Consider the following 48,296-nt stretch of genomic DNA (forward strand, 5'->3'; position numbering starts at 1 on the left):
ACCCGCGCACGCTGAAGCGATGATCAAAGTCGCCATGATCCGGCTGATGGCCGCGCGCCTCGCCGGCGAGGACATCGAACCGCAAGGCCCCATCGGAACCGAAGCAGCCCGACGCCTCGACGACGAACTCAACCAGAAGTAGCCCTCCAGTTACCCAACACTCTCTTAGGCGCGCCCGCGGCGGGCACGGCGGAGCGCGACGGGCTCATCTGACCGCCGCCGGCCTCTGCAGCCCGCCGCTGACGCGCAGAAACGCCGTGCCCTGGCCGATCCCGACCAGCACGTTGATCACCACGAGCGCGGTCCAGAGCCCGATGATGCCCGTGGCGGAAGCGACCGGCAGGGCGATCACGGCGAGCACGCCGTAGAGGACGGAGAACACGACGAAGCTCGGCACGGTGCGCTTGAGACCGGTGAGGCCGAAGCCGAGGACGGCCTGGAGACCGTCGCCGAGGATGGCCAGGGCCACGACCGGCATCAGACCGATCATCACTTCGCGGACGTCGGGATCCACGGTGAACAGCGGGAGGAATACGGGACGCAGGACGACCAGCAGTGCGCACAGCGACCCGACCACGGTGGCGGCGACCAGCAGTCCGGCCCGCACGCTGCGGCGAACCCCCGGGATGTCGGCGGTCGCGGCCCGGCTGCTGACGAGCGGGATGCCCGCCTGACCGACCGCGACGGCAGCAGTGAAGGTCAGACCGACCAGCGCCGTGGCGATGCTGTGCGCGGCAGCGGCGGTCGTGCTGATCCGAGCGGCGGCGAACGCGAGCACGCCAAGGACGCCGAACTTGACCAGCACGGTGCCGGCCATGGGAATGCCGACCTTGGCCAACTCGAGCACCCGGCCAGGGTGCAGCCTGGCCACGGCGAGGCCGGACAACGGGGTGTCGAGCTTGGACCGCAGGCCGAGCATGGTCATCACACAGGTGGCCAGGTTCGCCACCAGCATGGCCAGGCCCGAGCCCACCAGCCCGAGAGCCGGCAGCGGCCCGATTCCGTTGACCAGCAGCAGCGACAGCACGGCCGTGCACGCAGCCGCGACCAGGCCGGCCCGCATCACGATCTTGCTGTGTCCCAGGCCGACGAGGCTCGATGAGGCCATCGCGGCGATCGAGCCCAGCAGCACAGACCCGGCCATCAGCAGCGGGAAGTAGCCCAACTCGGCGATCGTCTCGTCCGGTACCCCACTGGAACGCGCCAGCAGGCCCGCCCCGGACACTGCGGCCGCGCCGAGCAAACCGATTGTGATGGCGAGCCAGGTGCCGTCACGAACCACCTTGATCACGCTGTCGCGGTCTTGGGCCGCCGCCGACACGAACGGCATGACGCCGCGCACCGCTCCGGTGACCGCGGCGGTCGCCGGGAAGTAGACAGCGCCAGTCAGCGCGAACGCCGCGAGAGCCACCGTGCCGAACCGGCCCAGCGCGGCCGTGTTCACCAGCGCGCTGACGGAGGCCGCGATCATCGAAAGGTACAGTGGCGCGGCCACCGCGACGATCTTTCTCGTGTCGCCGCGCTGGTCTGCCGGTTCATGCTCGGTCACGGAGTCCTCCGGTCTTCGGCTATTGTCGCTGATCAATTGACTACAGTCCCGCCGGCGACCCAAGCTGGAGACATGCTCGCATATCGTTTCGCCGCGCTTTTTCCCGGCCAGGGTTCGCAGAGGCCCGCGATGGCCGCCCAACTCGCCGCGGCTGACGCTCGATCGCGCACGCCGTACCTCGACATCGCCGACGATCTACTGGACATGCCGCTGCGCCGACTGTGCTTGCAGGGTTCGGCCGACGAGTTGCGCGACACGGCGGTGGCCCAGCCGGCCATCCTGCTCACCAGCCTGATCGCCCTCGAACTGCTGCGCGAGCGTGGCCTGGAGCCGTCCGTCACGGCCGGACACAGCCTCGGCGAGTTCACCGCGCTGGTCGCCGCAGGAGTGCTGGAGTGGACCGACGCGCTGCGGCTGGTGCACCGCCGCGGGCAGATGATGTCCAAGGTCGGGCGGACGGCGCCCGGCGGGATGGCTGCGGTGCTCGGCATCGACGCCGCCCGCGTCGAGGAGATCTGCGCCCGGGTAGGACGGGCAGGTGACGGCACCGTCGAGGTGGCCAACTACAACTCCGAGCGCCAGACGGTCGTCTCCGGCACCACGACCGGGGTCGCGGCGGCGAGCGCCGCCGCCCGTGAACTCGGTGCCGACGTGGTCGCGCTCAAGGTCTCGGCGCCGTTCCACTGCAGCCTCATGCGTGACATCGAGCAGGAGTTCGCATCGGCCCTGGCCGAGGTCGCCTTCGCCACGCCGAGGATTCCGGTCGTCTCCACGGTCACCGCACAGCCGTTGATGGACGGGCAGGCGGCCGCTGGGGCACTGCAACGTCAGCTCTGCGCGCCCGTGCGCTGGCACGAGGTCGTACGCACGCTCGCCGAGCAGGAGGTCAGCGGGTTCGTCGAGGTCGGCGCAGGTCGGGTGCTGACCAACCTTGGCCGCGCGATCGCCCCAGGCATCCCTACGGTGCCGGCGGGCACCACCGCGCAGCTCGACGCGGCGGCGGCCCGCCTCCGCGCCCCGGAATAGCCGACCGGTCACAGCTCGGCGCAGCGGTTCTTGAGCGCGGCCAGGTGGTGCAGACCGCGCAGTACCTCATCGGCACCGACGCCGAAGTCGATGAGGCACGCGAGCTCGTCCACACCCAGGTCGGCGGCTCGCTCGACCAGCGGCACGCAGCTGTCGACCGAGCCGATCAGGCAGCGCTCGCCGACGAACTGCTGGAAGGCGTGCTCCAGCAGTTCGTCGAGTTCGGCCGGGGACAACTCGTCGACAGCGGGCGACCCCGGCCGGTTGACCGCGAACAGGTCCATCGAGGTGCGCATGTACGCCGTCATGGGCGACCGCGACACGGCGACCGCCTCTTCGACCGACGCCGCCAGGAAGGTGTGCACCATGAGCGCCACCCGCTCGTTGCCGGCGTCGTGGCCGTGCTGCTCCATGGCGTCGCCGTACTCGGCGAGGTTGGCCTCCAGGCGGTCGAACGACTGGCCCAGCAGGTGGGTCAGCACGCCTATGCCGAGCTCGCCCGCGAGCGAGAAGGTCGACGGTGATCCGGCAGCGGTCATCCACAACGGCGGCAGCGGCTGCACCGGCCGCGGGTAGCTGCGGACCTCGACGACCTGCCCGGCCGGGTCGGTACGCGGGACCGACCCGCCGGCCCACAACCGGGTGAACTCGGCGATGGCGGCGCGCATGTTCTCCCGGCGGCCCGCGAACCGCTGCGGCGCGAGCACGAAGTCGCGCGGGTTCCAACCGGACGCGAAGGCCAGCCCGGTCCGGCCCCCGGAAAGCTGGTCCACCATGGACCATTCCTCGGCCACCCGAAGTGGGTCGTGCAGCGGCAGGACCACGCTGCCGGCGCGAATGTGAACGGACCGGGTGGCGGCAGCGACCGCGGCGCCGGTGACCGCCGGGTTGGCGAACGGCGCACCGAACTCGTGGAAGTGCCGCTCCGGCGTCCAGACCGCCTCGAATCCGTGCGTGTCGGCGAACCTCGCCGCCTCCAGCAGCAGTCGGAGCTGCTCGGCGGCGTCGTCACCGCTGGCGAAGAAGAAGAGGCTGAACTTCATGAGGGAGTTCCTTGCGGCAGTGGGGTACGGGGGTCGAACACGATCGCGTAGAGCGCCTCGCGGTAGGCGGCGAGCACGGCGGGTCCGCCGGTCTGCCGGGCGACGACCTGGAACGACTCCGCCGAGTCGTACACCGCGAAATGCAGGCGCAGTTCGGGTTCGAGTAGATCCGGACCGACCGGTACCAGGCTGGCCGCGCCGAGGCGGGCAGGGCCGCGCCCGGCGCGGGCGTAGTTGAACACCACCGGCGGTCCGAGGTGGCCGCCCGGCGCCACGGCGCCGGCCGCGTCGGCCAACGGCAGCGCCCGCAGTTCGAACAACTCCTCGACGCGAGTGCGAACGTCGGCCAACAGCTCGCCAGCGGGCAACTGCGACCGCACCGCGATCCGCAGCGGAACGATGGTGGCGAAGCCACCGACGGTGGCGTCGAGTTCGGGACCCGTCCGGCCGTCCATGGGCACGGCGAGTACGGCCTCGCCGCCGTCCAGGCGGGCCTGCGCGGCGGCGAACGCGGCCAGGTGGACGGTGAACGGCGTGGTCCGCAGCTCGCCGCAGACATGGCGGATCGCCGACTGCAGCGCCGCGCTGGGCGCCCATCCGGACCGCGTGACCGTCATTGTCGTGGCTGCCGGGAGCCGTCCGTCCGGCGGCGACGTCCAGCCGTCCCGGACCAGCACCTCCCGGGCCCGGGCGATCGGGGCGTGCGGCCCGTTGCGCCAGGTCAGATGACGCAGGAACCCGTCGTCCTCGGGGCCGAGCGCTGCCGGGGCGTCGTACGCCATGACCAGCTCGTCCAGGAAGACGGCCAGGCCACGCCCGTCCAGCACGGCCTTGTGCAGGGTGAGCCCGAGCAGGCTGCGCTCCTGCGACGCCCGCGCCAGCACCAGTCGGACCGGGTGGCTGCCGCTCAGGTCCAGCGGGTCGGCCTGGAGCAGGTCGTGGAGGGCACGGGGGTCGTCGAGGCCGTCCACCTGGCGCAGCTCGACCGGATCGGTGGCGAGCACGAGCCGCTGACCCACCCGTCGCAGTCGCAGCGCTGCCTGCCGGCGCACCACGGCGTCCAACGCCCGTTGCAGGCGCACCGGGTCCACCGGGCCGTCGGCCTGGTAGACGAAGGTCTTCTGGTGCGTCGGGTGCGGCGTCGTCAGCAGCCACGCCAGCCCGGGCGGGGGCGCCTGCGGCAGCACGGGAGCGGGCAGCTCGACGCCGGTCGGCGGGGTCCGCTCGCCACCGCTGCGCGCCTCGACCAGATTCGCGACGGCGGCCGGGGTGCTGGCGCGGAAGAACTCCGGCACGCTCAGTGCGATGCCGAACTCCGTGCGCACGCGGTGGACCAGCGTGGTCGCCAGCAGCGAATGGCCGCCGGCCTCGAAGAAGTCGTCGTGGTCGCCGAGCCCCGGCCGGTCCAGGGCCTCGCGGAACAGCGCGAGGACGCGCTGCCCGAGACCGGTGTCAGCGGGATCGGCGGGCACGCTGACCTGTGCCGCCGGTCGGGGCAGCCGGGCCGCGTCCACCTTGCCGTTGGCATTGACCGGGAGCGCGGGCACGGCCGTGAACGACGCCGGGACCATGTATGACGGCAGTTCCTCGCGTAGCCGTTCGCGCAGGCGGGCGATGGCCGGTTCGGGCGGCCCGTCGAGGACCAGGTACGCGTGCAGCGTACGGTCGCCCTCGTCGCCGTGCGCAACGATCGCGACGTCCGCCACCTCCGGCGACCGCCGGAGCACCACCTCCAGCTCACCCAACTCCACCCGGAAACCGCGGATCTTGACCTGCTGGTCGGCTCGGCCCAGGAACAGCAGGTCTCCGGAGGGAAGTAGTCGGGACCGGTCGCCGCTGCGATAGCTGCGCGCCCCACCCGGCCCCTCGTGGTCGAACCGGCGCCCGGCGGGGCCGGCGTCGCCGGTGTAGCCGGTAGCCACACACGGCCCGGCGATGACCAGGTCGCCCACGCTGCCGCGTGGCACGTCCACGCCGTCTTCGTCGACGATGCGCAGCACCACGTTGTCGATCGGGCGGCCGATCGGCGCGTACCGCGGCCAGTCCGCGGGCGTCTCGCCGAATCGGTACGACGTGACCACGTGGGTCTCGGCCGGACCGTAGTTGTTGATCAGCGCGCAGTCGGGCAGTCGCGTGAAGAACGCGACGAGGGACTCGCCGACGCGCAACTGTTCACCGGTCGAGGCGATCTCGCGTAGCGATGCCAGCAGGGCGTGGTCGGCCGCGGGGCGGGCCGCCAGCGCGTGCAGCAGCGACACCGGCAGGATCGCCTTGCTCACCTGCTGTTCGGCGATGAAGCGCAGCAGCAGGTCATGGTCGTGCTTGACCTCGTCGGTCGCGATGTGCAGGGAGCCTCCGGCGCAGAGCGCGGCGAAGGTCTCGTGGAAGGCCGCGTCGAAACCGAAGGAGGCCAGTTGGAGAAACCGCACGGGCCGGGTCAGGCCGCTGGTCTCCCAGTGGATCAGGTTGGCCAGCGCCGCATGCGGGAAGTGGATCCCCTTCGGCCGTCCGGTGGTGCCGCTTGTGTAGGTCAGGTAGGCGCCGACGTCGCCCGACACGTCGTCACCGGGTAGGCGTCCGGTCCAGCGCCCGGCCACGGCCGGATCGGACAGGTCGTACCGGTTCAGGTCCGCCGTGATGTCGAGGGTGTCCTCGGAGTCGACGCACACCACGTGCGCACCGCAGTCGGCCAGAATCGCCGCGGTCCGCCGAGGCGGGTGGTTGAGGTCGACCGGTGCCGGGGTCGCACCTGCGCGCAGTACGCCGAGCAGCGCGCAGACCGCCGACACCTCGCGGCGCATCGCGATCGCGACCACGTCGCCCCGTTCGACCCCGCGCCGGTGCAGCTCCTGAGCGATGCCGCCGGAGACTTCGGCCAGGTCGCGATAGGTCAACGACCCCGCCCCATCGGTCACTGCCAGGGTGTCGGGGTGTCGCGCCGCGGCGTCGAGGAACCACGCGTGGACGGGCCCCGCGGGCACCTCGGTGCGAGGCCCGGTGAGGGCCGCGGCCGACCAGGCACGCGCGGACGGCGGCTCGACGGGCAGGTCGCGCAACCGGGTGTCGGGCTTGGCCAGTGCCTCCCGGATGATGGTGCGCAGCATCTGCACCCAGCGGGCGACGGTCTGCTCCGCGAAGGCGTCGGAGTGCAGCAGGCGGGCGCCGACCCCGCCCTCCGTCAGCCACCAGTCCAGCTGAAGCTCCATCGGGCTGCCGCCGGTGTCGAACGGCACCGCTTCCACGGTGAGCCCGGCGGGACCGTCGGGCCGCGACGACGCGGTGTCGAGCATGTTGAACAGCACCTGGCACAACGGCGCGGCGGACATCTCGCGGGCGCCCCGCACCGACCTGGCCAGCACCTCGAACGGGATGTCCTGGTTGTCCAGACCGTCGCGCTGGGCGCGGGCCGTACGACGTACCAGCGAGCGGAAGTCGTCGTCCGGCTCTACTCGCAGCCGCAGCGGCAGGGTGTTGACGAAGTTGCCGATGAGGTGCTCGGTCCGTGGCCGGTGCCGGCCCGAGACTGGCACCCCCACCACGACCTCGCGCACCGCGCCGACCCGGCTGAGGAACAGCCCGAACGCGGCCAACATGACCGCGAAGGGGGTGGTGCCCTCCTGGCCGGCCAGCCGGCGCAGTCCGTCGTCGGCGCCGGCGAGCGCGAACCCGCGCCGGCCGCCCCGGAACGACGGTTCGGCGCTGCGAGGGCGGTCCGCGGGCAACTCCAGCGCCTCGGGCGCGCCTCGCAGCTCCCGGGTCCAGTAGTCGAGTTGGCGGGCGGCCTCGGCCGAGTCGAGCCAGCGGTTCTCGGCTCGCACGTATTCGAGAAAGACCCCGTCGATCGGCGCCAGGCCGGCCGGCGCGCCACCGGTGCGCTGCTGGTAGTACGCGTACAGGTCGTGCAGGAAGATGCCGGTGGAGCGGGCGTCGGCGAACATGTGGTGCACCGCCACGGCCAGTACGTGCCGATGCGTGTCCATCCGCAGGACGCGGGCGGTCAGGGGCGACCCGTCCAGCGCGATGGGCGCGTCGAGCAGCGCCGTGATCTCGGCCTGCAACTCCTGCTCGGTGCCGCAGTCGACCACCGGCACCGGCACCGGGCCGGCGGGTACCACCTGCTGCACGGGCCCGTCCGGAGTCTCCGTCACGGACAGGCGCAGGCTCTCGTGCCGACGAACCACGTCGCCGATGGCGGCGCGCAGGGCCTCGATGTCGAGTGGACCGCGCAGGTCGGCCAGGATCGGCACGTGGTAGGCCTCGGCAGCGCCGGGCAGCTGGGACAGGAAGTGGAACCGTCGCTGCAGGGCGGTCAGCGGAACCGGCCCCGGGGCGGCGGGCGTTTCCGCCTCGGGCGCGACGGGCACGGAGGCGGCGGTATGGACGAGCGCTGCCAGCGTACGGGGGGTGGGAGCGGCCATGAACGAGCCGACGCGGACGTCCACGCCCGCGAGCGATCGGGTGCGCGCGACCACCCGCAGCGCGGCCAGGGAGTCACCGCCGATGGCGAACAGGGAGTCGTCGGCACCGATGCCGGTCCGGCCGAGCACATCGGCGAAGACCGCCAGGGCGATGTCGAGTGGGTCCGCGGCTGCCGCCGTTTGGACCGTGTCACCGGTGTCGGGCGTCGGCGCCGCGGTTGCGGCTGCGGGGACTTCGCCGTCGGCCCCGGGCGCCGAGAGCCAGTGCCGCTCGCGGCGGAACGGATGTCCGGGCACGGTGACGACCGCGCCGGCCTCGGCTGGGCCGGGTTCGTCGAGGACACCGGCCACCCAGGCGGCGGCCATGGCGACTCGCAGGCCATCGAGACCCGGCTCGGCCGCGCTCACGGATGCGGCGTACGGAAAGAGCGCTTCCGGCAGTGGGTCGGCGCCGGGGACGGGCACGAGATCGACCACCGCGTCCACTCTAGGAGGCAGGGTGCGACGCCCCGGCGCCGGCGGGGCACCGGCCAGCAGTGCGACGAGGTCGGGGGTCTGACCCTCGGCGTGGAACTGGTTGCCGTCGGCGTCGTACCAGGCGACGGTGCAGGGGTGGACGGTCAGGCCCGCCGCGGCGGCGGCAGGTGTGGCACCGCGGGCCAGACGGCTGACGGCCTCGATGCCGTCCGGGTACGTGAGCACCCCGGCTAGCACCGCCGCAGCCGCCGTGGTGTCCCGGTCGGACACGACGGCGCTGATCGCGAGGTCGTGTTGCTGCCAGACGTGTGCGAACGCCAACGCGACTGCGGCGGGTGTGCCGAGCGCGGCCAGATCACGCACCTGTGCCGCCACGGACAGCCGCTCGAGCAGACCGTCCAACGCCGAACCGTCCGCGCGAACGCAGCGCACCCGTGCCGCCGCTCCGCGCGTCCCCGTCGCCGCGACGAGGGACTCCAGCTCGCCGCCCGGGTACCGGACGAGCACGCGGCGCAGGCTGTGCCGCAGGTGGCCGCGACGCAGGGTGTGGGCGGTGTCGCGAGCCGCCTCGGCGTCGGCCCCGGCAAGCGCGGCACGCAGTTGCGCCTCGACCGCGTCCAGATCCTCGGTCCGGCGCGCGGTGAAGGGGATCACGATCGGCGCGGCGGTGGCCGGTGGCGCCGGGGCCTGGGCCGGTGGTGACTCCACCAGCAGGTGGACGTTGGTGCCTCCGACCCCGAACGAGCTCACCGCCGCAATGCGGCGCGCGGCGGGCCACGGGGTGCCGGCCGCGCAGACGCGGAACGGGGTGCTGGCGAAGTCGATGTGCGGGTTGGTCCGCTGCGCGTACAGCGACGCCGGGATGAACCCGTGACGGACGGCCAGGAGCGCCTTGGCCAGGCCGGCTGCCCCCGAGGCGGAGTCGAGGTGGCCGATGTTCGACTTCACCGAGCCGACCAGGCAGGTGCCGGTGCCGGCGGTGCTGCCGCGGAACGCCTCGGTCAGGCCGGCGATCTCGATCGGGTCGCCCAGGGCCGTGCCGGTGCCGTGCGCTTCCACGTAACCGATCTCGCCCGCGTCGATCCCGGCGAGCCGGTGCACCCGGCGGATCAGTGCCGCCTGTCCGGCCGCGCTGGGCGCGGTGTAACCGGTCTTGGCGCCACCGTCGTTGTTGATCCCACTGCCGCGGATCACGGCGAGCACCCGGTCGCCCTCCAGCAGAGCGTCCTCGAGCCGTCTGAGTACGAACAGCACGATGCCGCTGCCGAAGACGGTGCCGTTCGCGTCGGCGGAGAAGGGCCGGCACACCCCGTCGGGCGAAGCGATGCCGCCCTCGACGTAGGTGTAGCCGGAGTCGGTGGGCTTGATGCTCACCCCGCCCGCTATCACGGCGTCGGCCTCGTAGTCGACCAGCGCCCGGCATGCCTGATGGATCGCCGCCAGGCCGGACGAGCACGCGCAATCGACAGCGATGCTCGGCCCGGTCAAGCCCAGTCGGTAGGACACCTGCGTCGCGGCGAACCCTCGGTCGTTGCCCATGAGAACCCTGTGCCAACCCAGACGCCGTACGGATGACCCCTCCGGCCACACGTGGTGCAGCAGGTAGTCGGAGTGGTTCATGCCGACGAAGACGCCGATGTCGCCCCTGAAACGTGCCGGGTCGATCGCGGCATCCTCGAGCGCGCGTACCGAGGTCTCCAGCAGGAAGCGCTGCTGCGGGTCGGTGGCGGCGCACTCGGCCGGTGTCATCCCGAAGTACTCGCCGTCGAACAGCGCGGGATCGGCGAACCGCTTGCGACGCGCCACATGGCCGGGACCACCGCCCGTGACCTGTTCGGTGGGGATGTCCTCGACCGGGTCGGCACCGTCGCAGAGAAGACGCCAGAACTCTTCGACCGAGTCGGCACCGGGTACGCGGCAGGCCATGCCGACTACAGCGACCGCCGACAGGTCCTCCTCGTCGGTCGCGAGGTCAGCGTGGTCTGCGGTCACAGTTCGACCGTCTCGGCGTCGTCCTGGGCGTGGTCGGAGCGCATCTGGCTGTACAGCGACGACAGCCGCACCCGGGCGGCCACCCGTTCGGTCATCTCGGCCAGGGTCTCGGACTCGAGTAGATCCACGAGGGTGCACCGGACATGGAGCCGGTCCAGGATGCGGGCGAGCATACGGGCGGCGAGGATCGAGTGGCCGCCGAGTTCGAAGAACCGGTCATCGGGCGAGACCCGGTCGACGCCGAGCACCTCACACCAGATCTCCGCCAGTTCGGTGGCGACGTCGACGCCGGCCATGTCCACCTGCGCCGCGCCGGTCGTCCCAGGCACGGGCTCCGCGGGCGCCGGGGCGCTCTGGTCGAGGAGCCAGTGCCTGCGCGGCTCGAACGCCACCGGTAGATGGGCACGCGGCCCGTCCGGCAGCGGCCGCAGTGCGGCCCAGTCCACGTCGGCGCCGGCTTCCCAGCAGGACGCGAGCATCCGCAGCAGGGACTCCCAACTGGCAAGCGCGTGGGCCAGCGGCAGCGCCGCCGGATCGTCGGGGCGGTCGAGCAGCCCCATGAACCCGCACCGGGCCTCCTCGGCCAGGTCGTCAGGTGCCGGCGCGGCCCCTGCCAGGAGCACGATCCCGCTGTGGCGCAGCACGACATCGCAGCGCAGCGGGCCCGGGGTGGCCGCGGCAAGAGCTACCGCGATGGATTCGGCGATGTCGTCGCAGCGGGTGAGGTCGCCGCCCTCGGCGACCACGCGCATGCCGTCGATATGCAGGCGAGCACACTCCGCTGCGACCGCCGGGGACACCGATCCGGCCGCGGCGAGGGCGAGGAAGGCTCCCGCCCCAGCCCCGGTCAGGGTGTCCGCCTGCACACCGAGGCGGGCGAGCGCTTCGATCAGCCGCAGCGGAGCGGGAGCAGCCGACGGGGCGGCCCCGAGACGCTCCAGCACCGCGCCGGCCGGGTCCAGCGAGTCGGGCAGGGCGAACACGATGCCCTTGGCGGGCGGCGCGGGCCGCGCCGCACCGAAGGCCGTCGCGACCTCGCCCTTGGTGGCCAGCACGGCCGCTTGCCGGAACTGCTGAAACGTCTTGCGGCGGGCGAGGGTGGCCGCCAGCGCCGCAGGGGTGGCATCCGAAGTGGCGACGGCGGCCCGAAGCGCGGTGAAAGCGGCCTCGGTGTGCGCCGACACAGGCAGCACCCAGACGGCGTCCTCGTCGACGCGCGCTTGTTCACCGAAGTCCGGTGCCTGCTCGATGACGACATGGGCATTGGTGCCGCCGACGCCGAGCGAGGTGACCGCCGCCCGGCGCGGGCCGGGCACCGCGGGCCAGGGATGGGCGGTGCCACTCACGTACAGTCCGGTGTCTTCGAGCCGGATGGCCGGGTTGAGGTCGCGGTGGCCGGGAGTCGGGGGGACCATCCCGTCGCGCACCGCGAGGACGGCCCGGATGAGCCCGGCGACGCCGGCCGCCTCGTCGAGATGCCCGATGGCCGACTTCACGCCTGCGACGGCGCACGAGCCCGTTGCGCCGAGGCTGGCCCGTGCCTCGACCAGCGCAGCCATCTCGACCGGATCGCCCAGCGGGGTGCCGGTGCCGTGGGCCTCCACGTAGGAGACCGACGCGGCGTCGACCGCCGCGTCGGTCAGCGCGGCGAGGATGACGTCACGCTGCCCCCGAACGCTGGGCGCGGCGAAGCTGAGCCGGTCGCCGCCGTCGTTGTTGAGCGCTGAACCGCGGACCACGGCGTAGACCCTGTTGCCGTCACGCCGGGCGTCGGCGAGACGCTTGAGGACGACCACGCCGGCCCCGCTGCCGGGCACCGTGCCGTCGGCGGCCGCGTCGAAGGGCCGGCACCGCCCGGAGGAGGACATGACACCACCGTTGCGGCGGAGGTAGCCATGGCTGTCCGGCAAGGTGATGGAGACGGCGCCGGCGAGGGCCAGGTCGCAGTCGCCGGCTTGCAGGGCGCGCCGGGCCACGTGCACCGCAGCTAGCGAGGTGGAGCACATGGAGCTGACGTAGACGCTGGGACCGTGTAGGTCGAGGTGGTAGGAGACGAGCAGGGGCAGTGCGGCGGGCAGGTCCCAGGGCAGTCGAGGCTCGGCGGCGCCGACGGGGCGTCGGGCGGCGTAGCGGTTCTCGCCCGCCCCGGCGAAGACCCCGACGGATCGGGTGTCGGCGCCGGACCACCCGGCATCGTCCAACGCCCGTACTGCTTCTTGCAGGAACACCCGGTGTTGCGGATCCATGGACGCCGCGTCGGCGGGGGCGATGCCGAAGTACGCGGCGTCGAATTGATCGATCCCGTCCAGCAGGCCGGCGGTCGGCACGTAATCGGGATGCCTACGCAGCGACTCGGCGACACCGCGCTCGGCCTGGCCTGCGTCGTGGAGTGTGGTGGTCACGATCTCGCCCGCGAAGGCGAGCCGGGCGAACTCCTCGACGTCGGCGGCGGCGGGGAACCGGCAGGCCATGCCGATGATCGCCACGTCGGTCCGGTGCAGGCTCTCGGTTCCAGCCATGTCGGTCGGTACCTCTCCAGGGTGATTCCGTATCTGCCGGCTCGACCGCCGCCTGCGTATGGTGAACAGGATCGGCGGCCAGGCCGGTTTGCCGGGTCGAGCGCCGACCCGCAGGTCGGAGTGCGGGGCGCAGGAATCCCGCTGCCGGCGCGGTATGGCGGCGGGGGCACCGACGGGAATGAAGTTGGCGCTGGTCGGCCGGCGTCGTCACCGTGCACCGGTGAGCGTGCATACCTGATCGATCCCGAGTCGGGACACGGCGCACCGGCGACACCTCCCCCGTGGCGCGTCGAGCAACTCTCACAGCGCCGGGCTGCGAATTCCCCGGAATCTAGCTCAGGGACGCCGAGCCCGGAACATGCTGTGACTTTTGCCATATCGACGTCAATGTCAATCGATGCGGCCCGCCTCGTCGGAGATTCTCCAGCCGTTGACACCCGTCATAGCGGATACGACGTGGCAGTACGCTGGTTTGCGATAAGTGCGAATTCCAAAGCCGCGCCGGCGTTTCCGGCGAGTCGCTCCGGCCGTGCCGCTTCGAGCCTGTCCCGGGACGCGCCGGCCCGGCCGACGTGGCTTCGGATGCCGCGAACCCGTCACCGAGCAGCAGCCGACCCGCGGGTTTGTCGATCGCCCCTCGCCGCCAGATGAGGCCCCGAAATCCGAACAAGTCCCTGCGCGTTTGGACCCGTTTCCCGACGTCCGAGCAGCCACGGAGCAGCATTGGGATCGCCGTTCACGCGGGCTGCCACCGGGTTCGCACCCCCCTCCCACATCCTTCCTCGCCTATCCGGAGGCGGGCGCAGCAACACCACAGACACGGCATCCGCCTGACCGATGACCTCGTTGCGGAAGGCGGATTGAGGATGGTCAGTCGCGGGCGGCGTCGTGCAGCAGCCGCACCGCCTCGGGCGCCAAGTCGATCAGCGTGTTCAGGTCCGCGTTGGCGAACCGGCCGGGTTCCCCGGGCAGCACGCACAGCGAGCCGACAGGCTGGCCGTCGAAGTGCAGCGGCACTCCGGCGTAGCTGTGCACTCCGGTGATCATGACCGAAGGGCTTCGGCGAGCCAGCCACCGACTCCGTGGGTCGCGGCCAAGATCCCGGCGTCGTTGAGGATCAGTGACACCCCCGCGCACGGAGCTCGCAATGCAGAGGCGACGCGATCGACGAACCGTTGCAATGCGATCGGGGCGCCCTCGGCGTTCGGCAGCAGGGCCGCGACCGCCTCTAGCCGCTCAGGGCGAACCAGCGCATCCTGCGTGGTGTTGTTGTGGGGTGCAAGCAGCATGAAGGCACCTTCCATCTCGGCAAACACCGAAGTCACGGCGGGGACGGTCGCCCGTGGGGTGCCAAGCAACAACAACACGGTTGCCGACTGTGCGCAGGTCTCGCCATCGGCTCACACCGCGCGATCCGCTCCGGGAATCCTGAGCCGGCGCCTGCGGGACAGGAAAGTGACGCTGATGCCGATGCGGGCAAATTGCGTGGTCGACCTATGGCCTCGGCTCCCAGCCGGCCTACCACGAGGCCGACTCGAGCCACGGGAAATCGAGTCATCGGCGAGCGTCATAGGCCCGCTGGGCCACCGGTCGCGGCCAGGCGACGCGACGTCTCCTCTACCAGGCGCGTCGTGGCAACCCGAGAGCGGCCCTCCGGCGCGGGCACACGTTGTGGGACAACCCGCCAGCCGTCGCCGAGCGGCGTTGACCCTGGCTCATTACCCAGCGGTCACGGCCGGGCTGATGTGACCGCCGCCTCACCTCATATACCCTAGGGGGGTATGGGTATATTGTGTGGTGAGCGGGTGAGAGCCGCCCGCCGCGAACCGACAGGGGAGACCGTCATGCCGACCCATACCTACACCGTGATCGGGATGACCTGCTCGCACTGCGTCAACTCGGTCAGCACTGAAATCCGGCAGATTCCCGGCGTGACCGACGTCCAGGTCGATGTGGCCTCCGGCGCGGTCACCGTCACCAGCGACCGGCCTCTCGACGACGCGGCGGTCGCCGCCGCCGTCGACGAGGCGGGCTACGAACTTGCGAGGTAGGTTATGAACAACGCTGTCAAACTCGGCGGCTTCGGGATCGGGCTGGCGGCCGTGTACACGGCTGCCCTCGGCCTCGGTCACGCTTCCGGCCCCACCCGGACCCCGCCTGCCCCGGCTGCCGCCCATGGCGGTCATGCCGCCAGCTCGAGCGTCGCACCGGCCGCCGCGCTGCCGGCTGGCCTGCAGATCTCCCAGGACGGCTACCGGCTCACCCCGATCAGCAGCGAATTGTCCACCGGCGCGCCGCAACCGTTCCGGTTCCGGATCATCGGACCCGACGGCGCCCCCGTCACCAAGTACACGACCAACCACGACAAGGACCTGCACCTGATCGTGGTGCGCCGCGACCTGGCCGGTTTCCAGCACGTCCACCCGCAACTGGAAAACGACGGCACCTGGTCGATCCCGCTCGCCGTTCCCGCCGCCGGGCAGTATCGGGTGTTCGCCGACTTCCAGCCCGCCGGACACGCCGACGGTCTCACCCTCGGCGCCGACGTGCCGGCATCCGGCGACTACCGACCCCGGCCGCTACCGGCCGCCGAACGCTCCACGACCGTCGACGGGTACACCGTCACCCTCACCGGTGACCTCATCCCCGGCGGCTCCTCGAAACTGACGCTGTCAGTGAGCAAGGACGGCAAACCGGTCACCAACCTGCAGCCCTACCTCGGCGCCTACGGCCATCTCGTCGCACTGCGCGACGGCGATCTGGCGTACCTGCACGTGCACCCCGACGGCGAACCCGGTGACGGCCGTACCTCTCCCGGCCCGGACGTGGTCTTCCACACCGAAGTTCCCGCCGCCGGCGGCTACCGGCTCTACCTGGACTTCCAGCACGGCGGGAAGGTGCGTACCGCCGAGTTCACCGCCGTCGCCGGCACCCCGGTTCCCGCAGCCGAAACGCCGGCCACCTCGTCTGCGCCGAGCCCGTCCGGGCACGGCGCAGACGGCCACACCCACCAGTAAGGAGAAGCGCTCATGGCGATCACGCGGCCGCTGGAAACGGCCCCGAACCAGATCGAGTTGTCGATCGGCGGCATGACCTGTGCCTCCTGCGCGTCGCGGATCGAGAAGAAGCTCAACCGGATGGACGGCGTCACCGCCACCGTCAACTACGCCACGGAGAAGGCGTCCGTGGCGTACGACGACGGCGTCACCGCCGAAGAGTTGATCTCCACGGTGGAGAAGACGGGCTACAGCGCCGCTCTGCCTCCACCCCCGCAGCGCGCCGACGACTCGGCGGAGCAGGCCCAGCCCGTCGACGAGCTGCGCCCACTACGAACCCGGCTGTTCACCGCGATCGCGCTCAGCGTCCCGGTGATTCTCCTGGCCATGGTCCCGGCCTGGCAGTTCACCTACTGGCAGTGGGCGTCGCTGACCCTGGCCGCGCCGGTCGTCGTCTACGGCGGGCTGCCGTTCCACCGGGCAGCCTGGACCAACCTGCGGCACGGCGCTGCAACCATGGACACACTTGTGTCGCTGGGCACCCTCGCGGCGTTCGGCTGGTCGCTGTGGGCACTGTTCCTCGGCACGGCCGGCACCCCGGGCATGACGCACCCGTTCAGTTTTGACATCGGCCGCACCGACGGCGCCGGCAACATCTACCTCGAGGCCGCGGCCGGCGTGACCACGTTCATCCTGGCCGGCCGCTACTTCGAGGCCCGGTCCAAGCGCCGCGCCGGCGCCGCCCTACGTGCTCTGCTGGAGATGGGTGCCAAGGACGTCACCGTGCTGCGCGACGGCACCGAGGTGCGGATCCCGGTCGGGCAGCTCGCGGTGGAGGACCGGTTCGTGGTGCGGCCGGGGGAAAAGGTCGCCACCGACGGCGTGATCGAGGACGGCACCTCCGCCGTCGACGCGAGCATGCTGACCGGTGAGTCCGTACCCGTCGAGGTCGGCCCAGGCGACACTGTGGTCGGCGCGACCGTCAACGCCGGCGGCCGGCTGATCGTCCGCGCAACCCGGGTCGGGTCGGACACCCAGCTGGCGCAGATGGCCAAGCTGGTCGAGCAGGCCCAGACCGGCAAGGCCGCCGCCCAGCGATTGGCCGACCGGATCTCTGGCGTGTTCGTCCCGATCGTCATCGCCCTCGCCGCCGGCACCCTCGGCTGGTGGGTCGGCACCGGCAGCGGCTGGACGGCGGCGTTCACCGCCGCCGTCGCCGTACTGATCATTGCCTGCCCGTGCGCGCTCGGCTTGGCCACCCCGACCGCGCTGCTGGTCGGCACCGGTCGCGGCGCCCAGCTTGGCATCCTCATCAAAGGCCCGGAAGTCCTCGAGTCCACCCGCCGCGTGGACACGATTGTGCTGGACAAGACCGGCACTGTCACCACCGGCCGGATGACCCTGGTCGACACGATCCCGACGCCGGGGCAGGACCGAGAAGAGCTGCTGCGGCTGACCGCCGCGGTCGAGGCCGCCTCGGAACACCCGATCGCCCAGGCGATCGCCCGCGCTGGCGCCGACCGGGCGCCGCTCCCGCCGGTCACCGCCTTCAGGAACTTGGAAGGGCTCGGTGTCATCGGCACCGTGGACGATCGGGAGCTGCTGGTCGGTCGCCCGCAGCTGCTGCGCGAACGCGGCTACACGCTCACCGCCGAGATCGAGCAGGCGGTGACGGCCGCGCAGCGGACGGGGCAGACCGCCGTGGTCGCCGGCTGGGCTGGCCAAGCACGCGGCGTCCTGGCGGTAGCCGACGCGGTGAAACCGACCAGCCGCGAAGCGATTTCCGCATTGCGTGGTCTCGGCCTCACCCCGGTGCTGCTCACCGGCGACAACGCCACCGTCGCCCGGGCCGTCGCGGCCGAGGTCGGGATCGATGAGGTGATCGCGGACGTGCTGCCCGCCGACAAGGTCGACGTGGTCAAGCGGCTGCAGGATCAGGGCAAGGTGGTGGCGATGGCCGGCGACGGCGTCAACGACGCTGCGGCTCTTGCCCAGGCCGACCTGGGTCTGGCGATGGGCACCGGCACCGACGTCGCCATCGAGGCCTCTGACCTGACCCTGGTGCGCGGCGACCTGACGGCCGCGGCGGACGCGATCCGGCTGTCGCGGCGCACCCTGCGGATCATCAAGAGCAACCTGTTCTGGGCGTTCGCCTACAACGTGGCTGCGCTGCCGCTGGCCGCGACGGGCCTGCTCAACCCGATGATCGCCGGAGCGGCGATGGCGTTCTCATCGGTGTTCGTAGTCGGCAACAGCTTGCGACTGCGCCGCTTCACCAGCATCACCGCACAGCAGTAAGGGCATTCGTCAAGCGCCGCCTGTCCCGCATCTCGCGAGGGCGGGCGGCGCTATTTGACAAGGCGGGCGATCGCCGTGGTCGCTTCTTTGATCTTGGCCTCGGCGTTGCCCTCCTTGGCCGCCTGCACCACGCAATGGCGCAGATGATCCTCCAGCAGACCGACCGCGACCGCCTGCAAGGCCTTGGTCGCCGCGGAGATCTGGGTCAGCACGTCGATGCAGTAGGTCTCGTCCTCCACCATCCGCTGCAACCCGCGGACCTGCCCCTCGACCCGCTTCAGCCGCGCCAACAGCGCCTGCTTCCCGGCCGAATACCCGTGCGGCCCGGCCGACATCATCTCTTCCATGCCCCAAAAGTACCCCATACGGGTATCGGCGCGATTCAGCTGCCCGGCAGGCGGCCAGGCAACTGGCAGTTGGCGACTGGCACCTACACCGGCACCGTCACGGTGGCAGCTGTGGCCTGTTGATCGGCGAAACACTCGAGGATGCCAGCGGGGTACACCGGGCGCAGACGTTCGCACGCGCCGGCCGCACCGGCGTCGATGCCGACCCCGCCACCGCTGACCCGGAGGCGCTGCCTGCGGTCATCACCGTCATCAGCTATAAGGCCCGGCCGCGGCCATGGGCCGACTCGCTCCCGACTACAGATCTTGAATGGCTAGGTTGAGTTGGGTTCGAGGGTCAGGCCGGTGTGGGCGAGGAATCTGTCGAGCAGGTCGGCCCGGTACTGGATGCGCTTGAGTCGGTTCTTGATGATCGCCTGGAGATGATCGACGCCGCGAACGGCGAGGTTGCCGATGCTGCGTTTGAGGTGTGACCACACCTGTCCGGTGGGTTGAGGTCGGGGGCGCAGGCCGGCAGTCGGATCACGTGTAGCAGTCCCGGCCGTTGATCATTTGCCGCATCGCGGCGCTGATGTGGGTGTTGAGGTTGTCCCAGACCAGCACGATCGGACCGCCGAGCTGCTGGTGCGCGGCGTCGAGCAGAGCGATGTAGTCGGTCTCGGTGAAGCTGCGTCGTTCGTTCCTGCGGCCGCGATGGGTGATCGTGCGGTAGATAAACCGGCTGCGTCGGCCCGGCTTCACGCAGACCAGCCCCGCGATCGAGACCCGGCCGGACCCCTTACCCGAAACCGGGATCACCGGCGTTTCGCCGCGTCGGCCCCAGGTGCGGGCCTTCGGTGGGCGCAGCGTCTGACCGGCCTCGTCCTCGAAGCAGATCCACGCGTCGCGCTGCGCCGCTACCGTTTTCCCGCCGGCCACACCTCCCGCCGTCACGTCGCGACCGCCTCCTCATCACGCTCGACGGGCCGGTGCGACGGGACCTGCACCGACCAGCCGATGCGGTGCAGCAGATTCGAGGTGCCGCGCAGCGTGTACCGGGTGCGGAACATCCGAGCGATCAGATCCGACACCCGCGCCAGGGTCCACCGCCGGTCCTCGCCGAACCCGTGCGCGGCCGGCCCTTCATCCAGGGCATCGGCCAGGCGCCGCAGCCGGCCGGCGTCCAGGCGGCAGCGGGAACCACCCGGCCCCTTCGACGCCAACCCCGCCTCACCCTCGGCACGCCACCGTTTCCGCCAGCCATACACCGCGGTCTGCGACACCCGCAGCCGCCGGGCCACCTCGGCAACCGGCACGTCCTGCGCGAACCACCCGGCCGCTTGCCGCCGCACCGCCTCACGCTTCGCCCGCCCCCGGTCGGACAGTCCACCTCCGTCGGGATACCTCACACCCCCGGCCTACCGCGCCGACCCGCGAAGGTCACGCCGACATGCCGGCCCACAGGGGACGAACCTGGCCTTTCAAGATCTGTAGCTGCTGAGAGCTACGCCGCAACCACATCCGGCCCGACGTGAGAAGCCTGTGAAGGCATTCTCACGCCGGGCCGGTGGCCGCGGGAAACGTCAGTGAACTAGCTGGTAGCCCACCGCGGAGACGGCCGCGGAGACTGCGTCGGCGTCGACTGGCGCGCTGCTGGTGATCGTGACCGCGCCGGTGGCGGCGTCAACGCTGACGTCACTGACGCCGGGTACCTCGGCGAGTTGCTTGCTGACCTGTGATGCGCAGCCGCCACACGTCATCCCGGATACCTGAAACACCTGCTGGGAGTTCCCTGGCCCGGTGGCCGCAGCCGTCGTCGTGGTCGACGCCTGAGTCGAGCAGGTGCAAGCGTCATCTGTACCGCACATCGCAGTATCCCTTCGCTGGTGGGGTGAACGTCGGTGACGGCGAGCGGCTTCAGGACCGCACGAGGCGGGCGATCGCGTCGGAGGCTTCCTTCAGCTTCACCTCGGCGTCCGGGCCGCCGCCACGCGCCGCGTCGACCACGCAGTGCGCCAGGTGGTCGTTGAGCAGTCCCAGCGCCACCGTCTCCAGGGCTTTGGTGGCCGCGGAGACCTGCGTGAGGATGTCGATGCAGTACACGTCGTCGTCGACCATGCGCTGCAGTCCGCGGATCTGGCCTTCTACCCGGCGCAGCCGCTTGAGGTAGTCGTCCCTGTCTTTGATGTAGCCGTGTGTCATGAGCTGCTCCCATCACCGGCGACTACCCTACCCCCCTACGGTATTTTCGGAAGTGGCTGCCGCGCCGGTGTGACGTGGATGCCAAAGCGGAACCCCCCTTGACGGCAGATACCCCCCGGGGGTAAGAATGGCGACCGACACAGATACCCCCCAGGGGTACAAGGAGGTTCGGTCATGTCCCGCAGTTCCGTACGCTGGTGGGCCCTCGGGCTCATCGCCCTCGCACAGTTCATCGTCATCATGGACACTTCGATCATCGGCGTCGCCCTACCCCGGATGCGCGAGGACCTGGGCTTCTCACCCGGCAACCTGTCTTGGGTGTTCAACGCCTACGTCGTCGCCTTCGGCGGGCTGCTGCTGCTCGGCGGTCGGCTCTCCGACCTTTTCGGGGCCCGCCGCATCTTCGCCACCGGATGGGTGATCCTGCTGGCCGGCTCGGCCGCCGCTGGCCTCGCCGGCACCGTCGAAGTCGAACTCGCCGCCCGCGCTGTACAGGGCGCCGGTGCAGCGCTGATCGCCCCGTCCGCGTTGACACTGTTGATGATGTTGTTCGGCGGCAAGCCCGCTGAACTCACCAAGGCTCTCGCCCTGTACGGCGCGGCCGCCCCGGCCGGCGGCACCGCCGGCGTGTTCCTCGGCGGCGTCATCACCGAATACGCGAGCTGGCCGTGGGTGTTCTACCTCAACATCCCCATCGCGCTGCTCGCCCTGATCGCTACCCCGACGCTCATGCCCGCCGGCGGCAACCGGCACGGCAGCCTCGATGTCGCCGGCGCGCTCACTGTCACCGCCGGGCTCGGCGCCGCCGTCTACGGCATCGTCCGTGCCCCGGAGGTCGGCTGGACCTCCGCCCAGACGTGGGCCACCCTTGCCGGCGCCGCGATTCTGCTCGCTGCATTCCTGACCATTCAGGCCAAGCGGCGCGAGCCGCTGATGCGGCTGTCCATCCTCGCCAACCGCAACCTGTCCGCCGCCAACGTCGCGCAGTTGCTGCTCGGCGCGGCGTGGATCCCGATGTGGTTCTACCTCAACCTCTACCTGCAGCAGGTCCTCGGCTACAGCGCCTTCCCCAGCGGCGCCGCGCTGCTGCCGATGACCGTCCTCATCATGATCGGCATGATCGTCGCCGCGCCCCGCGTCATCGCCCGATCCGGCCCTAAAACCACCCTGGTCACCGGCCTTGCGGTCCTCGCGGCCGGTCTGGGTTGGCTCGCGCTGATCCGCCCGACCGGCAGCTACCTGGTCGACGTGCTGCCCGCCTCGCTGGTCGCCGCCCTCGGCATGGCCCTGGCGTTCATCCCCTCGCTGGGCACCGCCCTGTCCAGCGCCCGACCGGAGGAAGGCGGCCTGGCGTCCGGGATCGTCAACACCAGCTACCAGGTCGGCTCCGCCCTCGGCTTGGCCGCCATGACCGCGCTCGCCGCCGCCCACGGCGCCGACGAACTCGGTAACCCGGCCGCCCTCACCGACGGGTACTCCGCCGCGCTGCTCGGCGCCGCCGGCATCGCCGGCGTGGCCGCGGTCCTCGCCGCGATCACACTCACCGGCCGCGACACCGCCACAACGGCCCCGCAGATGGACACCACACCAGCATCGCGATGAGCCGCGGCTGCTGTCCCGCCAGCCCGCGTTGAGCCGTCACCTCACGGCTCAGCGCGGGACCGGACAGCCGCCACCACCGGGCACCACCGAATTGTTACCGGCACACCAGCCGCCGACCGGACGAGCGAGATGATCGACATGTCATCCATAACCTTCCACTTCGACCCGACGTGCCCCTTCACCTGGCGCACCTCGCGCTGGATCAAGGAAGCGGCCAGCCGCACCGGCGAACCGATCACCTGGAGATTCCTCAGCCTCGCCATCCTCAACGAGGGCAGGGACATCCCCCACCACTCCCGCCCAATGCGCGAGTTCGGCCGCAGCCCCCACCGGGTCCTCGCCGCCGCCGACCAGAAGTACGGGCAGGACGCCGTCGACCGGCTGTACACCGCACTCGGCCAGCGACTGCACACGGACAACGCCAATCCCGACCCCGAGACCCTGGCCGCGGCGATCACCGCGGCGCATCTGCCGGCGGATCTGATCGGCGCAGCTCAGGACGCCTCGCTAGATGCGGTGGTGCGTGCCGGCCACGACGAGGCACAGGCCCAGGTCGGTGACGAGGCCGGAAGTCCGGTAACGGTCCTGGACGACGGGCCGGGCTTCTTCGGCCCGGTGGTGTCGCCGGCACCCGAAGGGACTGAGGCCGACAAGCTACTGCAGGCGCTGCGGCTGCTGTCGTCAGTACCGCAGTTCAGCGAACTCAAACGGGCCCGCAACCCGTTCTGAGCTGCCCCTGCCGGCCATTTGCGCGACCGCCCTCCGCTCCCGCCGCGAAGATCAGCAGCGGCACCGCGACCACGCCGGGCCGGTCTGGCAGGGCACCGGCCTGGTCTTCACCACCCGGTTCGGGACGCCGGTCGAGCCGACAAACTTCCACCAGGAGTTCAAGGCCCGCTGCCGAACCCCTGACCCCCTCAATGCGAACCTGCTGCTCGCCGCGACGGCCACGGGGCTGTCCGCCGCCCCGCTGGGCGGGTTCTTCGACGACGAACTCAATCACCTGCTGCAGTTCGACGGACTGGACTCCAGCGCCTTCCACCCCCTCACCTTCGGGTGCGGGCGGCAGCTTTCGCGACACGGGCGCCAGCTTCCCTGGCCCGCCCGGGAAGCTGGTGCAGCGCCGGGCCGCCGGCCGTCGGGAGATTCCGTAGCGACGCTCCCGGCGGCCGGCGCCGCCGTACCGAAGGCTGGCCTCCGCCCGTCGGGCCTCGGCGGAGTGTCCAGGTAGCGCCGGGCGTTGACCCGGGAGACATCCACCGCATCGGCGCACGCGGCGACGGACAAATCCCGGAAGTGCGCCCGCAGGGGGCGCTTTACCCAGCTCAGCGGTCTCCGCGCCGAGGCCCGGGGGTGCGCCGAGGCGCACCGCGGCCGCCGCTGCCGGCAGGTCACCGCGCCGGCGCCGTGCCCGTTGGTCTGGTGGCGGCCTTGGTGTCGTTCGTCTGCGACTCATTTCCGGATTGTTTCGGCAAAACGCCCCCGACGCTATTGACACTCTCGTCGCGCCGCCCGTATGGTCCCCGCCAAGTTGTACATGGTTGTCCATGAACAAGAGGCCAGGATGAAGATTGCAGTGGTCGGCAGCTACGGCGCTGGGCTCACCATGCAGGTGCCCCGGGTGCCCGTGGCGGGTGAAACCCTCTCAGGCGGCACGTTCGCCTCGGGGCATGGGGGCAAGGGCTCTAACCAGGCGGTGGCCGCGGCCCGCCTGGGTGCGGAGGTCAGCTTCCTGACCGCCGTCGGGCCGGACCAGTTCGGCGCCGCCGCGCGCCAACTCTGGGCCGAGGAAGGAATCGACGCGAGCGGTGTCCGCACCGCCGACGCCGCCACCATGGTCGGCATCATCCTCGTCGACGACGAGGGCGAGAACCGGATCGCGATCGCGCCCGGAGCCCTGGACGAGCTGACCCTCGCCGACGTCGACGGGTTCGCCGACCGGATCGCCGCGGCGGACTTGGTCGTGGTCAGCCTGGAGATTCCCCTGCCGGTCGCGGTCGCGGCCCTGCGTACCGCGCACGAACGCGGGGTCCGCACCCTACTCAATCCCGCCCCGGCCGTGGCCCTGCCCGACGAGGCGTGGGAGTGGATCGACGTGCTCACCCCCAACGCCAGCGAAGCGCGGGTGCTCACCGGCCGCGACCCGGACGGCACGGCCAGCGGCGACGAGCTGGTGGAGCTGCTCCGGACCCGCTATGCCGGGACCGTCGTGCTCACCCTCGGCGCCGAGGGCGCCCTGGTGGACTCCGACGGGCAGCGGTCCTGGGTCGCGCCGGTCACCGTGCCCCGCGTGGTCGACACCACCGGCGCAGGCGATGCCTTCACCGGTGCGCTCGCTGTCGCCCTGGTCCGGGGCGACGACCTCACCGAGGCGGTCCGGTTCGCCGCTGCGGCCGGCGCCCACACCGTCGGCATCGCCGAGGTCATACCCGCCCTGCCCCGCCCGGACGACGTCGCGGCCCTGTTGAGGAGATGAGAGAGATGGCCCAGATGACCGCTCAGGCGGCGCCTCCCGCGAAGACGGCGGTCGCCGCTTCCCGTAACCCCTCGCCCGTCCAACGATTCCTGCACGCTCGGGAGTCCAGCACCTTCCTCGCCCTGGTCGTGCTCTTCGCGCTGGGCACCCTGATCGCTCCGGGCTTCGTAGGAACCAGCAACTTCCTCACCGTCGGCCAGCAGATCGCGCAGATCGGCATCATGGCGATCGGCGTCACCTTCGTCATCATCAACGCCGAGATCGATCTGTCCGTCGGCTCCATCTACGGCCTCGGTGCCGTGGTCTGCGGCCTGCTCATGACCTCGGACGTCGCCTGGCCGCTGGCCGCCCTCGCCGGGATCGCCGCCGGCACGGTCGCCGGCTTGCTCAACGGCCTCCTGACCGTGGGCTTCGGCATCCCGTCCTTCATCGTCACCCTCGGCACCCTCAGTGTCTTCCGGGGAGTGACGCTGCTGCTCAGCGGCGGGTCGCCGATCTCCCTGTCCGCCAACGACCCCGAGGTCGCCGAGTTCAACCTGCTCGGTCAGGGCAAGCTCTTCGGCGTCCTGCCGATGCAGCTCGTCATCTTCGCCCTCGTCGCCGTCCTCGGCACGATCCTCCTCGCCCGGTCCCGCTACGGCTTCAACACCTACGCGGTCGGTGGCAGCGCCGAGGCCGCGCGGCTGTGCGGCATCAACACCGGCCGGGTGCGGGTCACCGCCTTCATGCTCTCCGGCACCCTCGCCGGTCTGGCCGGCGTGCTCGGCCTGTCCTTCCTCTCCTACGTGCAGGGCGTCACCGGCGCCGGGATGGAACTCACCGCCATCTCGGCGGTGATCATCGGTGGCGCGGCCCTGTTCGGCGGCTCCGGCACCATGCTCGGCACCGTCATCGGCGTCGCGTTCATCGGCGTCCTGCAGAACATCCTCAACCTGCGCGGCATCTCCTCCTTCTGGCAGACGGTGGCGACCGGCACGGTGATCATCCTCGCCGTGGCCGCCGACACCTGGCTGCGCAGACGCTCCGGGCGTCGGTGACCTCCACGCCACCCACCCCGCACTCCCCCGTCCCCCACACCCGCAAGGAGTCACCCTGATGAAGCTCTCCCTCGGGCGTCGGATCGCGGTCGCCGCGACCCTCGGCCTGGCGCTGGTGGCGAACGCCGCCTGTGGCGCAATCACCCCGGCCAGCACCACCTCCGCCGAGAGCGGCGGCTTCAAGCTCGCCGACTACATCAAGGAAGCCGTCGAGAAGGGCGAGCCGCTCAGGATCAAGCTGAGCTACCACGACCCGTCGCTGGCCTTCGCCGTCCCGATCCGGCAGGGCATGGAGCGCGGCGCCAAGGAACTTGGCGTCGACGCGCAGATGATCGGGCCGTCGGGCGGCAACCCCGCCGACCAGGTCAGCGAGCTGCAGACCCTTATCAACCAGAAGCAGATCCACGGCCTAGCCGTCTCCTCGGCCAGCAACGACGCCCTCAAGCCAATCATCGCCCAGGCGTACGACGCCGGCATTCCAATCATCTCGTTCAACACCAACAACCCCGAGTCCAAGCAGATGGGCTTCGTCGGCCAGGACCTCGTGGCCTCCGGCCGGTCCATGGCCAAGGAGCTGCTCGGCGTGCTCAAGGGCAAGACCGGAAAGGTCGTCGTGGTCTCCGTCGACTCCGGAGCCGGCTGGTCCAACGACCGCTTCTCGGGCTTCCAGGAGGGGCTGAAGGACTCCGGCGTACAGATCGTCGGTCCGGTGAACACCGGCAACGAGCCCAGCGCGGCCTACAACACCATCGAGTCCACGATGGCGGCGCAGAGCGACGCGATCGCCCTCGTCTCCCTCGACTGCTGCAGCTTCACCGCCGGCGCCAAGTGGCTCCAGCAGTCCGGCAAGGCAGGCAAGATCCACGCGGTCGGTTTCGACGTGCAGCCGCAGACCGTCGAGTACCTCAAGGGCGGCGTCGTCGACCTGACCATCAGCCAGGGCCCGGCCGAGCAGGGCTACCAGGCGGTCAAGCTGCTCGCCGACTTCCTGAAGAACGGCACCGAGATCAAGGACGTGGACACGGGCGCGCTCGTGGTCACCCGCGACACCGTGGCCACCGTGCCGGTGGAGGGCTGAGCCGATGACCAGCCCGGCCACGATCGCCGCCCCGACGACGGCCGCCGTCGAAGTGACGGATCTGTCGAAGCACTTCGGAGCCGTCCGCGCCCTGCAGGGCGTGAACCTCAGCGTCCCCGCCGGCAGCCTTACCGCCGTGATGGGTGAGAACGGTGCCGGCAAGTCGACACTCATGAAGATCCTGGCCGGGCTGGACACCCCCACCACCGGCACGGTGCACGTGGACGGCGAGGAGGTCCGCCGGTACGACCCGGCCACGCTGCTCAGCCGGCACCGGGTCGCCCTGGTGCCCCAGGAGCTCGCTCTCGCCCAGGACCGAACCGTCGCCGAGAACATCATGCTCGGCGTCGAACCGGGATCCCATTCCTTCCCGCATCGCCGCCGGATGGACGAGCGGGCGGCGGAACTGCTGGACCGGCTCGGCCTGCGGGTCGACCCCCGGCGCAGCATCCGCCAACTGGACGCGGCCTCCCAGCAGTTGGTGGTCATCGCCCGGTCCCTGGCGCGCGAGGCACGAATGGTGATCCTCGACGAGCCGACCTCGATTCTCTCCCCCGCGGAGTCGGAGCGACTGTTCGAGGTGATCCGGTCGCTGCGGGCCGACGGGGTGACCATGCTCTACGTCTCGCACCGGATGCCCGAGGTGTTCGCCCTCTCCCAGCACATCCACGTGCTGCGCGACGGTCGGCACGTCGGGCACTGGCCCACCGCGGAGGTCACCCCCGACCAGGTGGTCGCGGCGATGGTGGGCCGGGAACTCGCCGCCGAGTTCAGCCGGCACGACAGTCCCGCGCCCGCCGCCACGGCCACCCCGCGCCTACGGCTGCGCGGCGTCTCCGGCTCCGGTTTCACCGGCGTCGACCTGGACGTCGCCCCGGGTGAGGTGGTCGGCGTGGCCGGCCTGCCGGACAGCGGCCGGATCGAGCTGTTGCGCGGCATCTTCGGCGCCGACCCGGTAATCGGCGGCGAGCTGGCACTGGACGGGGAGGCGTTCACGGCGAGGTCACCGCGAGACGCCATCGCCGCCCGGGTGGCTTACCTGCCGGGCGAACGTCGGCAGCAGGGGATTCTGCCGACGATGAGCGTCGCCGACAACGTCAACATCCTGACCCTGGGCCGTCGCCAGCGGTTCGGACTGCTGCGGCGACGGGCCCTGCGTCGTGACGCGGACATCCGCGCCCAGGAACTGCGGGTGAAGACGTCGACGACCGCCCAGGGCATCACGCAGCTCTCCGGCGGCAACCAGCAGAAGGCGCTGCTGGCCCGGTGGCTGTCCATCGAGCCCCGGCTGATGCTGCTGGACGAGCCCACCCGAGGCGTCGACGTCGGCGCCAAGGCGGAGATCTACCGGCTGTTCCGCAACCTGGCCGACGAGGGGGTGGCGCTCGTCGTCTCCTCGTCGGACCTGCCCGAGCTGCTGACCGTCAGCGACCGGATCGCCGTCATGGCCGCCGGTGCTTTGGTCGGTGTCATTCCCGCGGCGGAGGCCACCGAGGAGTCGGTGATGGCCCTGGCCACCGGCGCACACACGATGAAGGAGAAGGCATGAAACGCAGGGGCGTGCTCAACGCCGAACTGTCCGGGGTGCTGGCCACCCTGGGCCACACCGATCTGCTGCTCGTGGTCGACGCCGGTTTTCCGATCCCGCGCACCGCCCACCGTGTCGACCTGGCCGTCACCGAGGACCTGCCGAAGCTCACCACGGTGCTCGACCTCGTCGCCGACGAGATCATCGTCGAGGGCGTCGTGGTCGCCGAGGACGTCACCACCCACAACAAGCCCCTCGCGGAGTGGCTCGGGAAGCGCTTCCCCGGCGTACCGACGACCACCCGGCAGCACACCGAGATGCTCAACGAGCTGGCCCACCAGGCCAAGGCGATCGTCCGGACCGGGGCGTTCAACCCGTGGGGCAACGTCGGGCTGATCTGCGGCGTGGACGTCCCGCGCTGGTTCGACGAGCCCGGAGTGATCGTGCCCGACTACTACCAGGACCGGATGTAGCGGTATCACCGCCCCCACGACGTACCCGAAATTGGAGAAGAACGTGAGCACTGCCACCCTGACCGACGCCGACGTCACCCCTGCGGCGCTTGCCCCCTACATCCAGCACACCCTGATTGAAGCCGGCGTGACCCGGGACCGGATCGTGGCCCACGCCGAAGAGGCCGTCCGGTACGGTTTCAACGCGGCGATGGTGCCGGGCTCCTGGGTTCCGGAGGTCGCCGAGGTCCTGCGCGGCACCGGCGTCGAGGTCGCCTCGGCGCTGGACTTCCCCACCGTCGGGGTGACCACGAGCGCCGGCAAGGCCGCCGAGGCCGAGAGCCTGGTTCGGGCCGGGGCGACCCAGATCGACATCGGCGTACAGCTCGGCTGGCTCAAGAGCGGGCGGTACGACGCGTTCCGCGAGGACATCGCCGGTGTGGTGCGGGCGTCCGGTGTACCGATCAAGGTGATGCTCGAACTGCCGCTGCTCACTCCGGACGAGCGGGAGGCGGCCGTCGAACTGTCCATCGAGGCCGGTGCGGCTATCCTCAAGAACGCCAGCAGCGGCGCGATCGAGGTGGCGAACCCGGACAGTGTCGCCTACCTGGTGGCCCGCGCGCCGGAGGGCGTGAAGGTCAAGGCCTCCGGCTCGATCAAGTCCTTCGATCAGGCCGTGTCCCTGCTGCGGGCCGGGGCGGTGCTGCTCGGCACCAGCGCCGGGGTCGCTATCGTCACCGACACGACCAGCGAAGAGACCACGAGCTACTGACGGTCCGGCGCCCCTCGACCACGGCGGCAGGTGCGGCCGGTCGAGGGGCGCCGGAGCCCCATGGAAGGTGACATGTCCGACCAGTTGCACCCGTCCGGCGCGTCCGAGCACCTCGATCGTGACGCCCCGGTGCCCCTGCACGCGCAGGTGTCGGAACAGATCCGGGCCCGGATCCTGTCCGCCGAGTGGCCACCGCACTACCGGCTGCGCAGCGAACCCGAACTGGCGACCGAACTTGGCATCTCCCGGGGCACCCTGCGACGGGCCCTGTCCACTCTGATCCGGGACGGCCTGCTGGTGCAGGTGCGGGGGCGTGGCACCTTCGTCACCTCCACCGCCATCGAGCCCTCGATCGCGCAGAAGCTGACCACCCTGTCCGAGGACTTCGCCCGGCAGGGGGTCTCGATGACCACCCAGGTGGTCACCCACCAGGTCATGGCCGCGCCGTCGCCGGTGGCGGCCCTACTCGACCTGCGCCCCGGCCAGTCGGTACTCCGCCTGGAGCGGCTCCGGGCCACCTCCACCGGCCCGGTGGCCTGGCTGGTCAACTACGTACGCGTCGACCTGGCTCCCGGCCTGGACCTCGTCGACCTGGCCGACCGCTCCCTGTTCGGCCTGCTGGAGAACGAGTACGGTCTGAAGATCAGCACTGGTCGGCGCACCTTCAGCGCGACTGCCGCCACCGGACGGATCGCGGCGGCGCTGGAGGTGCCGGAGCAGTTCCCGCTGCTGTACCTGGAGCAGATCACCTACCTCAACGACGGCCGGCCGATCGAGTACTCCGACGTGTGGATCCACAGCGAACGGATGCGGGTCACCTCCCTGCTCTCCCGTCGCTGACAGACACCTCGCCGCGAACGACCCGGCCACGAGGGCGGGATTTGGTGCTCGGCCGGCTGCGTATGCGGGCGTCGTGGTGCGCATGCGCATGGGTAGCGGTGACCGCGATGAGGTCGGGCGGGACAGGGTCGAGGCGGCCATCCGGGTCCACGGACGGCTGGGAGGCGGCCGGTGAGCCGCGCCGCCGGAACCGTAAGTGACCCGGCCGCCCCGCGTCGGCACGGCCGCAGTCGTGTTGGACCTCGACGACACCCTGGTCGGCACGATGACGGTCACCCCGACCGTGTACGCCGACACGATCACGCCCTCGGTGGGCCGGACGTCCGCGAGGCCGGTGGCGACCACGTCGTCCTCCACGACTGGATCAACAACTACTCCGCCCGGGGCATGTACGTCGCCGCGCTCGGCTGAGCCGGCGAGTATCCCGTCGTGCGGGGCAGCCGCGTGCGCTACGAGGCCGCGCGCGGAGTGCTCAACCGCTATTCGGCACCGAGTACCGCGATCGCCTCGCAGGGACATGTCGTCTACCTCGACCACGCCGACCGTTGGGTCGACGTCACGGACTTCGCCCCGCATGTCGACGGTTACACCGACGCCGAACGTCAGCCTGGGCCAGGCCGACGCCGTCGTCGTACTCACGGACATCCACGGGCAAGAGCGCACCGTCCGGCGCCATGAGCATCCACCACTCCCCCGACGCGGCTGCCGGATCCTCCAGGTCGAAGAGCACTCGCCGGCGCAGTTCCGGGCGATGTCTTGCGCCACGGCCGCCTGGGAAAGGGGCACGGGCATCGATGGCGGCCAACCGATGAAGGCGCCCGGGGTCGGTGTCGGGTCAGCCGGCATGGTACCGGCCTTCGACGGTGCCAGTCAGCGGGTCTTCTTCGTCGCCCGCTTGCGGGGTGGCGTCAACAGGTCGGCGATCGCGGCGATCGCGGACGGCACCAGGCGGTAGTACGCCCAGACGCCCCGCTTCTCACGCTCGAGCAGGCTGGCCTCGGTGAGGATCCGAAGGTGGTGCCTCACGGTGGGCTGGGAGAGACCGAGCGGCGCGGATTTTTCGAACGTGCGACGCCTCGGCGGAAAGCGGCGCGCCGTCCTGGTCGAGCGGGTGGAGTTCGGGAAGCTCCCGCCCTTGGCCGTCGACGAGATTGGAGTGCGGCTCGCCTGGGGCGAAGGCGTGGCGCTCGCCCCACTGGCGGAGGGCGACGACGGCCGTGAAGAGGTCCTGCCCAGCTTCGGTGAGCCGGTATGTGTGTCGTCTGCCGTCGGTGGCGCTTTTGTCAAGGATGCCGTGCTCGACGAGTTTGCGGAGCCGGTCGGTGAGGATGTTGCGGGCGATCCCCAGCCGCTGATGGAACTCAGTAAAGGTCGTCACCCCGTCCATCGCGTCGCGGATGATCAGCAGGCTCCACCGGTCACCTATCAGGTCGACGGTCCGTGCGACCGGGCAGGCAGGGTCAGTCCAAGCCGTTCTCGCAGCGAGTTTCACGTCCACTGGCCCTCTTCGTGATGAGTTGCGTTCTGAAACCAGTATGCCCTAGCCTCATCAGTTGCATTATGCAACTGGCTGGAGGGTGACATGTCGTCAGGATTGACCGGGAGGCAGCGGGCCGTGCTCGCGCTGGTGTGCGCGGTGGCGGTGTCGACCATCTACGGCATCCAGCCGGTCCTCGGGGCCGCGGGCGAGGATCTCGGCCTGGGGGAAGGCGTCCTGGGATGGCTGGTCGCCGCCGGCCAGATCGGCTATCTCGCGGGGCTGGTGATGTTGGTTCCACTGGGTGACCTGTTCGATCGCCGCAGACTCATCACGGTGCTCTTGCTGCTCACAGCGGTAGGTGCGGGGGTGGCCGCCGCCGCACCCAGCGGTGGCATCGCGATCGCGGGCCTGGCTCTGGCCGGACTGTTCGCCGTGGTTGTCCAGATCACGGTGGCCTACGTCGCTGTCGTCTCACCGACCGGCGAGCGCGGCCGCAACATCGGAGCGGTCACCTCGGGCGTGGTCATCGGAATCCTCGGGGTACGGGTGGTCGCGGGCACGCTGGGCGAGCTGACTGACTGGCGCACGGTTTACCTCGTACTCGCCGGACTGTGCGCGATGCTGGCCCTCGCCACCCGACTCACCCTCGAGGTCGACATCCGCCGCCCCCGAGCCCGGTACGGGCAGTTGCTGTCATCGCTGGGTCGTCTGGTCGTCGGCGACCGGCTCTTCCTCAGTCGCGGACTGGTCGCGTTCTTCTTGTTCGCCTCCTTCGGCACGCTGTGGAGCGGACTGGCGCTCCCGCTCGGTGACGCACCGTGGCACTTCGGCACTACCGAGATCGGACTGTTCGGACTGGCCGGTCTCACCGGGGCGCTGGGCGCGGCCCGGGCCGGCCGATGGGCCGACCAGGGCCTGGCGCCCTCGGTCACCGGCTGGTCGCTGGCCCTGCTCACAGCCTCGTGGCTGCTGATCGCTCAAGCGGGGTCATCGCTGTGGCTGTTGATCGTCGGCGTCATCGTCCTGGACTTCGCAGTGCAAGCCGTCCACGTCAGTAGCCAGCACCTGCTCACCACCGCCCGTCCCGACCAGGGCAGCAGCGTCATCGGCGCCTACATGGCCTTCTACTCTCTCGGCTCCGCGCTCGGTGCGATCACCACCACCTGGGCCTACAGCGCCATGGGATGGTCGGCCGCCAGCCTGCTCGGCGCGGCCTACGCCGCACTCGGACTTCTCGTCGCCATGTCGACCCGACGTTTCGCCGCCCTGCCGAGAGCACAACAACCAAGTGCGTCCGTATCGGCTACGTCCCGCTGACCCTCCATGACGCGAGCGCATAGCGCTGAGCACGCTTGGCCGGCCTTGCAGTCGTTTCCGTGCCCGTTTAGGCATGTCTCGTGGATCTTTGGCGGTGGGTTCGGTAGATAAGGGCTCGCGCGGAATGGGTACGTCCGGCGGCATGGATGCCCGGAGCGACGGGCTTTTTCACGTCACCGACTGGGGTCGGACTGCCGGCCGGGACGGCTGGCGGGAGGCGCTGCACTGGTGCCCATGGCGGGACGGGGCCCTCGCGCCGGATTGAAGACGCCGGAGCGCAGGGCTGCGGCGGCCGCAGCGGCAATACGTTGCGCGAACTCCTCGTCGATGGGTTCGTTGACGACGAGCAGCCGCAGGAAGAAGGGTGCGCCCAGGAGCTCGATCGCGGCCCGGGCATCGGTGCCTTGAGGCAGTTCGCCGCGGGCGACGGCGTGGTTGACGACGGCCTCGGCCAGGCCGAACCGTTCGGCGAAGAAGCCGCGGACGATCTGCGCGGCGCGCGGGTTGCGGGGCGCGGCCGCGGCCAGGGCCGTGATCAGCTCGCCAGGCTCGCCAGTCATGCCGCGCCGGATCAGCAACGCCAGTTCTTCGAGGTCCGTGTCGAGCTCGCCAGTGTCGGGGATCGGTACGACCTCACTGGCGTACTCGCTGAGCAGGTCGCCGAGGACGCCTTCCAGGTCGGTCCACCGGCGGTACACCGACGTCTTGTTGACGCCGGCCACCTGGGCGATCCGTTCGACGGTCAACTCGGCGTACCCGTCGACGAGGAGACCACGGGCGGCTGTGAGGACCGCGGCCCGGACACGGGCGCTGCGCCCGCCCGGTCGCTGGCCTGCAGACATCGGACACCTCCTTTAACGCACCGGCTGTTGCGTTACCTCCCCTCATCATGGCAGACTCAAAAAGCAACACAGGTTGCGATTGGAGGAATCATGAAGACCACTGTCTGCGTCGTCGGCGGCGGGCCCGCGGGACTCGTCCTGGGGCTGCTGCTCGCCCGGCAGGGAGTGGAGGTCACCGTGCTGGAGAAGCACGCCGACTTCCTCCGGGACTTCCGCGGCGACACGGTGCACCACTCCACCCTGAACATGCTCGACGAGATCGGGCTCGGCGATCGGATGGCGGCGCTACCCGGGCGCAAGGCCGGCGCGTTGCGCGCCACCTTCGACGACGGCACCTACACCGTCGCCGACTTCACGCGCCTGCCGGCGCCACACAACTACCTGTACTTCGTTCCCCAGTGGGACTTCCTGGAAATGCTCGCGACCGAGGCGGCGAAGTTCCCCACCTTCACGCTGATCCGCTCCACCACCGTGACGGGCCTGCTCCGCGACACGTCCGGCGCCGTCACCGGCGTGCGCGCCGTAGGCCCGGAGGGCGAACTGGAGATCGAGGCATCGCTCACCGTCGCCTGCGACGGCCGCGATTCCGTGGTACGCCGCGAGCTCGACCTGCGGCCGGTCGACTACGGCGCCCCCATGGACGTGCTGTGGTTCCGGATCTCGCGTCGCGCAGACGACGGCGACGGCCTGGCGATCCGAATCGGCGCCGGCGGGCTGATGCTCACCATCGACCGCGGCGACTACTACCAGTGCGCGTACGTCATCGCCAAGGACGGCTACGACGAGATCCGCGCGGCCGGGCTGGAGGCGCTGCGGGAGCAGGTGACGCGCCGGCACCCGGTCCTCGCCGACCGGGTCGGTGAGCTCGCCACCTGGGACGACGTCAAACTGCTCACGGTGAAGGTCAACCGACTGGAGCGGTGGCACGCGCCCGGCGCGCTGCTCATCGGCGACGCCGCACACGCCATGTCCCCGATCGGCGGCGTCGGCATCAACCTGGCGGTGCAGGACGCCGCGGCCACCGCCCGAATGCTGGGCCCAAACCTCGCTGCCGGGCAGCCGGTCACCGAAGCGGACCTCGCCGCAGTGCAGAAGCGCCGACACTTGCCGACGGTGGTTACGCAGAACATCCAGCGCGCCGCGCAGCGGCGCGTCGTCGACCCGCTGCTGCACGCCACCGGCCGCATCGAAGCCCCGGCACCGATCCGCCTGCTGCAGCGGTTCCCGGCGCTTCAAGCCCTCCCCGCCCGGCTCGTCGGCATCGGCGTACGTCCCGAACACCTGCGCTGACCGATGTCCCGGCAGCCGGACGGAGACGTGATCCGCTGCGACGGGGCGGATTCCGTTCTGCCGGTTGCGCCCGCCACCCCAAGTGTCGGACTCATTCGGCATCCGGATCTGCCGCGATCCGCTCGGAAACTGGACACAGATGAAGACGCGCCGTAGTTGCGGTGATGATCTGTCAGTCCACGTGTAGCACCGCAACCTCGTACTACGAGTAGGAGAAGACCTAAGACCGCGGTTACTCGTGCTCAGCGGCGCGGGCGGGCACACCGATCGCCGAGAGGCGCTTGCGCAGGGTCCCGGGGCTGATCGGCTGAGTCCACGGCCGGCCGGGGAAGATCCAGGGTGTGTGGGCGCGATTGGTGCCAGCGCGGTCGGCCGTCAATCGTGCGATCAAGGCAACCATGGTTGGCGGCAGTTCGATGGGCGTGCTGCCGAAGGTGATCCGAGTTCCCGTCGGCGTGGCGTCGATCATGTCGAATCGCAGAATCCGGACGTTGGTGGCTGGCTGGGCGTAGAGAACGACAAGCAGGCCGGCGATGCGATCCTCCGTTGGCAGTGTTTCGTCGTGCAGGAGACGGCGTGCTTGCCGCCACCGCTGAGCGTGGTCGACCGGATCGCGCGGGCCGGCCCGTTGCTCAACTGCGAGCGTGACGGTGGTCAGCCGCTCGCGGCGGGCCCAGTGGAGAAATACACCGAGCTCCGCCCGGTGGGCCACCTGCCCATCGGCCAGCCATCGAGACACGGGCAGCCTCGGGCCCAGATCCGCGACAACGAATACCCGGCGGGCAGTCGCAGCGCGCTTGACGCTGGGCCGGACGCCACGTGCAGGTGGAGAGCCTCGCCGCAGCTACCGGCGCGCGATCCCTTGGGTGCTGCGTTCAGTTGGGGAGACTGGGCCGTGGCCCGCAACACCACCCGCTCGGGGGCAGAGCTCCACACGCCGCGTCGCGGGCTCGCGGAGGACGTACCGTCGAGGGGTGGACGTGCTGCTGCGCGGCGGGCCGGGTGACGGACAGGTGGTGCCCGGCGGCGGGGAAGTCGTCGTGTGGCAGGCCTGCCTGTACGAGATCACGACCGAGTACGGCCACCGGCGCGGCCGAGACCTCCGGGTCTACCGGCACCGCCCCGACTGCTGCGAGCCGTACGGCCGGGGCGCCGAAGACCGCTGCGAATGACCCGCCCCGCGCTGACCGGGGGCAGCGGTGATCACCACGATGCCGCCACCGAGCCTGGTCGAGTCGACGGGGTGCCGCGCACAGCGAACCGTGGATCGCGCACAGCCCGCCGCTATCCGCGACCCGGGATGACTGCCAGGGCGGCCTCGGCGAGGCCTTGAAGTTGCCGGGTGTCGGCACCGTCGCGCGCTTGGACGGACATGCCCTGAATCACCGCGGCCAGCGCCCGGGCCAGGCTCTCGGTGTCGGTACCCTCCGGTAGCTCCCCCTGTTCCAGGGCGTCGTCGCAGCGGTTGCGGATCATGTCCAGCGCGCGTTCGCGCTCGATGCGGACGGCCTCGGCCGCGACGTGTGCATCCGGGCTCGTGGCCAGCATGCCCGTCGAGATCATGCAGCCGCGCCCGGGACCGGTGGTGAACTCGCGGGCGGCGCGGGCCAGGTACTCGGCAACGGCTCGGCGGAACGGGAGTCGATCGTTCAGGGCGAACCCCTGTTTGTCCTGGTACCGCTTCACAGCCCGTTCGAACAGCTGCTCCTTCGATCCGAACGCCCGGTACAGGGCGGGCGCGGTCAGCCCCGTGGCCTCCTGCAGCCTGGCCAGGCTCGCGCCCTCATATCCGTGCTCCCAGAACTGGGCCAGCGCCGTGTCCAGCGCAACATCGGGATCGAAGGAGCGCGGGCGTCCCGCGCGACGCGTCACAGGTTCCATAGCGAGTGCTACGGTAGCGCACGAACCTTTTCGTAACGATCACTACGGAGGAAGTCGTGACCCGACCGACCGCTCTCATCACCGGCGCCTCGCGCGGCATCGGCGCTGCCGTCGCCGAAGGCCTCGCCCACGACGGGGCCACACTGATCGGTATCCACTACGGCCACGACCGCAGCGCCGCGGAGGCGACCGCTGACCGCATCCGCGCACACGGCGCCACTCCCGTGATCATCGGAGCGGACCTCTCCGAGGGTGAGCGGGCCGCGCAGACCGTCGCCGACGAGTGGAAGGCCGCCGTCGCCGCACACGGGCACTCGGGCACGGACGTTCTGGTCAGCAACGCCGGAATCAACGGCGCCCAGACACTCTCGCAGCTGGATTCCGGAACCTACGCCCGCGTGCTGGCCGTGAACCTGACTGCGCCCCTCTTCCTCTTGCACGCCCTCGGTGACCATCTCAACGATCAGGGACGCGTGGTCGCGATCTCGACCGGGTACACGCGGATCGCCGCGCCCACCCACGTGGCCTACACCGCCTCGAAGACCGGCTTGGAGGGGGCGCTACGAGCCATCGCGCCCGAGCTGGCGACCCGTGGCATCACCGTCAACGCGGTCGCGCCCGGCGTCGTGGACACCGACATCAATGCCGACTGGATCGACGCGCCCGGCGCGCGTGAGCAGGCCGCGGCACTGTCCGCCTTCGGCCGCCTCGGAACCGCTCACGACATCGCCGACGTGGTTCGCTTCCTCGCCAGCGACGCCGGCAGATGGATCACGGGCCAGACCATCGACGCCACCGGCGGAACCCACCTGTGAGCTTCGACGACGGAGACGCTGGCTACCCGGCTTGCGAGACGCTTGGCTGACGGTCTGCGTTCTGTTCGGGGGTCGGTCGGCATCGGGCCGGCCGCCGGACAGTGCGGTCCTCCCCCACCGGCCCGCCGGGGCGTCAGGTGTTGACCGGACGACGGGCGACCAGGCGCACGTGGGTGACCGGCCAGTCCAGCGGCTCGCCCGCCGGGGTGCTGAGGGCGGCCACCGGGGCGAGGCGGTTGGTGATGATCCAGTCGTTGCGGGACGTACCGCTCGCGGCGTCGATCTCGAAGCCGACGTCGGTGAGCAACGACTTCCAGTCGGCGTACTCCATGCCGCAGAACTGTTCCTGGGTCTCCGACAGCCAGTTGTCGGTGTAGTCCTTGCGGGTGAGGAAGTCCATCGCCGCGCCGAGGGTCAGCTCGACCGTGCCGTCCGCCCCGTCGACCGGGCGGTACGCGAACGGGAACCGGTAGTCGACCGCGAACTGGTCCAGCCGGGCCCGGGTCGACAGCGCGCCGACGTACGCCGCCACCTCACCGGGCGGCACGGCCGCCAGGTCGGTACGCGGCCGGGGCGGGTTGACGCCGTCGGTCGTCGCCAGGCGCAGGTGTACCGTCCGGTCCTTGCCGTCCGGCCCGCACACGTCGCTGTTGATCCACACCCCGCCGGGCACGGTGTGGTCGTAGAGGGCCCGCACGAACCGGCGCAGCGAGGCCATCCGCTCGCCGTACGACCAGATCTCGTGGGTCAGCGCGAAGGTCATCGTGGTGTCCACCGAGCGCGGTGCGAACACCGCCCCGCCGAGCACGTTACGCCGGTAGAAGAAGACGTTCGGGTTGGTGAACACGCCCTGCGCCTTCTTGTGGACGCACTCCTCGTACAGGTGCCGGGCCACCTCGACGCCGATCAGGTCGCTCTCCCGCAGGGCCGGCTCCCGGTCGGCCAACTCCAGGACGGCGCCCGCGCCGCAACCGACGTCGACGATCCGCCCCGGCCGCACGTGCTCGCGCACCGCGTCCCACTTGCGCTGCGCGGCGTCGCTGAACGCCTCGGCGTACGTCCGGTAGTCGCGGGTGGTGGTCAGCCCGCCCTCGTCGCCGACCACCGGGTCGTTCACCACCGAGCGGACCAGCTCGTCGAGGCGGTAGCGGCGGTACACGTCGACGGTCGCCGGGTGGGTGAGCTCACGCCACGACGGGTCGTCGTCCGCCAGCCGCAGCAGGACGTCCCACGGCCGCACCGGCGCCGGCTCGACGTCGGCCTCCACCCCGGCGATGCGGAACCCGAGCCGTTCGTACATGACGGCGACCTCCGGCGTGGAGCAGGCGACCACCGTGTCCGCCGGGGTCAGCTCCAGCCCGGTGGACGCCGCGACGGTCTTGAGGGTCACCTCGGCGAACCGGTCGGTGGGTGTGGTGTCGAAGATCGGCACCACCACCGACCGGAGCCCGGCGAGCACGCTGAACCGTTCGATCGCCGCCTCCCGACGGTGGTACGGGACCGGGTTGCGCCGGGTGTTCTCATGGTTGGCCGAGGTGACCGCCCAGACCACGGTCGCCCCGCCGGCGTCCTCGCTCCCGGTCGCACCGTCACCGTCGGCGAGATGGCCGTCGCTCTGCGCCGCGAGCTGGCGAAGATACCCGGCCTGGAACCGGGTCAGCAGGTGGTGGCGGCCAGGAAAGAGCAGGTAGCGGGGCATGTCACGTTCCTAGCCGATGCCTGCTGGGCGGTGCGCGGCAGGGGGTGCCGTCGACCGACCGAGGGCCAGCAGCCCTCTGCGGACGGCGCGGGCCGCCCCGGATCGCGTCGGCCGCTACATTGGAGGCATCAGCAGTCAACGGCCTGGTCGCAGCCCGTCCGGAAGCGGCTCCGCGTCGCGCAAGCCGGACTGGGCCGCGGTGGGCGCGATCGCCGGTGTGGCGGCCACCATTCTCACCCTGCTCGCCTACGTGCTGCCACGGGAGCCCTCCGTGCCGCCTGCCTCGGGAAGCGGAGCGGGGCCAACGGCGGGGCGGAACCCGATCACACCGGACCCGACGACCGCGCCCGAACCGGACGCGACGACGCCCCGCCCCACCGCCGGGACGCCGCGGACGCCCGTCCGAGGCCGGCCGCCGTCGATGGCGCCGCTGCGACCCGCCGGCTGCGAGGAAGCGCTCGCGGTCGTCGACCGGTTCTACCGCACCTCGGGTTCGACCAGGCAGAGCCGGCAGGCCGCCGCCACGACGGCGTACCAGGGCATGATGGGCGCGAGTCTGAACGCCCACGGCGGCGTTTACCAGGCCACGGTGGCACTGTCGCAGGACTTCTCGGAGCTGCGCTTCATCCTGTCGGGCATGGTCTCCGGCGACCACGACGCGGTGCAGGCCAGAACGGACCGCGACGCCCAGACCCTCCGGGACGTCTGTGACGCCGGCTGACGGCACCACCACGACGGCACCGGACGGTCACCCCGGCCGACGGCACCTGCCAGCCCGACCACGGCCCCCGTCGCCTCTTATGACTCCGTCGCGAGGAGCAGCTCCTCGGCGATGGCCTTCAGGGCCCTGGTTGCGGCGGCTACGGAATGTGCGCAGGCGTCAGCGCCAGATCTTCTTGTAGCTCCGGCGGGTCTCAGATCAAGCGGTGACAGGATGGGCCGCCAGACCGGCGACCAGTCCGTAACCCGCAGGGCGGAGGCAACCGCTGCGCGGCGCTGTGCGAGATCCTGAGTGGACTCGACGACTGCCCGTACCCGGTCGTGGAGGCTGCCGATCATGATGGCGAGGGCGGCCACCTCCTTCAACGGGGATGCGCTGCCGAGCCCTCCTCGGGGGCGCGCTCCGATGAACATGGGACTCCCAGGGGCCCGTCCCAAAGGCTAGAATCCCTATTTACCAGGTAGGCAAAGTAGATTACCGTCACCGCCATGACTGGTCAGGAAGCCCCGCTTGACGGCACCGCAGTCGCAGTGTCGCGGGGATGTTGCCGTGGCTGGACCACCGCCTGCGGCTGCTGCCGCTGAGCGCACGTCCCCTGACTTCTCTCTACCGCCGCGTCGCCGCCTCAGGACGACACGGCAGCGTTTCGCACCCGACCAGCAGCCGCTCGCCGCGCCGCACCGACGCGTGGCCGGGAGAGCGCGCCCGCTCTGCACGGCGGTCATGGAAGTGCTGTGACTCGTCGCCTTCGAGCGCTTACCCAACCAACTGAGAGGGCGTCCCCTGATGTCACCGTTGACACAAAGACTGGTCGCAGTTGCCGCCACCGCCACCCTGGGCTGCACTGCTTTCGCTGCCACAGGCACCGCCGCTGCTCCGCTCGGCGCCCCGGCCGAACAGGCCGGTCCCGGGCAGCCGAACATCGTGTTCGTGCTGGCCGACGACCTGGGGTGGGCCGATCTCAGCACCGGCCTCACGAACAAGGGGTCGGGCAACACCTACAACGAAACCGCCACGGTCGACCGCCTCGCCAGGGAAGGCGTCGCCTTCGACAGCGCCTACGGCGGTCCCAACTGCGTGCCGACCCGAGCCGCTCTCCTCTCCGGGCTCTACGCGCCCCGGCCGACGAACAACCTCTACCTGGTCGGCGACCTCGACCGCGGCGGGGACGACACGCTGCTGGACGGCACGCCGCAGGGGCTCCCAGACGGCGACGACGCGCTGCCGGGTGAGGCCTACACCGTCGGCGAGGCGCTGCGTGACGCCGGTTACGCAACCGGGTACGTCGGCAAGTTCCACGTGACCAAGAGCGCCGACCAAATCACGACCGACTTCGGGTTCGAAGAGAACCTGGGCGGCTCGAACTCGGGACACGCCAGCCAGTACCACGCCATCGACGGGAAGTTCAACAACAGCATCGGCCCGGGCCTGGACAGGTTCGCGGCCGACTACACCCAGAAGTACGTCGACGAGAACATCAAGCCCTACTCCCACGGCGCGGACGACACGACCCTGGACGCCCTCGTCGGCACCGACAAGCACGTGACCGACGCGGTGGCGGACGCGACCATCGACTTCATCGACCGCCACACCGACGAGCCGTTCTTCACCTTAGTCAGCAACTACGCGGTGCACACGCCGATCGGCGTCAAGCAGCCACGTGCCGACCTGCTTGCGAAGTACCAGGCCAAGCCGGCTGTTCCCGGGCACCCGACTGATGCGTCGTACTCCGCGCTGCTGGAGGGCCTCGACCAGGGGCTGGCCCGCATCGTGAACCACCTCGAGACCACCCCGGATCCACGCAACCCCGGGCATCCGTTGGCGGACAACACCATCGTGGTGTTCACCTCCGACAACGGTGGGACCGCGAACGCCGACAACGGCTGGCTCGGCGGCTACAAGGGTGAACTTCGGGAGGGCGGGCTACGGGTTCCGGCCATCGTGTGGAGCAAGAACGAGCACCTGGTCGACGGTGGCGTGGTCGACTCGACGCCGATCCACGCGGTCGACTACCTGCCGACGTTCGCGTCGCTGGCCGGTGCGGACCTACCCAAGGGCCTGCGCCCCGACGGTGTGGACCTCAGCGGAACCTGGCGCAACGAAAGCGCTGAGCTCGGCACGCGGCCCCTCTTCTGGCACCTGCCTGGATACCTGATCGCGGGCGCGCGGGACCAGAGCCCCGAGACGGTGATCCGGTCGGGGCCGTGGAAGCTCAGCTACCGCTACGAGACCCAGGACTGGGACCTCTACAACCTGGACAGCGACATCGGTGAGACCACCGACCTAGCCGCAAGGTACCCCGATGTCACCACGCGGCTCGGCAGCCGGCTGATCCGCTGGCTCGACGACGTCGGCGCCCCGCTGGCCACGCTGCGCGAGGGCAAGGCCCCGATCACCGTCACCTTCCAGGGCACGGCGTACTCCGACGGGAAAATCATCCACTATGACGAGCCGACGCAGCTGACGTTCCAGCCGGGAGACGAGGTGCCGGCGTTGCTGCCCACGGCGGTCACCGACCGATGACCTCCGACCATCACCACGGTACCGCCGGCTCCACCACGCCGAACTGTTGTGCACCCGGCGGCCCGCAACAGACCGCGGCGAGCGGCGGGCTGCTGCAGATCGGCCGCCGGCCGCAGCAGCCTGAACCCCTCGTCTGGGAGGCTGGCCGGACGCGCTCCCCGCGCGGCCAGGTCAGCCTCCCCGGCGGGTGCTTCGCCATGGGCGACGCATTCGGTGAGGGCTACCCGGGCGATGGGGAAGGTCCGGTGCACAAGGTCACCGTCGGAGCTTTCACCATCGATGCCACGACGGTCACCAACGCAGCCTTCGCGACCTTCGTCAAGGCCACCGGCTATGTCACCGAGGCGGAGGTGCTCGGCGTCTCCGCCGTCTTCCACATGCAGGTGAAGGCCGAACGCGCCGACATCCTCGGGGCGGCCACCGGCGCCCCCTGGTGGCTCGTGGTCCGCGGTGCCGACTGGCGCCGTCCCTACGGGCCCGCCTCCTCGATCACGGACGTCCAGAACCACCCGGTGGTCCAGGTGACCTGGAACGACGCCCGCGCGTACGCCGCGTGGGCGGGCAAGCGCCTGCCCACCGAGGCCGAGTGGGAGTACGCCGCCCGTGGCGGCCTCGAGGGAGCGCGATTCCCCTGGGGCAACGATCTACTCCCGCGCGGCCGGTGGAACTGCAACATCTGGCAGGGCGAGTTTCCCGGCCTCAACACCACGGACGACGGCTTCATCGGCACCGCACCTGTCAAGCAGTACGCCCCGAACGGCTACGGCCTGTTCAACATGGTCGGAAACGTATGGGAATGGTGCGAGGACTGGTTCGCCACCGACACCTACGCCCGGCGTGCCGGCACCGGTGTCGTCGACCCTCGCGGGCCAGCGAAACCGGACGTCACAGGCCGGCGCGTGATGCGCGGCGGATCGTTTCTGTGCCACGACTCCTACTGCTACCGCTACCGGGTCGCGGCCCGCTCCGGGAACACCCCTGACTCCGCAGCCTCCAACGTCGGCTTCCGCTGCGCCTGAACGTCCCATCCGCGCGACCCCGATCAAGCGTGCCGACGCCGACCGGCTCGCGGGAGCGCTAAAGGCAATCGCCGACCCAGCCCGGCTGCGACTGCTCAGTCTCATCCAGTCCGCTCCGGAGGGCGAGGCGTCCGTCAGTGACTTCACCGCGCCGCTTTGTCTCTCCCAGCCGACCGTGAGTCACCACCTTCGGATCCTCACCGAGGCCGGCCTGCTCGAGCGCGAGAAGCGCGGCGTCTGGGCGTACTACCGCCTGGTGCCGTCCGCGATCGCGGCGATCGCCGACCTGTTGACACCGCCTCGCAAGCGGGCGACGAAGAAGGCCCGCTGAGCGGCACTGCCGAAGGCCGGCACCGGTGCCGGATCCCCACCCGGAGGTCGGCAGACCCAGGCAAGACGCACCTATCCAGCGCACTTGGGCGTGGTGCTCAAGAACCCCGGGGTAGCGGCGGCCCGCCCAGCGTGACTCCCTCGATGCCAATAACCCGCGTCGGGCGCGCCGCAGCCCTCCACAGCGCAGCGACCGCCTCGATGGTCCGCACCGCCCTACTCGTCGCGGTCGCCGACCTCGCGAGTTCGACCAGCAGCCAGCCAAGAACGCGAGAGGGTGGGTTTCAGATCAATGGCGCGTACCACCGGGCGCCGGTCACCCGTATCCGGCTCGACTGCTTGCGGTTCCACTCCACCCGCATGCCGTACTTGCAGAGCACCGGAAAGACGATCTCGTCCAGTAACCGTTCCAGGTCGGCCTGGTAGCGGGCCTGCTGCTCGGCCTCCGGCAGGGCGGCATGGGCGACCTCGTCGAAGTCCGCTGCCGGATAGGCGCCGTAGCCGAGGTAGACCTTGCCATCCTCGCTCGCAATCAACGAATCCGTGTCCTGCTGGTGGTACCAGAGATACCCGTGCCAGTGCCGGGAGTCGTCCCGCTCATCGTGGATCTCAGCGGCCGCGCAGGTGCCACAGCAGCTGAAGTTCTCCCTGGCCAACACGCCGAGCTCGTTGAGGTCGACGAAGGCGCGGGTGAGGTTGCTCCGCACCTCACCCCACTCACGCTGCTGCTCGCGCCGAGTACCCAAAGCCTTTTCGTACGCCGCCCTGAGTTCCTCGTCGGTGGCGCCGTGGCGCCGCTCGTCCTGGTCAAGAAAATCCACGAACTCGTGGGCGTCATCCTGGCCACGCACGACCCAGTCCCAGATCTCGGCCTCGATCGCCCCACGGCCCGGCTCCATAAGCCGCTCGGCCAGGAACCTGACGCCCTCAGGGCGATCGTTGTAGATCCATCCAGTCACGGCGACGATCTTTACACGGGGCTATGACAGGTCTGAGCCAGACCGTGACCGGCACGCGGCAAGCACCATCAGCCGCATGATCGCCTGAGTCCAATCGCCCGACGGCAGCCTTTGAGCTTGTCGGTTCCTGAGTCTCCACCAGCCGCGGGCCGGTTCACCCGGCCAAGGGTCAGCGATCTTCGCCCGGATGGCCGGGTCACCGGCCTTCCGGCAGCAGGCATGTCACGACTACCCGCCAGGTCAGAGCCTTCGACTCGATCACGTACAAGAAGCGGGACGCTCTGCTGCGCCGCGTGATCGGCTGATCTGAGGTCGGGCCCGGGAGGGCTGCCTACCGGGGTCGTGGAGCAATCGATTACCCCCGGCCTAGGGCGTGTCCTGCCGATCTTGTAGTGGTTGATCGTTGACGATGTGCCGGTGGTACGTCGTGGCGAACTGGCCGATGAGGCGTGGGCGGTGATCGCGCCGCTGCTTCCCGAGCCTGGCGGGGCGCGGGGGCGGTGGCGGGATCACCGTCAGGTCATCAACGGGATTCTGTGGAAGCTGCGCACGGGTGCGCCGTGGCGTGACCTGCCGGAACGGTTCGGGCCGTGGAAGACCTGCCATGAGCGGCTGCGCCGCTGGACGGCGGACGGCACCTGGAATCGGATCCTGGCCGCGGCGCAGGTGTATGACGACGGCACACCGGTGCAGTGGACGATCAGCATCGACTCGTCGATCGTGCGGGCGCATCAGCATGCCGCTGGCGCCCGCAAAAAGGGGGCTCCCCGACAAGTCCGGCGACGCCTGGTGCGCAAGATGGCGAGGCCATCGACCGATCCCGCGGCGGACTGAGCACGAAGATCCACCTCGCCGTCGACGGACGCGGCCGGCCGTTGTCGATCCTGCTCACCCCCGGCCAGGCCGGCGACAACCCACAACTGTTTACCCTGCTTGACGCGATCCGGGTTAACGAACCCCGACCCGGCCGCCCCCGTAAGCGCCCCGACATGCTGATCGCGGACAAGGGCTACGCCCACGACTCCACCCGCCGAGCCCTACGATCGCGCGGGATCCGGCACGTCATCCCGGAACGCTCCGACCAGGTCGCCCGCCGGACCGCCAAGGGCAGCACCGGCGGACGGCCACCGGCCTTCGACAAGGCGGTCTACCGCAAGCGCAACGTCGTGGAACGCTGCTTCAACCGGCTCAAGCAGTGGCGTGACCTGGCCACCCGCTACGCCAAACGGGCATCCCTCTACCAGGCCAGCCTCGTCCTCATCGCCGCCATCATCTGGCTTGCATGATCTGATTGGCCGGAAGAGGCATCTTCAGCGACGCCAGAACTGGCGGGGTGCGAACCCTTCACGTCGCAGCCAGTGCTCGGTATAGACAATCCGCTCCGGCTCAACGACCACCAGGGTGTCCTCGGGCGGCTCGGACAGCAATCGCCCCCGCTCGGCGTGCTCGTTCTCCCATCGGAACGCTTCCCAATAGTGCGCACGGTCCGGATGCCCCGGGTCGAGCACCCTGGCAGTTCCGAACAGCTGAGCCCCGCGGCTGCTGGCCAGCCCGACCAGCGGCGCGAAGATCCCGACGGACACCCGCGGGTCGGCAGCGATGTTGCGCACCTTCGGCGAACGCAGCGCGGCCGTAAAGAGCACGGCGAAACCGAGCGAGTAGTACCGCACCGGGGTGGCCAGCGGCCCGTCCGGACCCGTGGTCGCGAGCACGCACATGTTCTGCGACGACAGCAGGTTGAGAATGCGCTCTTCAAGTCGTTCACGATCGAGCCGTTTCGCCGGCGTGGGCCCGGCCAGCCACGGATTCGTCAACGGCATGCGGCGTCCTCGATCATGGCGAGCACCCTACCCATATGGCCTGCCCAGCGGCTACCAAGATCGGCAGGACATGGCCTAAGAGGGCGTCTGATTCACGTATTTTGTGGGTGATGCTGCCTTCAGATGTCTCGCCAGGTTGGGGTGGTTTCGTCGGTGACGCGTTTGGTGAGGTTGTCGATCATCGCGATGCGGATCATGCTGGCGGAGTTGTCGGGTAGGGCTTCGTAGTCGCGGGCCAGACGCCGGTGCAGCATGATCCAGCCGAGGCTGCGTTCGACGACCCATCGCCGCTTGACCACCGAGAATCCCTTGACCTGCGGGTCTTTGGTGACGACCTCGACGTCGATGCCGAGGGTGGCGCCGCGCTCGATGACCTTGTTCTTGAAGCCCGCATCGACCCAGGTCTTGGCCAGGGTCGGGTAGGTGGCTTTGGCCTGTTCCAGCAGGTCGATGCCGACGGTGTTGTCGCTGGCGCTGGCGGCGGTGACGACGACCGCGAGGAGCAGGCCGAGAGTGTCGGTGACGATGCCGCGTTTGCGTCCGACGATCTTCTTGCCCGCATCGATGCCCTGCGTGGGCAGGGGTGCGTTGGTGGAGGTCTTCACACTCTGGGTGTCGATGACGCAGGCCGACGGCTGTGTGGCGCGTCCGGCCTTGGTGCGGGCCAGGCCGGTGAGCTGGTAGTTGAGCTGGGTGAAGATGGCGTCGTTGGTCCAGGCGGTGAAGTAGCCGTAGACGGTCTGCCAGGGCGGGAAGTCGTGGGGCAGGTAGCGCCAGGCGATGCCGGTGCGGTTGACGTAGAGAATCGCGTTGAAGATTTCCCGCAGGTCATGGCTGGCGGTACGTCCGCCGATCCCGGCGTCGGTACGTGCCTGCCGCCAGGCGGTCAACCGTGGTGCGATCAGCGCCCAGCGGGCGTCGGACAGGTCGGAGGGGTAGGCAGGTCGCTCGGCCATGCCGCAGGTCTAC

General features: G+C 70.4%; 43 protein-coding genes and 1 pseudogene. 23 read left to right on the forward strand and 21 right to left on the reverse strand.

The genetic code is table 11. The annotated features are described in order from the left end of the window. Positions 1–205 precede the first annotated feature (205 nt). Positions 206–1,549 carry an MATE family efflux transporter gene (locus AB0G13_RS17645; RefSeq protein WP_357875339.1) on the reverse strand — a complete coding sequence of 448 codons (1,344 nt, stop codon included), beginning with the start codon at positions 1,547–1,549 and terminating at the stop codon, positions 206–208. A gap of 72 nt (positions 1,550–1,621) precedes the next feature. On the opposite strand from AB0G13_RS17645, the gene fabD reads away from it, so the two are divergent. Continuing rightward, entirely contained in the window at positions 1,622–2,575 is a 954-nt protein-coding gene (gene fabD / locus AB0G13_RS17650) for an ACP S-malonyltransferase (RefSeq protein ID WP_357875341.1), read from the forward strand. An 8-nt stretch (positions 2,576–2,583) separates the two neighbouring features. On the opposite strand, the gene AB0G13_RS17655 is transcribed toward fabD, so the two are convergent. The 5 genes from AB0G13_RS17655 to AB0G13_RS17675 all read right to left on the reverse strand — a co-directional run bounded on the left by AB0G13_RS17655 (position 2,584) and on the right by AB0G13_RS17675 (position 14,349). Next, positions 2,584–3,618, reverse strand: coding sequence for a MupA/Atu3671 family FMN-dependent luciferase-like monooxygenase (locus tag AB0G13_RS17655; RefSeq protein ID WP_357875343.1), 1,035 nt, complete (start codon positions 3,616–3,618; stop codon positions 2,584–2,586). Then, positions 3,615–10,505 carry an amino acid adenylation domain-containing protein gene (locus AB0G13_RS17660; protein ID WP_357875346.1) on the reverse strand — a complete coding sequence of 2,297 codons (6,891 nt, stop codon included), beginning with the start codon at positions 10,503–10,505 and terminating at the stop codon, positions 3,615–3,617. Before AB0G13_RS17660 ends, AB0G13_RS17655 begins: the two co-directional genes overlap by 4 nt. Then, positions 10,502–13,024, reverse strand: coding sequence for a beta-ketoacyl synthase N-terminal-like domain-containing protein (locus AB0G13_RS17665; protein ID WP_357875348.1), 2,523 nt, complete (start codon positions 13,022–13,024; stop codon positions 10,502–10,504). Before AB0G13_RS17665 ends, AB0G13_RS17660 begins: the two co-directional genes overlap by 4 nt. Before the next feature lie 870 nt (positions 13,025–13,894). Next, positions 13,895–14,071, reverse strand: a complete 177-nt coding sequence (locus AB0G13_RS17670) for a GAF domain-containing protein (RefSeq protein ID WP_357875350.1) — start codon at positions 14,069–14,071, stop codon at positions 13,895–13,897. After that, positions 14,068–14,349, reverse strand: coding sequence for a hypothetical protein (locus AB0G13_RS17675; protein WP_357875352.1), 282 nt, complete (start codon positions 14,347–14,349; stop codon positions 14,068–14,070). Before AB0G13_RS17675 ends, AB0G13_RS17670 begins: the two co-directional genes overlap by 4 nt. A 519-nt stretch (positions 14,350–14,868) precedes the next feature. Between AB0G13_RS17675 and AB0G13_RS17680 the strand changes: the two genes are divergently transcribed. The 3 genes from AB0G13_RS17680 to AB0G13_RS17690 are packed head-to-tail and all read left to right on the forward strand — an operon-like array spanning position 14,869 to position 18,318. After that, a complete protein-coding gene (locus AB0G13_RS17680; protein WP_357875354.1) occupies positions 14,869–15,075 on the forward strand; it encodes a heavy-metal-associated domain-containing protein in 207 nt (68 codons plus the stop codon). Between the two features lie 3 nt (positions 15,076–15,078). Continuing rightward, complete coding sequence (locus AB0G13_RS17685; RefSeq protein WP_357875356.1) at positions 15,079–16,041, forward strand: hypothetical protein; 963 nt, start codon at positions 15,079–15,081, stop codon at positions 16,039–16,041. Between the two features lie 12 nt (positions 16,042–16,053). Beyond that, positions 16,054–18,318 (forward strand): heavy metal translocating P-type ATPase, encoded by a 2,265-nt coding sequence (locus AB0G13_RS17690; protein ID WP_357875358.1) that lies wholly within the window; start codon positions 16,054–16,056, stop codon positions 18,316–18,318. A gap of 50 nt (positions 18,319–18,368) precedes the next feature. Here the strand turns inward: AB0G13_RS17690 and AB0G13_RS17695 are convergent, their stop codons facing one another. Beyond that, positions 18,369–18,656: a metal-sensitive transcriptional regulator gene (locus tag AB0G13_RS17695; RefSeq protein WP_357875420.1), complete on the reverse strand. Its 288-nt coding sequence runs from the start codon at positions 18,654–18,656 to the stop codon at positions 18,369–18,371. A gap of 356 nt (positions 18,657–19,012) precedes the next feature. Between AB0G13_RS17695 and AB0G13_RS17700 the strand changes: the two genes are divergently transcribed. Then, positions 19,013–19,138, forward strand: a complete 126-nt coding sequence (locus AB0G13_RS17700) for a hypothetical protein (RefSeq protein ID WP_357875360.1) — start codon at positions 19,013–19,015, stop codon at positions 19,136–19,138. 49 nt (positions 19,139–19,187) lie between these two features. Here AB0G13_RS17700 and AB0G13_RS17705 read toward each other — a convergent pair whose 3' ends face one another. The 4 genes from AB0G13_RS17705 to AB0G13_RS17720 all read right to left on the reverse strand — a co-directional run bounded on the left by AB0G13_RS17705 (position 19,188) and on the right by AB0G13_RS17720 (position 20,846). Then, positions 19,188–19,598: a transposase gene (locus AB0G13_RS17705; protein WP_357875362.1), complete on the reverse strand. Its 411-nt coding sequence runs from the start codon at positions 19,596–19,598 to the stop codon at positions 19,188–19,190. Next, entirely contained in the window at positions 19,595–19,996 is a 402-nt protein-coding gene (locus AB0G13_RS17710) for a winged helix-turn-helix domain-containing protein (RefSeq protein WP_357875364.1), read from the reverse strand. Before AB0G13_RS17710 ends, AB0G13_RS17705 begins: the two co-directional genes overlap by 4 nt. Positions 19,997–20,227: 231 nt before the next feature. Further along, the gene (locus AB0G13_RS17715; protein ID WP_357875366.1) at positions 20,228–20,512 is read right to left on the reverse strand and encodes a heavy-metal-associated domain-containing protein; all 285 of its coding nucleotides are present in this window, start codon (positions 20,510–20,512) and stop codon (positions 20,228–20,230) included. Between the two features lie 49 nt (positions 20,513–20,561). Next, the gene (locus AB0G13_RS17720) at positions 20,562–20,846 is read right to left on the reverse strand and encodes a metal-sensitive transcriptional regulator (RefSeq protein WP_357875368.1); all 285 of its coding nucleotides are present in this window, start codon (positions 20,844–20,846) and stop codon (positions 20,562–20,564) included. Positions 20,847–21,020: 174 nt separating this feature from the next. On the opposite strand from AB0G13_RS17720, the gene AB0G13_RS17725 reads away from it, so the two are divergent. Next, a complete protein-coding gene (locus AB0G13_RS17725; RefSeq protein ID WP_357875370.1) occupies positions 21,021–22,448 on the forward strand; it encodes an MFS transporter in 1,428 nt (475 codons plus the stop codon). A gap of 129 nt (positions 22,449–22,577) precedes the next feature. Next, positions 22,578–23,177 carry a disulfide bond formation protein DsbA gene (locus AB0G13_RS17730; protein ID WP_357875372.1) on the forward strand — a complete coding sequence of 200 codons (600 nt, stop codon included), beginning with the start codon at positions 22,578–22,580 and terminating at the stop codon, positions 23,175–23,177. On the opposite strand, the gene AB0G13_RS17735 is transcribed toward AB0G13_RS17730, so the two are convergent. Then, positions 23,152–23,529, reverse strand: coding sequence for a hypothetical protein (locus AB0G13_RS17735; RefSeq protein WP_357875374.1), 378 nt, complete (start codon positions 23,527–23,529; stop codon positions 23,152–23,154). The two genes, AB0G13_RS17730 and AB0G13_RS17735, sit on opposite strands and share 26 nt — an antisense overlap. Positions 23,530–24,012: 483 nt before the next feature. Here AB0G13_RS17735 and AB0G13_RS17740 point away from each other — a divergent pair, with 483 nt between their 5' ends. From AB0G13_RS17740 to AB0G13_RS17770, 7 genes are all read left to right on the forward strand, one after another. Further along, positions 24,013–24,924, forward strand: coding sequence for a ribokinase (locus AB0G13_RS17740; RefSeq protein WP_357875376.1), 912 nt, complete (start codon positions 24,013–24,015; stop codon positions 24,922–24,924). Between the two features lie 14 nt (positions 24,925–24,938). Then, a complete protein-coding gene (locus tag AB0G13_RS17745) occupies positions 24,939–25,961 on the forward strand; it encodes an ABC transporter permease (protein ID WP_357875378.1) in 1,023 nt (340 codons plus the stop codon). A gap of 58 nt (positions 25,962–26,019) precedes the next feature. Then, positions 26,020–27,039, forward strand: coding sequence for a substrate-binding domain-containing protein (locus AB0G13_RS17750; protein ID WP_357875380.1), 1,020 nt, complete (start codon positions 26,020–26,022; stop codon positions 27,037–27,039). Positions 27,040–27,043: 4 nt separating this feature from the next. Beyond that, the gene (locus AB0G13_RS17755; protein ID WP_357875382.1) at positions 27,044–28,588 is read left to right on the forward strand and encodes a sugar ABC transporter ATP-binding protein; all 1,545 of its coding nucleotides are present in this window, start codon (positions 27,044–27,046) and stop codon (positions 28,586–28,588) included. Next, the gene (gene rbsD / locus AB0G13_RS17760; protein WP_357875384.1) at positions 28,585–29,040 is read left to right on the forward strand and encodes a D-ribose pyranase; all 456 of its coding nucleotides are present in this window, start codon (positions 28,585–28,587) and stop codon (positions 29,038–29,040) included. The genes AB0G13_RS17755 and rbsD overlap by 4 nt, the downstream gene beginning before the upstream one ends. 43 nt (positions 29,041–29,083) lie before the next feature. Beyond that, positions 29,084–29,791: a deoxyribose-phosphate aldolase gene (deoC, locus tag AB0G13_RS17765; protein WP_357875386.1), complete on the forward strand. Its 708-nt coding sequence runs from the start codon at positions 29,084–29,086 to the stop codon at positions 29,789–29,791. Positions 29,792–29,863: 72 nt separating this feature from the next. After that, complete coding sequence (locus AB0G13_RS17770; protein WP_357875388.1) at positions 29,864–30,631, forward strand: GntR family transcriptional regulator; 768 nt, start codon at positions 29,864–29,866, stop codon at positions 30,629–30,631. 870 nt (positions 30,632–31,501) lie between these two features. On the opposite strand, the pseudogene AB0G13_RS17775 reads toward AB0G13_RS17770, so the two are convergent. Both AB0G13_RS17775 and AB0G13_RS17780 read right to left on the reverse strand, forming a co-directional pair. Further along, a pseudogene (locus AB0G13_RS17775) lies at positions 31,502–31,687 on the reverse strand (ArsR family transcriptional regulator); the annotation flags it as partial. Further along, on the reverse strand, positions 31,608–32,018 hold the full coding sequence (locus tag AB0G13_RS17780; RefSeq protein WP_357875390.1) for a helix-turn-helix domain-containing protein: 411 nt from the start codon (positions 32,016–32,018) through the stop codon (positions 31,608–31,610). The pseudogene AB0G13_RS17775 and the gene AB0G13_RS17780, both read right to left, overlap by 80 nt. Positions 32,019–32,246: 228 nt before the next feature. Between AB0G13_RS17780 and AB0G13_RS17785 the strand changes: the two genes are divergently transcribed. Continuing rightward, the gene (locus tag AB0G13_RS17785) at positions 32,247–33,428 is read left to right on the forward strand and encodes an MFS transporter (protein ID WP_357875392.1); all 1,182 of its coding nucleotides are present in this window, start codon (positions 32,247–32,249) and stop codon (positions 33,426–33,428) included. A 173-nt stretch (positions 33,429–33,601) separates the two neighbouring features. On the opposite strand, the gene AB0G13_RS17790 is transcribed toward AB0G13_RS17785, so the two are convergent. After that, a complete protein-coding gene (locus AB0G13_RS17790; protein ID WP_357875394.1) occupies positions 33,602–34,270 on the reverse strand; it encodes a TetR/AcrR family transcriptional regulator in 669 nt (222 codons plus the stop codon). Between the two features lie 90 nt (positions 34,271–34,360). On the opposite strand from AB0G13_RS17790, the gene AB0G13_RS17795 reads away from it, so the two are divergent. Then, the gene (locus AB0G13_RS17795) at positions 34,361–35,560 is read left to right on the forward strand and encodes an FAD-dependent oxidoreductase (RefSeq protein ID WP_357875396.1); all 1,200 of its coding nucleotides are present in this window, start codon (positions 34,361–34,363) and stop codon (positions 35,558–35,560) included. A gap of 232 nt (positions 35,561–35,792) precedes the next feature. On the opposite strand, the gene AB0G13_RS17800 is transcribed toward AB0G13_RS17795, so the two are convergent. Next, positions 35,793–36,299: a hypothetical protein gene (locus tag AB0G13_RS17800; protein WP_357875398.1), complete on the reverse strand. Its 507-nt coding sequence runs from the start codon at positions 36,297–36,299 to the stop codon at positions 35,793–35,795. A gap of 235 nt (positions 36,300–36,534) precedes the next feature. Between AB0G13_RS17800 and AB0G13_RS17805 the strand changes: the two genes are divergently transcribed. Continuing rightward, positions 36,535–36,732 (forward strand): hypothetical protein, encoded by a 198-nt coding sequence (locus AB0G13_RS17805; RefSeq protein WP_357875400.1) that lies wholly within the window; start codon positions 36,535–36,537, stop codon positions 36,730–36,732. A 112-nt stretch (positions 36,733–36,844) separates the two neighbouring features. On the opposite strand, the gene AB0G13_RS17810 is transcribed toward AB0G13_RS17805, so the two are convergent. Then, positions 36,845–37,441 carry a helix-turn-helix domain-containing protein gene (locus AB0G13_RS17810; RefSeq protein WP_357875402.1) on the reverse strand — a complete coding sequence of 199 codons (597 nt, stop codon included), beginning with the start codon at positions 37,439–37,441 and terminating at the stop codon, positions 36,845–36,847. 56 nt (positions 37,442–37,497) lie between these two features. On the opposite strand from AB0G13_RS17810, the gene AB0G13_RS17815 reads away from it, so the two are divergent. Continuing rightward, entirely contained in the window at positions 37,498–38,256 is a 759-nt protein-coding gene (locus tag AB0G13_RS17815; RefSeq protein ID WP_357875404.1) for an SDR family oxidoreductase, read from the forward strand. Positions 38,257–38,389: 133 nt separating this feature from the next. On the opposite strand, the gene AB0G13_RS17820 is transcribed toward AB0G13_RS17815, so the two are convergent. Next, positions 38,390–39,955 (reverse strand): class I SAM-dependent methyltransferase, encoded by a 1,566-nt coding sequence (locus AB0G13_RS17820; RefSeq protein WP_357875406.1) that lies wholly within the window; start codon positions 39,953–39,955, stop codon positions 38,390–38,392. 421 nt (positions 39,956–40,376) lie between these two features. Between AB0G13_RS17820 and AB0G13_RS17825 the strand changes: the two genes are divergently transcribed. The 4 genes from AB0G13_RS17825 to AB0G13_RS17840 all read left to right on the forward strand — a co-directional run bounded on the left by AB0G13_RS17825 (position 40,377) and on the right by AB0G13_RS17840 (position 44,549). Beyond that, positions 40,377–40,676: a hypothetical protein gene (locus tag AB0G13_RS17825; RefSeq protein ID WP_357875408.1), complete on the forward strand. Its 300-nt coding sequence runs from the start codon at positions 40,377–40,379 to the stop codon at positions 40,674–40,676. A 795-nt stretch (positions 40,677–41,471) separates the two neighbouring features. Further along, positions 41,472–43,199 (forward strand): sulfatase, encoded by a 1,728-nt coding sequence (locus AB0G13_RS17830; RefSeq protein WP_357875410.1) that lies wholly within the window; start codon positions 41,472–41,474, stop codon positions 43,197–43,199. After that, on the forward strand, positions 43,196–44,218 hold the full coding sequence (locus AB0G13_RS17835) for a formylglycine-generating enzyme family protein (RefSeq protein WP_357875412.1): 1,023 nt from the start codon (positions 43,196–43,198) through the stop codon (positions 44,216–44,218). Before AB0G13_RS17830 ends, AB0G13_RS17835 begins: the two co-directional genes overlap by 4 nt. Continuing rightward, positions 44,178–44,549 carry a metalloregulator ArsR/SmtB family transcription factor gene (locus AB0G13_RS17840; RefSeq protein ID WP_357875422.1) on the forward strand — a complete coding sequence of 124 codons (372 nt, stop codon included), beginning with the start codon at positions 44,178–44,180 and terminating at the stop codon, positions 44,547–44,549. The genes AB0G13_RS17835 and AB0G13_RS17840 overlap by 41 nt, the downstream gene beginning before the upstream one ends. Positions 44,550–44,832: 283 nt before the next feature. Here AB0G13_RS17840 and AB0G13_RS17845 read toward each other — a convergent pair whose 3' ends face one another. Then, positions 44,833–45,507, reverse strand: coding sequence for a hypothetical protein (locus tag AB0G13_RS17845; RefSeq protein ID WP_357875414.1), 675 nt, complete (start codon positions 45,505–45,507; stop codon positions 44,833–44,835). A gap of 417 nt (positions 45,508–45,924) precedes the next feature. On the opposite strand from AB0G13_RS17845, the gene AB0G13_RS17850 reads away from it, so the two are divergent. Next, positions 45,925–46,793 (forward strand): IS5 family transposase gene (locus AB0G13_RS17850; RefSeq protein ID WP_357875424.1). Its coding sequence is split into 2 segments (ribosomal slippage): positions 45,925–46,293 and positions 46,296–46,793, totalling 867 coding nucleotides; the frame shifts between segments, so codons are not numbered across the junction. 24 nt (positions 46,794–46,817) lie between these two features. On the opposite strand, the gene AB0G13_RS17855 is transcribed toward AB0G13_RS17850, so the two are convergent. Then, entirely contained in the window at positions 46,818–47,327 is a 510-nt protein-coding gene (locus tag AB0G13_RS17855) for a pyridoxamine 5'-phosphate oxidase family protein (RefSeq protein ID WP_357875416.1), read from the reverse strand. A gap of 119 nt (positions 47,328–47,446) precedes the next feature. Next, a complete protein-coding gene (locus AB0G13_RS17860; protein WP_357875418.1) occupies positions 47,447–48,283 on the reverse strand; it encodes an IS5 family transposase in 837 nt (278 codons plus the stop codon). Positions 48,284–48,296: the final 13 nt, after the last annotated feature.

Origin of the sequence: Micromonospora sp. NPDC023633 (genome assembly GCF_040640035.1) — a bacterium.
Taxonomy (GTDB): domain Bacteria; phylum Actinomycetota; class Actinomycetes; order Mycobacteriales; family Micromonosporaceae; genus Micromonospora.

Bases quoted from the DNA above. Each gene is read 5' to 3' on its own strand.
- fabD (WP_357875341.1), top strand. From the start codon at position 1,622: ATGCTCGCATATCGTTTCGCCGCGCTTTTTCCCGGCCAGGGTTCGCAG.
- AB0G13_RS17655 (WP_357875343.1), bottom strand. From the start codon at position 3,618: ATGAAGTTCAGCCTCTTCTTCTTCGCCAGCGGTGACGACGCCGCCGAG.
- AB0G13_RS17665 (WP_357875348.1), bottom strand. From the start codon at position 13,024: ATGGCTGGAACCGAGAGCCTGCACCGGACCGACGTGGCGATCATCGGC.
- AB0G13_RS17670 (WP_357875350.1), bottom strand. From the start codon at position 14,071: ATGATCACCGGAGTGCACAGCTACGCCGGAGTGCCGCTGCACTTCGAC.
- AB0G13_RS17680 (WP_357875354.1), top strand. From the start codon at position 14,869: ATGCCGACCCATACCTACACCGTGATCGGGATGACCTGCTCGCACTGC.
- AB0G13_RS17685 (WP_357875356.1), top strand. From the start codon at position 15,079: ATGAACAACGCTGTCAAACTCGGCGGCTTCGGGATCGGGCTGGCGGCC.
- AB0G13_RS17690 (WP_357875358.1), top strand. From the start codon at position 16,054: ATGGCGATCACGCGGCCGCTGGAAACGGCCCCGAACCAGATCGAGTTG.
- AB0G13_RS17695 (WP_357875420.1), bottom strand. From the start codon at position 18,656: ATGATGTCGGCCGGGCCGCACGGGTATTCGGCCGGGAAGCAGGCGCTG.
- AB0G13_RS17715 (WP_357875366.1), bottom strand. From the start codon at position 20,512: ATGTGCGGTACAGATGACGCTTGCACCTGCTCGACTCAGGCGTCGACC.
- AB0G13_RS17720 (WP_357875368.1), bottom strand. From the start codon at position 20,846: ATGACACACGGCTACATCAAAGACAGGGACGACTACCTCAAGCGGCTG.
- AB0G13_RS17725 (WP_357875370.1), top strand. From the start codon at position 21,021: ATGTCCCGCAGTTCCGTACGCTGGTGGGCCCTCGGGCTCATCGCCCTC.
- AB0G13_RS17730 (WP_357875372.1), top strand. From the start codon at position 22,578: ATGATCGACATGTCATCCATAACCTTCCACTTCGACCCGACGTGCCCC.
- AB0G13_RS17740 (WP_357875376.1), top strand. From the start codon at position 24,013: ATGAAGATTGCAGTGGTCGGCAGCTACGGCGCTGGGCTCACCATGCAG.
- AB0G13_RS17745 (WP_357875378.1), top strand. From the start codon at position 24,939: ATGACCGCTCAGGCGGCGCCTCCCGCGAAGACGGCGGTCGCCGCTTCC.
- AB0G13_RS17750 (WP_357875380.1), top strand. From the start codon at position 26,020: ATGAAGCTCTCCCTCGGGCGTCGGATCGCGGTCGCCGCGACCCTCGGC.
- AB0G13_RS17755 (WP_357875382.1), top strand. From the start codon at position 27,044: ATGACCAGCCCGGCCACGATCGCCGCCCCGACGACGGCCGCCGTCGAA.
- rbsD (WP_357875384.1), top strand. From the start codon at position 28,585: ATGAAACGCAGGGGCGTGCTCAACGCCGAACTGTCCGGGGTGCTGGCC.
- AB0G13_RS17770 (WP_357875388.1), top strand. From the start codon at position 29,864: ATGTCCGACCAGTTGCACCCGTCCGGCGCGTCCGAGCACCTCGATCGT.
- AB0G13_RS17780 (WP_357875390.1), bottom strand. From the start codon at position 32,018: ATGGACGGGGTGACGACCTTTACTGAGTTCCATCAGCGGCTGGGGATC.
- AB0G13_RS17790 (WP_357875394.1), bottom strand. From the start codon at position 34,270: ATGTCTGCAGGCCAGCGACCGGGCGGGCGCAGCGCCCGTGTCCGGGCC.
- AB0G13_RS17795 (WP_357875396.1), top strand. From the start codon at position 34,361: ATGAAGACCACTGTCTGCGTCGTCGGCGGCGGGCCCGCGGGACTCGTC.
- AB0G13_RS17810 (WP_357875402.1), bottom strand. From the start codon at position 37,441: ATGGAACCTGTGACGCGTCGCGCGGGACGCCCGCGCTCCTTCGATCCC.
- AB0G13_RS17820 (WP_357875406.1), bottom strand. From the start codon at position 39,955: ATGCCCCGCTACCTGCTCTTTCCTGGCCGCCACCACCTGCTGACCCGG.
- AB0G13_RS17825 (WP_357875408.1), top strand. From the start codon at position 40,377: ATGGCGCCGCTGCGACCCGCCGGCTGCGAGGAAGCGCTCGCGGTCGTC.
- AB0G13_RS17835 (WP_357875412.1), top strand. From the start codon at position 43,196: ATGACCTCCGACCATCACCACGGTACCGCCGGCTCCACCACGCCGAAC.
- AB0G13_RS17855 (WP_357875416.1), bottom strand. From the start codon at position 47,327: ATGCCGTTGACGAATCCGTGGCTGGCCGGGCCCACGCCGGCGAAACGG.
- AB0G13_RS17860 (WP_357875418.1), bottom strand. From the start codon at position 48,283: ATGGCCGAGCGACCTGCCTACCCCTCCGACCTGTCCGACGCCCGCTGG.